Here is a 56,531-nt window from a genome sequence, read left to right on the forward strand (position 1 = left end):
GCACGCCAAGTGGCTGGAGTCGGCGCAGAAGATCCCGTGGCGGCGGCCGGTGGCGTCGCTGACGTACCTGCTGTCGTCGCACGTGTGGCGGCAGGACCACAACGGCTTCAGCCATCAGGATCCCGGTTTCCTGGACGTGGTCGTCAACAAGAAGGCGTCGGTGGTGCGCGTCTACCTGCCGCCGGACGCCAACACCCTGCTGTCGGTGGCCGATCATTGCCTGCGTTCGCGGGACTACGTCAACGTGATCGTCGCGGGCAAGCAGCCGGTGCTCGACCTGTTCACCATGGACGAGGCGATCGCCCACTGCACCCGCGGCCTGGGCATCCTGCCGTGGGCCTCCAGCGACCAGGGCTCCGAGCCGGACGTCGTCCTGGCCTGCGCCGGCGACGTGCCCACCCTGGAGACGCTGGCCGCCGCGGCCATCCTGCGCGAACACCTGCCCGAACTGAAGGTACGGGTCGTCAACGTCGTCGACCTGATGCGCCTCCAGCCGCCGTCGGAGCACCCCCACGGCCTGCCGGACGCCGAGTTCGACACCCTGTTCACCACCGACAGACCGGTCGTCTTCAACTTCCACGGCTACCCCTCGCTGATCCACCAGCTCGCCTACCGCCGCCACGGGCACGACAACCTGCACGTACGCGGCTACCGGGAGGAGGGCACCACGACGACGCCGTTCGACATGGCGATGCTCAACGACATCGACCGCTTCCACCTGGTCATGGATGTCATCGACCGGGTGGACGGGCTCGGTGCCAAGGCCGCGCACCTGCGCCAGCGGATGAGCGACGCGCGGTTGCGGGCCCGCGCGTACACCAGGGAGCACGGCGAGGACCCCGCGGAGATCAGGTCGTGGACATGGCCGGCCGAATACTCGTCCTGAACACCGGCTCCTCGTCCATCAAGTACGAGCTGGTGGACGTGGGCACCCGCGAGCGCCCGGCGCGCGGGCTGGTGGAGCGCATCGGCGAGGAAGGCGGGCGGCTGACGCACCACGCGGGCGAGGGGCCGCCGGCCGTGCGGGAGGAGCGTTTCCCCGGGCACGCCGAGGGGCTGGAGGCGATGCTGAAGGCGTTCGCGGAGGCCGGGCCCGCGCTGGACCCCGTCGCGGTCGGGCACCGGGTCGTGCACGGCGGCACCCGCTTCACCGGCCCGGCGCTGGTCGACGACGACGTGATCGCCGCGATCGAGGAGCTGGCGCCGCTCGCGCCGCTGCACAACCCGGTCAACCTGGCCGGGATCCGGGTGGCGCGGGCGGCGTTCCCGGGGGTGCCGCAGGTGGCGGTGTTCGACACGGCGTTCCAGCTCACGTTGCCGCCGCAGGCGTACACGTACGCGGTGCCGCGCGAGTGGGGCGTGCGGCGCTACGGCTTCCACGGCACCTCCTGCGCCTACGTCTCCCGCCGCGCCGCCGCCTTCCTCGGCCACGACCCGTCCGAGCTGAACCTGATCGTGTTGCACCTGGGCAACGGCGCCAGCGCGACGGCGATGTCCGGCGGGCGCAGCGTGGACACCTCCATGGGGCTGACGCCGCTGGAGGGCCTGGTGATGGGCACCCGTTCCGGCGACGTGGACCCGGCGATCGCCGGGTACCTCGCCCGGGTGCGCGGCCTCGGGGCCGAGGAGGTGGAGCACGCGCTCAGCCACCAGGGCGGGCTGCGGGCCCTGGCCGGGACGCTCGACATGCGCGAGGTACGGCGGCGCGACGACGAGGAGGCCCGCCTGGCCCTGGACGTCTACACCCGGCGCGTCCGCAAGTACGTCGGCGCCTACTACGCGCTGCTCGGCCGGGTGGATGCGATCGTGTTCACCGGCGGGGTCGGCGAGCACGACGCGGCCACCCGCGCGGAGTCACTGGCCGGGCTCGGCCGGCTCGGCGTCACCGTGGACCCCGAGCTGAACGCGGCGGCATCGGCGGCCGAGCGGGCGGTGTCGCCGCCGGGCGCGGAGGTGGCGGTGCTGGTCATCCCGACCGACGAGGAATGGGAGATCGCCCGCCAGGCCTTGGAGCTGATCCCCCGCCCCTGAAGCAAAGTGGATCAGGGACGGGTCAGGCCAGTGCGGGGGACGGCGGGCACCCAGAACTCGACCGTGGTGCCCCCGCCCGGCCGGGCGGCCAGGCTCCACCACCCGCCCGCCAGCTCGGCCCGCTCGCGCATCTCGATCAGCCCGAAGTGCCGGAGCCGCCCCTCCCCCTGCGGCGGCGGCCCGGTCCCGTCGTCGGCGACCCGTACGTGCACGCCGCCGTCGAGCGAGACCAGGGACAGGGTGATCGAGGTGGCGCGGGCGTGCTTGCGCACGTTCGTGATCGCCTCCTGGCAGATCCGGAAGATCGTGATGGCCGCCTCGGGCGGCGGGTCGGCGTCGAGGCGGTGGATGATCTCGAACGCCGGCCCGGCGTCGGCGGTCACCTGCCGCAGGTAGCCGGCCAGGCCCTCGACCAGCCCCTCCTGGTCGACGCCCGGCGGGCGCAGCTCGAAGGTCAGGTCGCGCAGCCGTCCGACGGCGGCCTCGACGGCCTCGCCGATGCCGCGCAGCTCGGCGGCCCGCTCGGGGGCGAGGCCGCTCTCCAGCACGCGCAGCCGCATGCCGACGGCGACCATGGACTGGATCGTGTCGTCGTGCACGTCGTAGGCGATGCGGCGGCGTTCGAGCTCCTGGGCGCGTACGAGGTGGGTGAGCAGCATGCCGCGCTCGTCGAGGGCGCGGGACACGTTGCGGCGCTCGGTCAGGTCGCGGGTGACCTTGCCGAACCCGCGCAGCTCGCCGCGGTCGTCGTGGAGGGCGGTGATGACCACGCTGGCCCAGAACCGGGTGCCGTCCTTGCGTACCCGCCAGCCCTCCTCCTCCCACCGGCCGTCGGCGACCGCGACCTCCAGCTCCATGGCGGGCTTCCCGGCCGCGACGTCCTCGGGCGGGTAGAAGACGGAGAAGTGGGCGCCGATGATCTCTTCGGCGCGGTAGCCCTTGATACGTTCGGCGCCGGCGTTCCAGCTCACGATCCGGCCCTGGGCGTCGAGCATGAAGATGGCGTAGTCGACGACGTTCTGGACCAGCAGGCGGAAACGTTCCTCGCTGTCGCGCAGCGCCTGCTCGGCCAGGCGGCGCTCGGTCAGGTCGCCGGTGACCTTGCCGAACCCGCGCAGCCGGCCCCGTTCGTCGTGGAGGGCGGTGATGACCACCCGCGCCCAGAACCGGGTGCCGTCCTTGCGCAGCCGCCAGCCCTCGTCGGCCACCCGGCCGGCCGTGGCCGCGCGGTCCAGCAACCGTTCGGGTTTGCCGGCCGCGACGTCCTCCGGCGGGTAGAACACGGAGAAATGGCTGCCGATGATCTCCTCCGCCCGGTAGCCCTTGATGCGCTCGGCGCCCGCGTTCCAGCTGGTCACATGGCCGGAGAGGTCGAGGAGGCAGATCGAGTAGTCGACGACGCTTCGGACGAGCAGCTGGATGTCATCGGACTGCTGGTCGTGGGCGGGCATACTGCAGCTTCGCACGGCCCGGCGGAGGACCGGAACCCGGTCACGCCCTGGAACGCTCCTGGGCCAGCGGGGTGGCCTGCGCGGTGGTCTGTGGGGTGGCCTGCGGGGCGACCTGCGCCGCCAGTTCGCACCACACCACCTTGCCGCTCTCGCCGTCCCCCGCGCCTCGGGTGACGCCCCAGCCGGTGGACAACGTCCCGATGACGTTCAGGCCCCAGCCGTCGGCCGGTCCCGGCTCGCGCGGGGTGGGCAGGCCGGGGCCGGAGTCGCGCACCTCGATCCGTACGTGGGAGGGGGTGCAGCGGATACGCAGGGCGGGCGGGCCGTCGCCGTGCACGAGCGCGTTGGTGATGAGTTCGGACACCACGAGCACGACGTCGTCGTGACGCCCGAGGTAGCCGCACCCGTCCAGCGCCTCGCGCGCCGTCTGTCGGGCCGCGGTGATGCTGCCCATCTCCTCCGGCAGCTGGGTGTCCACCTGGTACGGCCCAGCGAAACTGCCCATCCCCCTACTGTCGGGCAGCGCCGGACCCGATCACGAGACGCAGCGGAACCACCCCGCCTGGTACGGATGGGGGAACCCGTCTGGTGCATGTGCGTCAGTCGAGCAGCCCTTCCCGGCGCGCGACGGCCACGGCCTCCAGCTTGGAACGGGCTCCGAGCTTCTCCAGCACGTGCTGGACGTGGTTGCGCGCGGTGTTGCGGGCCACGCCGAGCCGGGTGCCGATCTCGACCGTGCTCGCCCCTTCGGCCAGCAGCCGCAGCGTCTGGCGTTCGCGTCCGGTGAGCGCCGCGCCGGGGTGGCGGACGCGGCCGGTCAGCCGGTCGAGCACGCCGGGCAGCAGGCCGGGTGCGAACACCACGCCGCCGGCGGCCACCTCGCGCACCGCCGACTCCAGTTCCTGAAGCCTGGACGACTTCACCAGCAGGCCCGCGCCGCCCGCCTCCACCACCCGGGCGGCGACGGAGGCGGTGGCCTCGCCGGTCAGCACCAGCACCCGGGCCCGCGGCGCGGCGGCCGCGAACCGGCCGATGGCCTCGATGCCGTCGCCGTCGGGCAGACGGCGGTCGAGCACCACGACGTCGGGGTGGCAGCGGGCGGTCTCGGCGAGGGCGGCGGCGAGGGTGCCCGCCTGGGCCACGACCTCGATGCCCGGCGCCTGGCCGAGCGCCAGGCCGATGGCCTCGGCCACCATCGCGTGGTCCTCCACGAGCAGCAGCCGGACGGAGGGAGTGGTCGGCATCGCTTCGTCTCGCTTCTCCTGCGGCAACGTCAGCAGCAGTCTCCCATCCGCACGCCACCCCCGCCCTCCGCTCCCGCACGCCGTGGAGGAGGAAGGACGGAGGCGAGGCGGGGGTGAGACGGAGGCGGGGCGGGCTCGGGGCGGAGGCGTACCGGGCTCGGGGCGGGCGTGGGGCGGTGGGGTGTGAGTTTTTCGCGCGGGGCTCGGAAGAGGGGCTTTCGAGGCGGCCGGAGAGCCGACGAGCGTTGGTAGGGTTGTCCGGAAATATGCGGATTTTGGATGGGTGGGATAGGTGGAGGTAGAGCAGACAGCGTTGCCGGGCATCGGGCTACGGCACGATTTCACCACCCGCGCCGGCCAGCGAGTGGGCATCGTCTCGCACCGCACCGGCCGCCGCGACCTGGTGATCTACGACAAGGACGACCCCGACCGCGCCTGCCAGACGGTCAAGCTGAACGACGAGGAGGCCGACGCCCTGGCCGAACTCCTCGGCGCCCCCCGGATCGTGCAGCGCCTCAACCAGCTGCACCAGCAGGTCGAGGGCCTGGTCAGCGTCCAGCTCCCGATCCCGCCCGGCTCCCCCTACGCCGGACGCGCCATGGGCGAGGCCCGGGTCAGGACACGTACCAGCGCCTCGATCGTCGCCGTCGTACGCGGCGGCCAGGTGTTCGCCAGCCCCGGCCCTGACTTCGTCTTCGGCGAAGGGGACGTCGTGGTCGTCGTCGGAAGTGCGGACAGCACCGCGGACGTCGCCGCCATCCTGGCTGACGGGTAGGACCGCGGGTGCACGAAACCGCGGTCATCTTTCTCGAATTCGGTGCTGTTCTTCTAGGTCTGGGAGTTTTGGGGGCGCTGGCGCTGCGCGTCGGCATCTCACCCATCCCCCTCTATCTGATCGCCGGTCTGGCCTTCGGGACGGGCGGCGTGCTGCCGCTGGCCACCAGCGAGGAGTTCATCTCGGTCGGCGCCGAACTGGGCGTCGTCCTGTTGCTGCTGACGCTCGGCCTGGAGTACAACGCCGACGAACTGGTCACGAGCCTGACGAGCAACGCGCGGGCCGGCATCGTCGACCTCGTACTCAACGCCGCCCCCGGGGCGATCTGCGCGCTGCTGCTGGGCTGGGGCCCGGTCGCGGCCGTCGCCATGGCGGGCGTCACGTACGCCACCTCCTCCGGCATCACCGCCAAGGTGCTGTCCGACCTCGGGTGGATCGGTAACAGGGAGACACCGACGGTGTTGTCCCTGCTGGTGTTCGAGGACCTGACGATGGCGGTCTACCTGCCGGTCCTCACGACGTTGCTGGCGGGCCTGAGCCTGGTCAGCGGGGCGATCTCGGTCGGGATCGCGCTCGGCACGGTCAGCGTGGTGCTGGTCGTGGCGCTGCGGTTCGGGCGCTTCATCGAGGCGTTCGTGTCGAGCCCCAACTCCGAGGTGCTGCTGCTGAAGGTGGTCGGGCTGGCGCTGCTGGTGGCCGGGCTGGCGCAGCAGCTCCAGGTGTCGGCGGCGGTCGGCGCGTTCCTGGTCGGGATCGCGTTGTCGGGGCAGCTCGCGCACGACGCGCAGGCGCTGCTCGCGCCGCTGCGCGACCTGTTCGCGGCGGTGTTCTTCGTGTTCTTCGGGTTCCAGACCGATCCGGCGAAGATCCTTCCCGTGGCGGGGCTGGCCGCGCTGCTGGCCCTGGTCAGCATGGTGACCAAGCTCCTGACGGGCGCGTACGCGGCCAGACGGGCGGGCATCGGCAAGGCCGGCCAGGCGCGCGCGGGCATCGCCCTGATCCCGCGTGGTGAGTTCAACATCGTCATCGCCGGCCTGGCGGTGGGGGCGGGGGCCCATCCCGACCTCGGGGCCCTGGCGGCCGCGTACGTGCTGATCCTGGCGGCGTTCGGGCCGCTGGCGGCCAAACTCGTCCAGCCGCTCATCACGGCCATCGCGAACAAGGCGTGATCCGCTAGTTTGTTCGTATGGCAGACCGCAAGCACGGGGTGCCCGCACCCCCGATCGAGACGACGATCCACGCCGACGACTGGGACAGGCTGGAGATCGCGGGTGAGCGTTTTCACCGGGTCCTGTTCCAGGGCGTCGACATGACCGAGCTGGTCGACCAGGGATCGTCGTTCGAGGAGTGCACGTTCAGGAACGTGCGGCTCAACGTGTCCACGCACGAGGACGCGCAGTTCCTGAACTGCACCTTCAGCCGGTGCTCGCTGTTCGACGCCACGTTCAGGGGGTGCAAGCTGACGGGCAGCATGTTCGACGGCTGCTCCTTCGGGCTGCTGAAGGTCGACGGCGGCGACTGGTCCTACGCCGGGCTGCCCGGCGCCGACCTGCGCGGCAGCGCCTTCCACGGCGTACGCCTGCGCGAGGCCGACCTGACCGGGGTCCGGCTCGAAGGGGCCGAGCTGCGCCGGGCCGACCTGTCGGGGGCCTGGCTGCACAGCGCCGACCTCACCGGGTGCGACCTGCGCGGCAGCGACCTGAGCACGCTCGACCCGCAGACCGTCACGCTCAAGAAGGCGGTCATCGACCCCTTCCAGGCCACGGTCCTCGCCGAGACGCTGGGCCTGGAGGTCCGCTCCTGACCCGGGGTCACTCCGGTCCAGGGCGCTCCTGATCCGGGGTCCGGTGCCGGGGCGCGGTCCGGGATGATGGCGGGGTGCCGATCGCCGATCTCAACGACGCCGAGCGGGCCGTGGCCGCCGCGCTCGCGCACGGCCGCGAGGTCGACCTGCGCGCGGGCGACCCCGCCGCCGACGACCCCGCGACCGCCGCCTCCTGGGGGCCCGAGCGTACGGTCCGGGCCGAGGTGCTGGCCGGGCTGCTGCTCGGCGGGTTCGACGAGCCCGCCGCCAAGCCTGGGCTCACCCTGGCCGGGGCGCGGATCACGGGCGTGCTGCACCTGGCGTTCGCCGAGCTGGCCTTCCCGATCACCTTCCAGGGCTGCGCCTTCGACCACAGCCCCGACCTCTACCAGGCCCGTACGCGTTTCCTCAGCTTCAGCGGCTCGCTGCTGCCCGGCCTGATCGCCTCGAACGTCCAGGTCGAGGGCAACCTGCGCCTGGCGGGCAGCCGCGTCACCGGCGAGGTACGACTGCCCGGCGGCCGGATCAGCGGCAACCTCGTGCTCAACGGCGCCCGCCTGAGCCACCCGTCCGGCACGGCCTTCAACGGCGAACACCTCGACGTGGCCGGCCACCTGCTCGCCCAGGACGGCTTCGCCTGCGACGGCACGCTCGTCCTGTCCTCGGCCCGGATCGGCGGGGCGGTCGAGCTGGACCGGGCCCGGCTGAACACGCCGGGCGGCACGGCCCTGGAGGCGTCCAACGTGATCGTCCAGGTCGGGCTGTTCGCGCGGAAGATGGAGGCCGACGGCGAAGTGAGCGTGCGGTTCGCCCGGGTGACCGGGCCGCTCACGCTGCGCGGCTCGCGTATCCGCCGGCCGGGCGGGCTCGCGCTGCGCGCCACCGGGCTCAACGCCGAGGCGGGGCTCTTCCTGGCCAACCTCCGCGCCGACGGCCAGGTCCGCCTGAACCGCGCGGTCATCGGCGGCACCCTCGGCCTGGAGGGCGCGCGGCTGAGCGCCCCGGGCGGCGTGGTGCTCGCCGCCGACGGGGTCACCGTGAACGGCTCGCTGCTCGCCTGGCAGGGGCTGCGCACCGAGGGCGAGGTCACCCTGCTCGACGCCACGGTCACCGGCCCGGCCCACTTCGAGGGCGCCACCATGGTCAACCCCGGCGGGCCGGCGCTGTCGGCCAACGGCCTGTCGGTCGGCAAGGTGCTCAACCTGTGCGAGGGTTTCTCCGCCCGGGGCCGGATCAGGCTGACCAGCGCCCAGGTCGGCAGCCGCCTGTGCTTCGACGACGCCACCCTGGAGGCGCCCGGCGAGGTGGCGCTGAAGTGCTGGCGGCTGACGGCCCCCGAGCTGGCGCTGCGCACGGCCGCGCCGGTCGTGGGCGTGGTGGAGTTACGTTACGCGCGCATCGGCGTCCTGCGTGACGATCCCGCTGGATGGCCGCGGTCGATGCGCATGGACGGGCTGTCGTACGAGGTGCTCGACCCGATGTTGCCGGCCGCGCGGCGCTTGCGGTGGCTGCGTACCGACCCGGACGGCTACCTGCCGGGCGCCTACGAGCAGCTCGCCGCGATGTACCGGCGGCTCGGCGGCGACGCCGACGCCCGCGAGACCCTGCTGGCCGGCCAGCGGCGGCGGCGTGCCGGCCTCCCCTGGTACGCCCGCTTCTGGGGCCACCTCCAGGACACCACCGTCGGCTACGGCTTCCGCCCCCTGCGCGCCGCGGGCTGGCTGCTCGCGCTGCTGGCCGCAGGCACGGTCGTGTTCGGGCTCGACCGGCCGCCGCCGCTGAAGCCGGGCGAGGCGCCGCCGTTCCACCCGCTGGTCTACACCCTCGACCTGCTGCTGCCGATCATCGACTTCGGGCAGGAGAAGGCCTACAACCCGCAGGGCGGCGCGCAATGGCTGGCCTGGGGGCTCATCGTGGCCGGCTGGGTGCTGGCCACGACCATCGCCACCGGCCTCACCCGGTCGCTGCGCCGGACCTGACCAGGACCCGAGCCGGGGCCGGTCAGCACAGCGCCATGGCCGTCTGCCACAGGCTGGGCAGCGCGGCCAGCACGTGGTCGCCGCGTCGCCGCCGGTCGGCGAACGTCGCCGCGCCGAGGTCGGCCAGCAGCTCCTCGAAGCCCTCCTCGTAACCGGGCGCGGCCCCGGCGGCCGCGCGTTTGTCCAGGCAGCGCGCGTACGTGGCGACCAGCCAGAAGACCGCCTCCCGGTGCAGCCCGGCGGCGACGAGCTCGCGGCTGCCGTCGATGGCGACCGGCCGTGCCTCGGGCGTGATGTCGGAGTCGAAACGGTAGGAGGGCGCCTTCAGCCCGGCCGTCGCGTCGAAGACCTCCTCCAGCGCCGCCAGGTGCCGCTCCACCCGCTCGGCGGTCATCCGCGCGCAGCCGAGCAGGTCGAGCAGGTGCTCGTGCCAGTCGAGCCGGCCGTGCCCGGCCAGCAGGTCGCGCAAGGCGGCGTACCGGCGGCGCACGGTCGGGTTGCGCAGCCCGGCGACCAGCAGGACGTGCGTGGTCACGCCGGTGCCGAACAGCCACGCGGCCACCTGCTCGGGGACGGGCGCGTTCTCGTCCATGGAGTTGATCCAGCCGCGCACGCGGTCCATCGCCTGCGTGCAGCGGGCCATGATCCAGGGCCGCTCGGCGAAGTCGCGGGCCACCAGGCGCTGGATCTCGCCCAGCCGCCCGGTGGGGTCGGCCAGCACGCAGGTCAGGTGGAAGCTGCCGGCCAGGTGGTAGTCGCTCAGCACCTCGTGGGTGGAGCCGATGGCGGGGACGCCGGAGACCTCCAGCAGGACGCCCTGGTAACGGAACTTGCCGATCCTGGGCGGCGGGTCGGCGACCACCATCACGTCCACGTCGGAGGTGGGGGCCAGCTCCGTGGCCGGATCAGCCCACAGCGCGGACCCGGTCAGGAACGCCCCGCCGAATCCGGGCAGCGCGACGCCCTCGTCGAGCACCCACTGCCGCGCGAGCTGCCTGGCCCGCTCAACCAGCATCAGCGTCCTCCCGGTCAGGGCCGCGGCGCGCGCCCCTGATCAGGAGGAACGCGCCCAGCACGACGAGCACCGCCAGCCCGCCCCAGATCCAGCCGGGGACGCCCGCCGCCGCGGCGGGCGGCCCCTCGGGGGCCGAGGGCGCGGCTGCCGGTTGAGAAGATGATCCTTTCACGACGAACGGGATTTCGCCCTCGATGGGGTGCCCGTCCGACGAAACCACCCGCCAGGCGATCACGTACGCGCCGGGGGCGGGCTGCCGGGGCACGTCGGCGACCACCGTCGGCCCGTCGGCCCGGGGTTTGCCGACCTCGACCGCCTTGCCTGCCGCGTCGTGCAGCACGACGAAGGGGAACTGGACGTGGGCGTTGAACTCCAGCTCGATCCGCTCGATCGCGGAGACCTGGGCGTTCTTGGCGGGTGAGCTGCTCTTCAGCGTGTCGTGGGCGAGCGCGGCGGTCGCCGGCAGCAGCGCCAGGAGGGCCGCGCAGGCGAGCGAGGCCAGGCGGACGGGCCAGGAGGACTTCATGAGGACTCCGATGCGGACGGCCGGACCGGCGCCGGGGCGCCGTCCGGGCACGGGACGGACGAGGAACGCGTCCAGGCCGGACGCGCGGACTTCAGCGGAGGCGGAGCCGCTGGGGTGGTCCTCGTCGGGTGAGCGTGCGGCAGGCGGTCCTGCCCATCGGAGCGGGGACGTCGGCGTGGGCCGGGGGACGCCGCGGCGGGATCGTCACCTCGACCGGCGCGAGGAGCAGCAGGGCGGTGACGGGGGGCGGCGCGGCGTACAGGCGGATCATGAGCCACAACGCGCGTTCGCCGCGGTGCAGCCACCAGGCGGTCAGCGCCGCCACGGTGAGGTGGACCAGCGTCATGGCGGGCGCGGGATGGCCATGGCCGGGGGCGACGCCGGTGGCCGGCGCGAGGCGTTCGAAGAGCTGGTGCAGGACGAGCTGGGTGAGCGTGGTCGCGGCCAGGACCGCCGCGGGGCCGCGCTCGCGCCCGCTGACCAGCAGGGCGGCGGCGAGCGCGGTGAGCACTCCGAGCGCGCCGCCCCAGAGCGGGACGGCCCCGCCGCCCGCGAGCAGGTGGCCGCCCGCGGACACGGCGCCGCAGACCGTCGCGAACACGACGGCCCGCGACAGGCGCAGCCATACCGACGCGGCGGACACAGCCGCCATCCTTACACAACCGCTACAGTTCCGAAGCGCAGGTTCCGCGCGCCCCGGAGAGGGCAGCTGACTCTGATGGACTTCGCCCGAGGCGATGGCACGGACCTGGAACTCACGGTCCGTCAGGAGTTGACCGACGCGGGTTTCAATGTCGAACCGTCCGTGCTGCCGATCGACGGCGGCCTGGGCGTCCGGCTCGACCCGGCTCGCGGGGTGGTCGTCGCCTGGTCCTGGGCGGGCGGCGAGACGGCCGGCCACCTGGTGGAGGTCGAGACCATCCGTACCGTCGTGCTGCTCGCGCTGCGGACGGTCCTGGCCCGGGCGGGCCACCAGATCCGGGAGGGTCAGGCGGGCCTGGAGCTGGTGGTCACGTCCTGACCTCGCGCAGCGGCGCGCCGACGGCGTGCAGGTGGCGCATGGCCTGGGCCCACGACTCGACGAGCCCGCATTCGACGTACGGGACGCCGAGCTCGTGGCAGTACTCGCGCACGATCGGCCGGGCCCGGCGCAGGTTGGCCGACGGCATGCCGGGGAACAGGTGGTGCTCGATCTGGTAGTTGAGGCCGCCGAGCGCGACGTTCATCAGCCGCCCGCCGCGTACGTTCCTGGAGGTCAGCACCTGGCGGCGGAGGAAGTCGAGGGAGTCCTCGGCGGTGAGCACCGGCATGCCCTTGTGGTTGGGCGCGAACGTGCAGCCGAGGTAGACGCCGTAGCAGGCCTGGTGCACGGCGAGGAAGACCAGCGCCTTGCCCGGCGGCAGCACCAGGAACACGCCGCACAGGTAGGCCAGGTTGTGCAGCACGAGCAGCAGCCCCTCGGTGCGGCCGCCCTTCACCCTGCGCAGCGCCCGGAACCCGGCCACCTTCAGGTTCAGCCCCTCCAGCGTGAGCAGGGGGAAGAACAGGAACGCCTGCCACCGGCCGATGAACCGCGGCAGCCCGCGGCTGGCCTCGGCCTGCCGCCGGGACCACACGAGGATGTCGGGCGCGACGTCCGGGTCGTGCTCCTCGTGGTTGGGGTTGGCGTGGTGGCGGGTGTGCTTGTCCATCCACCAGCCGTAGCTGAGGCCGACGGTCACGTTGCCGACCAGCAGCCCGGCGATCCTGCTGCGGCGGCGCGACCGGAACACCTGGCCGTGCGCCAGGTCGTGGGCCAGCAGCGTGACCTGGGCGAAGGCTACGGCCAGCAGCGCCGCGACGCCGAGCTGCCACCAGGAGTCGCCGACCGCGGCGAACAGCGCCCACCCGCCGGCGAACAGGGTGGCCACCAGGCCGATCCTGATCACGTAGTAGGCGGGCCGCCGCTCCATCAGCCCCGCCTGGGCGATGCGGCGCGACAGCCGCGCGAAGTCGCTCCCCCGGGGCGCGACGCGAGGGGTTTCCACCACGGTCAAGGTTCTCTCCGATGCTGGTGAGGTGGACGTGATCACTCCTCAGCATCGCGGTGGCGGCGGTCCGGCGGACCCCCGCTGTCACCCGTCCTCACGGTGGTGCAGGCCCTACCATCGGCGGCCGGGGCTCAGCGGTAGTAGCCCTCGACCGGCACGCTCGCCTCGGCGTACAGCGCCGGGCCCTCCTGCGGCACGTGCGGCCAGCCGCCGCCGGGTTTGAGGCCGGCGAGCTGCTCGTTGGACAGCGCGTACACCACGCGGCCGAGGCCGGAGCGTTCGATGGCGCCCGCGCACATGCCGCACGGCTGGCAGCTCGTGTACATGGTGGTGGCCGCCGCGGTGCCGGCGTCCAGCTCGCGGGCGGCCCAGCGGGCCAGCTTCAGCTCGGGGTGCGCGGAGATGTCGCGGTCGCCGGTGACCGTGTTGTGCGCCTCGGCCAGTACGTCGCCGTCCGGGCCGACCAGCAGCGAGCCGAAGGGGGCCTCGCCGCTCGCGCGGGCTCCGGCGGCCAGCTCGATGGCCCGGTGCAGGAAGGTCTCGTCGTCGGGGGTCATTCGTCGTCCTCCTTGGGGTCGTACGGGTCCAGGTCCCAGTGGTCGGCCACGGTGGCGAGCGCGCGCCAGGCCGTCTGGGGGTGCAGCGTATCGGCCGGGTCGCCGTCGAACGGGTCGAGCACGACGGTGTCGGCGCCGAGCCGCCGCAGCTCGTCGAGGTCGGCCACGATCTGGCCGATCGTGCCCTCGCCGGCGCGCCTGCCGGGGCCGGTGACCGGCTCGGCGGTCAGCCGCAGCACGATGCGGGGCGCGAACGCGGGCGCCGGGCGGCCCAGCTCGGCGGCGACGTCCGCCAGCCGGCCGGCCGCCTCCCGCAACCACGGGAGGGTGTTGCGCAGGGGGTGCCACGCCTGGCCGAGCCGTACGGCGCGGCGCAGGCCGGCCTCGCCGTTGCCGCCGACCCAGAAGGGGATCGGCCCGGCGCGGTAGTCGTCGCCGTCGGCCCAGGCGGCCCGCATGGCCAGGAGGTGGTCGTCGGTCAGCCGCCCGCGCCGCTCGAACGGCACGCCGAGCGCCTCGAACTCCTGGCGGGCCCAGCCCACGCCGACGCCGAGCACCAGCCGGCCGCCGCTGAACCGGTCGAGGTTGGCCGCCATCCGCGCCATGAGCAGGGGATGCCGGTACGGCACGATGAGCACCGAGGTGCCGAGCCTGATCCGGTCGGTGGCGCCGGCCAGCCAGGCGAGCGTGGTGAACGGCTCGTAGAAGGGCACCGGGTACTGCTCGGCGACGTCGGGCGTCACCGCCAGGTGGTCGGAGATCGTCAGCAGGTCGTAGCCGAGGGCCTCCGCCGTACGCGCCCACCGCCGCAGCACGTCCGGGTCGGTCCCCGGCCCGAAGTTCGGTACGTTCACGCCGATTCTCATGACACCGAACGCTACCCAGGACCGCCCGCCCGGCTGAAGACCGAGGTCACGGCGTACGGCGGCGATCGCCGTGGATCTACCGGTATATTCACCCGATGACCGAGGATCTCGACGACACCGACTGGACGATCCTGGTGGAGCTCCAGCGGGACGGCCGGGTGCCGCTCACCGAGCTGGGCCGCCGGGTCAACCTCAGCGCCTCGGCGACCACCGAGCGGGTCAGGCGGCTGGAGTCCTTGGGGGTCATCGCCGGCTACCGGGCCGAGATCGACCTGGCCACCGCCAGGTCGTGCGTGATGGCCGTCGTCCGCCTGAAGTATCCCGGCAGCCGCCACGAGCCGCTGCGCCGCCTGCTCGGCGAGCGCCCGGAGATCCTGGAGTGCCTGCGTACCACCGGCGAGGACTGCTACACGCTGAAGGTCGCGGCCGGCTCGATGCCCCATCTCGAACGGGTCATCGACGAGCTGGCCGGGTTCGGCAGCACCACGACCAACATCGTCTACAGCCAGACCCTGCCCTACCGGGGCCCGGCCGCCCCGCCCGCCCGGCCCTGACCCGGCGCCCCCGCCGCCCGGGGACGGCAGGACCGCTCCACCGCACTCAGCGCGGCGGCGGGGGGACCTCCCGCGGAACGGCGCGGCGGGGACGCCGGGACCTCCGGAGGCGGAGGGGATCAGATCGGCTGCAGCGCGGGCGTCGTGCGCGGGGCAGCCTCGTCGCCGTAGATGTGCAGGTCGGCGCGGAAGGCCCGCAGGTACGCCCGCCGGTCGTGGAACGTGGTCGCCAGCGCGTCGCCGTAGTCGATGAGCTGGCGGTGCGCCTGCCGGCGCGGCTCGTAGCGGGCCTGGAGCAGCTTGTCCAGCAGGGCCTGGTCGCCGCCGGCCGCGGAGATGACGTCGGCGAGGATCTCGGCGTCGTACAGGGTGTAGCTCATGCCCATGCCGGTCATGGGGTGGCAGGCGAAGGCGGCCGAGCCGAGCAGCGCGGCGTTGCCCTTGTGGTAGGCCCCCACCCGCAGCGAGGAGACCCTGATCGGGTGCCAGGCGGCGGCGGGGAGGGAGCCGAAGGCGTCGGTGCTGTCGGTGACGAAGCCCCTCAGCAGGTCGACCAGGCTCGCGCCGCCCCCGCCGAAGACCGCGTCGTCCTGCTCGGGGGGCAGCCCGACGAACACCCGCGCCTGGTCCCTGTCGAGCGGGTAGAGGTAGGCGAGCCAGCCGCCGGAGCTGAAGTAGAGCCGGTTGAGCTGGGCGACGCTGGCGCTGAGCGGCACGGTGGCCACCCGCATCAGCAGCCGGTCGTACGGCATGGCGACCTGGTCGATGTCCAGCGCCCGGCGGATGGCCGACTTGGTGCCGTCGGCGCCCACGACCACGTCGGCGCGCAGCCGGCTGCCGTCCGACAGCGTCAGCAGCTCGATGCGGTCGCCCTCGCGCTCGACGCGTTCGATGGCGGCGTCGAAGCAGAACTCGACGCCCTCCATCGCGCAGCAGGCGTAGATGAGCTCGACCAGCTCCCGGTAGGGGCGGATGAGGAAGCCGCCGTCGGGGAAGCGGCACTCCCTGATCGGCTCGCCGTCGTGGTAGTAGCGGATGAGGTCGCGCCGCAGGCCGTGGCGCTCGACGAGCTCGGCCAGCCCGTGCCGGGCCAGCACCCGCAGGCCGGGGGGCTTGAGGAAGTCGGCGCCCGCGCTCGGGATCGAGGGTCCCTGCTCGATGACGACGACGCGCTGACCGCGGCGGCGCAGCAGCAGTGCGAGGAAGCAGCCGCCGAGCCCGGCGCCGACGATTGCCACGTCGCACGATGTGGTTGCCATGACGAGAGCCCTTCTCGAAGTTGAACTAGACGTGCGTGGTTCCGTAGGTCTCCGAGCTCTCGGCAGCCCGGGGCCTCGGGATGTGATCCCTGGGGGTCGTGCGGGTCTCGACAGGCAGCAGCGCGTCGGCCTCCGCCGCGACGGTGGCGAGGGTCATGCGCAGCTCCAGCAGCAGCCGGCGCGGCACCTTGATCATGTCGTCGCCCGGGTCGGTCCGCAGCCGGGTGATCTTGGTGAGTGCGATGGCCCCGATGAACACCGAGATGGCCACGCACATGGCGAGCGCGCCCGCCACCCCGGCCAGCGGGCCGGTCAGGATGAACGGGTGGTCGATGACGAGGGACACCACGGCGATGCCGACGGCCCCGCCGACCATGCGGGCCATGGTGGCCGCGCCGACGGCGGAGGCGTACTGGCTGGGGTGGGCGGCCAGGGTGGTGGCCACGGAGGTGCCCGGCGCCAGCGCGCCGACGCCCATGCCGACCACGACGCTGGCGATCAGGCCCCACACGGTCGGCCCGGACTGGGTCAGCGCGAGCACGCACGCGCCGCCGCAGAGCAGCGAGCCGGCGTAGATGAGGCCGTACGCGCCGATGTGCTTGAGCAGCTTGCCGGCCACGTAGCTGGTCACCACGACGGCCACCGAGGTGGGCGTGAGCCACATGGCCACTTCCAGCATCGGGTAGCCCAGGTGGAGCAGGTACAGCGGCTGCACGGTGAGCAGCCCGTACGACAGGGCGCCGAAGAACCAGGTGGCCAGCCAGCCCCAGACGAACTTGCGCTGCCGCCACAGGGCCAGGTCGATCGCGGGCATGCGGTGGTGCCTGGCCTGGGCCAGGGCCCCGCCGAGCAGCGCGAAGGCGGCGACGGCCAGCCACACGACGTCCAGGCCCCAGGCCATGGCCTTGGAGATGGCCAGGACGATCACCGCGATCCCGGCGGCCAGCAGCCACGCGCCGAGCACGTCCGGCACGCCCTTGGCCGTACCGCGTTTGCCCGAGGGAAGCGCGGCGCAGGCGATCAGGAGCGCGATGCCGATGACGACGTCGGGCACGAACAGGGCGCGCCAGTCGACGGTGGCGGCCAGCCAGCCGCCGCCGGCCTGCATGAGCAGGCAGCCGAGCCCGGAGGCCGAGCTCCACAGGGCGATCGCGCCCCGGCGCTGCGACTCGGGCAGCTCCCCGAGCAGCAGGCCCAGACTGGCCGGGATCATCGCCGCCGCGCCCGCGCCCTGCACCGCCCGCGCGGCCAGCACGAACGACCAGGACGAGGCGGCCACGGTGGCGACCCCACCGGCCACGAACACCACCAGCCCGAACGCCAGCACCCGGCGGCGGCCGAACAGGTCGGCCCAGCGTCCGGCCGTGGCCAGCAGCGCGGCGATCGGGATGAAGGCGGCGCTGGTCAGCCAGACCAGGTCGCCGAGCGGCATGCCGGCGCCCGCGGGGGTGTAGCGCAGCACGCCGACGGCCAGGGTGGTGGCCGTGGTGTCGGCCATCACGGTCAGCATCACACCCGCGCCGACCAGCCGCAGCATGACGGCGTGACGGCGGGTCACGCCGGTTCCCCTGACGGCCACTGGTGTCTCACGCACTCGGTCCTCCTCGCAAAAGAGCCTCAGGTTCCACGCCGGCCGGCACACTCCGGTGGTGCGACCGGCGCGGAGGTGTCTCGGAAGTTCAGGCGCCGTAGCGGCCGGGAGAGAGCAGGCCGTCCGGGTCGAGGGCGGTCTTGAGCCGGTGGAGCATGCCGAGGCTGGCGGTGCTGGTCTCGGACCAGACGTCGGCGGCGGCGTGGTCGATGTCGGAGCGGTAGATGGCGCAGCCGTGGCCGCGCAGCAGGCAGCTCGCGTCGTTGCGGAGCTGGTGGGCGCGGTGGGCGGCGTCGGGGTCGCCGCCGTCGAAGAAGATCTGGATGACGGCGTTGGCCATGTGGGGGCTGACCAGGTTCCACTCGACCATCAGGGCGATGCCGTGGGTGTCGACGGCGCCCTGGAGGGCCTCCAGGATGCGTTCGGTCCGCGCGGCGTGCAGGGGCATCAGCGGCAGCAGCACGAGGAAGCCCATGCGGCCGGCGTCGATCTGGTCGCACGAGGTGACGCCGAGCGCGTTGCGTACGCCCTTGCAGGTCGGGATGCCCTGCGCGGTGAGCGCCCTGGTGTGCAGCGGGTCGTCGGGGCCGACCGCGGCGGCGTCGAGCACGCGCAGCGTCTCCCCGCCCCCGACCTCGACGAACGCCTTGCGCAGCAGCTCCTCGGCCAGCTCGACGGCGGCGTTGCTGCCGAGCAGCGGCCCGAGGACGGTGAACCGGCTGGTGTCGACGCCCTGCGGCAGCAGCCAGCCGTTGTCGCGGGCGGGCGCGAGGGAGAGCTCGCGGATCCGCATGAGCCCGTCGGCGGGGTTGCCGCGGCGCAGGAACCCGGTCATCGCGCCGATCGCGGCGCCGATCTGGTCGCGCGGGATGCGGGCGTGGACGAGTCCGATCGTCTCCGGGCGCGGCACCAGCGAGACGGCCATGGCGGTGACGACGCCCACGTTGTGCTGGACGAACGCGGCCGTAAGGTCGGGCCCGGCCACCCGTCCGTGGTAGACGCCGGTGGGGTCGAGCCCGCCGGTGGTGATCACGCTGCCGTCGGCGAGCACGGCCTCGATGCCGGCCACGTCGTGCACCCGCGAGCGGAAGCAGCCGTCGCCGCGTTCGAGGGCGTTGCCGATGACGGAGGTGTCGGCGCAGGAGGCCGTGACGTTGAGCATCCACGGCGTGTCCCGCAGCGCCTCGGCGAGCTGGGCCTGGGTCACGCCCGGCTCGATGACGGCGTGGCCGGTCTCCAGGTCGAGGCCGCGGATGCGGTTCATCTGGCTGAGGTCGACGACGACGTTGTCCTCGGTGACCGGGAGGGCGGAGCCCATGCCCCAGTTCCTGCCGGTGCTGACCGGGTAGAGGCGGCTCTTGCTCACCATGGCCCGGCGGACGAGGGCGCGGACCTCGTCCAGGGTGTGCGGGGTCTCGGTGCCCGCCAGCGAACGCGGTCGGTGGGCGCCCACGTCACGCGGCCGCAGTTCCACTCGCGATAGTCCCTGCATGGCTCTCCTCGGGGGATGCGATATCACGTCAGGCGGTGTGCTGGAGGAGGTCGTCGATGGAGCCGATGGCCTGGGTGGACATCTCCCTGATCTCGCGCAGTCGCCGCTCCGTGTGCGCCTCGGGGGGCGCCGGCGGGACGGCCGCGTGGACGGGGAAGTCGAGTGAGCCGCGCGGCGCGGCCTGCACGGGCACGGGCACCTCGTGCGGGCCGTAGGGGTGGCGGCGGGCGCGGGGGCGTTCGGTGTCGTGTGACTCGTGCCGGACGAGCGCGGGCAGATGCGGTGGGGTTCGCATGACGGGAGCTCTCCTACAGGGTTCGTAAGGGTTGTGCGTGCAGCCGCCCGCCGTGGAGCGGCACCTGGGTCGTCACGTGCCCTCCTGGTGACCGGTGCGGGGGGTGACGGCCGCGGGGGTCGCCCTCGGCACGCCGTGGTTGATGACGCTTGCGGCGATCCGGCGCTCGGCCAGCCCCATGTGCGGGCGGGGCGCGCCGGCCGGCCGTACGGTGGCCGTGCCGCGGATGAACGTGCTGGCGTGCACCCACCGGCGGTTCTCGGCCAGCACCTCGCGCTGTGCCCTGGGCAGGTCGCCGTGGGCGGCGTAGTGCTCGCACACGGCCCGCGCCAGCACGCGGGCCATGATCAGGTGGTCCTCGCAGGCCGAGGACACCTTCGACTCCAGGCCGATCACCTGCGCCAGGAGCAGTTGCAGGTGGGGCAGGCCCGAGCTGCGGTCGAACCCGTCGAGTTCGGCCAGCCGCTCCGGCCAGCGCAGCCGCCGCCCGACCGCGGCGCAGGCCGCGGCGGCGACGTCGGCCGCCGGCCGGCCCCGCGGGTCCTCCCCTTCGAGCTGCACGGCCCGCTGCGCGGTGTGCTCGAAGGAGGAGAGCCGGTCGAGGCCGCTCTGCAGCAGGCGGATGCGGTTGTGCAGGCAGGCGGCGCTCCAGCCGAGCACCAGCAGCCGGTCGCTGTCGGCCTCGCAGTGCCAGCCGACGAGACCGACCTCACGGGCCATGCGGTGGTGGAGCACCCATGACTCGCGCGGATCGACGTGGACCGGGGCCTCGATCCACACCTGGAGGCCGCCCGGCGGCAGTTCGCCGACGCCGACCTCCACCTCTTGGGGCGCCACCCTGGCGCAGATGCGCTGGACGACCTTCTGTTGTGCCGCTGTCTCCGGCGCCATCGGCACCGGGCCCGTCAAGACCGGCAGCACGCGCTCGGGGGCGACTCGCGCCCTGGGCTCGATGCTCATCTGAGGCCACCTCCAGACCCCGCGTAAATTGGCACTTAATCGTGCCGCCCTGATCCTCGTAAGTACCCCCACTTCTGTCAACTCTCACTTAACGAATACATATTGGATTCAAAGTTGGCAAGCATGAGGCGCAGGTGAACGCAGGGACCCCTGTAGATGAACGCCACATGTGGGAACAGAGATGAGAGAGAGCCGCCGGCCCGGTCCGGGACGGCGGCCCGGAGTGACGACGAGGGAGAGGAGCGCCCGGTGGCGGTGCCCAGAGCCGCGCTGGCGGTGGTGTTCCTGGCCGCCGGTCTGCCCGCGGTCCACGGGGTCGCGCGGACCGGTGAGACGTTCTGCCGGCTGCCGGAGTTCACCGGCAAGTCGGTCCCGGACGGGCCTTACCTGACCGACACTGATGTCTCACCACGGTGGATCTATCCGTATCCGGCGCCCGACGAGCGCGAACCGTCGTCGGAGCAGCGGCTCGACTTCGCCGGGTTCCCCAGTGTGGCCGCGCTCGACACGGTCGGCCGCGACGGCGCACCGGCCAGGAAGCTCCTCGTCACCTACACCACGAACGTGGACAGGGTCGTCACCCTCACCAACGAGGCGGCGGTCTCCGAGGACGGCGGCGTCACGTTCGGCCCGAGCAACCGGACCCCGCTGCGGGAGGCGCCGATCGAGCTGCACGACGGCGGGCTGCTCGCCCTTGAGTACTACCTGCGGCGCACCGGGCCCGGCACCGCCACGCTGGGCGTGCTCACCTCGCGCTCGCCCGACGACGAGGGCTGGGTGCGCCGGGAGGCGACGGTGACCTCCCCCGACGAGCAGGCCGACGGCGGCGCCGCCCACGGCCTGCCGATCCAGCTCGCCGACGGCACGATCCTGTTCACGGCGTACATCCGCCAGGGCGGGACCGGCTCGTACCAGCCGGAGGTGTTCGCCAGCGAGGACGGCGGCCGGACGTTCGCCAGGCGCGGCGTGATCACCCCTCCCGATCCGCCCTACGTCTACAACGAGGGCGCACTCGCCCAGACGCTCGACGGCACCCTGCTGGCGGTGTTGCGCAGGGACGGCGTGCCGCCCTCCACGCTGCACCAGAGCCGGTCCTCCGACGGGGGGCGCACCTGGTCGCCGGTCCAGCCGTTGCGCATCGAGGGGCAGGACTGCCTGGTGCGCGGTGTGGCGCCGCGGCTGCTGCTGATGCCGGACGGCGTGCTCGTGCTCAGCGCCGGGCGTCCGCACAACTGGCTGGCGATCGCCCCCGACGGGATCGGCGAGGAGTGGCGGCGGCAGACGGTGACGTACCGCAACAGCGACGGCGTACGGGACGTGCACGGCTCGTCCGGGTACACCGCCATCGCCGCGGTCGGCCCGCACCGGCTGGTCCAGGTGTTCGACAACTGCAAGCTGCCCGGCGTGAACTCGGACGGCCTGCTCAACGAGACGGCCTGCCCGGCCCACGGCAAGTTCGAGAACGGCGGCTGGTACGCGATCAAACGCCGCCTGTTCACCGTCGTCACCCCCGGCCCCGGCCTGCTCGACCTGGCCGCCCTGCAACGCGGCGGCGCGCTCAAGCTCGACACCGACATGCGCTGGACCACCCCGGCCCACCCGCGTACGGGCCCGGCGGGCGCCTTCGACGGCAGCACCGACTACTGGTCCGGCGCTGTCGCCACCGGACCCGGCCGGTACGTCCTGCATCTCGACCGCCCGTACGCGATCAACCGGATCGGCATCAGCCTGCGCCCCGGCCACGCCGCGAGCGCCCGCGTGTACGTCTCCGCCGACGGCCGTTCCTGGGGCCGCCCCGCCGTCACCATCGGGGACCGGACCGACTACGCCATGCGCTACCACACCGTGGACCGCACCGGCGCGCACGTCATGATCGTCACCGAGCCCACCCGCGACTGCGACCCCGAGATCGGCGACTCCTGCAGCATGCTGAACGAACTCGAACTCTACGGCCGGTGAAACACGGGCGGCCCTATTAAACGGCAGGCCGAAATTACCGGGAACAACGGAATGTGACCCCGCATTCGACGAACGGGCAAGGCCGTTGTCGAGGAGCGGAGTTTCCCGGCCGGGCGGAAACGTCCGACTCGGTTAGGGTGATTTCCGTTCCCTTCCTGCCCGCCCTCCGGCCTGAAGCGGTGGTGAATGGCCGGGCCCACGTTCCGGAGAGCCGACATTGCCGCCGTTCCCCTTACCCGCCCTCCTGTCCGCCCAGGCGTCGCCGTGCGCCTGATCCCCGCCCGCCTCTTCGGCAGCGCCGTCGTCTGCGGTGTGGCGGGGACCGCCGCGCTGTTGTGCGCCGCCGAGGCGGCCGGGCGTCTCGGTCTCGTCCCGGAGTCGCGGCTCCCGCTCGCCTCGGCGGTCCTGGTCACCGCCGCCGGGCTGGCCGCCGACCCCGCCTTCCTGGCCGACGTGCTGGCCACGTCCGGCGCCTGGGCGCTCGGCGTGGCCGCCGCCGTGGCCGTGGCCGTGCCCGCCGGGCTGCTGCTGGGCAGCCTGCCGCCGGTCGAACGGGCCCTGCGCCCGGTGCTGGAGTTCCTGCGGCCCATCCCGTCGGTGGCGCTCATCCCGCTGGCCGCGTTCGTCTTCGCCGGCCGGCTGGAGACCGAGGTCGCGATGATCATGTACGCCGCCGCGTGGCCCATCCTGCTCAACACCATGTACGGGCTGCGCGAGGTCGACCCGCTGGCCAAGGAGACGATGCGGGCCTTCGGGTTCGGCCCCCTGCCGATCCTGTGGCGGATCAGCCTGCCGAGCGCGGCCCCGTTCGTCGCGACCGGCGTACGGGTGGCCGCGGCCATCGCCCTCATCCTGGCCGTCAGCACCGAGCTGCTGGCCGGCACCAGCGGGATCGGGCACTTCGTCATCGTGGCCGAGAGCAGCCCGGACGGGCTCCGGCTGACCATCGCCGCCACCCTGTGGGCGGGCGTGCTCGGCGTGCTCACCAACACCCTGCTGGCCCAGGCCTCCCGGCGGCTGCTGCGCTGGCACACGGCCCTGACCGGGGCGGCCCGATGATCCGGTCCGCGGCGCGGTTGTGGGCCGTGCCCGTCGTCGTGGCCGTGTGGGAGGCGGCCACCCGGGCCCTGCGCCACCCCTACTTCCCGCCCCCGTCCGCGATCGCGCTGCGCGGGCGCGAGTTGTGGATCAGCCAGACGGCCCTGGACGACCTGTCCTCCAGCCTGGGCCGGCTGCTGGCCGGGTGGGCGCTGGCCGGCCTGGCGGGCGTCGCGGCCGGGGTCGCCCTGGGCCGCTCACCGCTGCTGGCCAGGTTCCTGGACCCGGCGGTGCAGTTCTGCCGGGCGCTGCCGCCGCCCGCGCTGCTGCCGGTGTTCCTGGCGCTGTTCTCGACCGGCACGTCGATGCAGGTGGCGACCATCGCCTGTGGAATCGTCTGGCCGGTGCTGATCAACACCGCCGACGGCGCCAGGAACGTGGACCGGCTGCACCTCGACACCGCTCAGGTCTTCCGGCTGCCGGCGAGGCAGCGGCTGCTGCGGGTCGTCCTGCCGTCGGCGGCCCCGAAGATCCTGGCCGGCCTGCGGCTCAGCCTGTCGCTGGCGCTGATCCTCATGGTGATCGCGGAGTTCTTCGCCACCGACGGCGTCGGCTTCCGGCTCCGGGCCGCGCAACGCTCCTTCGACCTGCCCGGAGTGTGGGCCGCCATCACCGTGCTCGGCGTGCTCGGTTTTCTGCTCAATCAGGTTTTCCTGATTCTCGAACGCCGTCTGCCGGCCCATTATGGTACGTCCGAATAATGCGCGATCGAAAATGCATTAGATTGTGAACCGGATATTCCGCGCGCATTCTTCCCCGGCACGCGCCACGCCCTCGTCATCACTCTTTGGAGCGTTCATGCCCGGACTTCGACGACGCACGCGCTTGTCCCCCTTCATATTCGCCGCCGCACTCGTCGCCGCCCTCGCCGCCGTGTGCGGCGGGACGGACCCCAGTCCCTCGGCCGGTGGCCCGGAGAAGCCCGTACTCAACCTCGGCATGCTGGCCCTGCCCGAGGTGGCCCCCATCCAGATCGGCATCGACAAGGGCTACTTCGCGGCTGAGGGCCTGACCGTCAAGCCCGTCGTCATCCAGGGCGGCGCGGCCGCGCTGCCCGACCTGATCAGCGGCAAGCTGGACGTCCTGCACAGCAACTACGTCTCGGCGGTCCTGGCCTCCTCGCGCGGCGTGGGACGACTCAAGGTCGTCGGCGACGCCTACGCCGCCAAGCCCGGCAACTTCGTGCTCATGACGAAGAAGGACTCGCCCGTCAAGGCACTGGCCGACCTCAAGGGCAGGAAGGTCGGCGTCAACACCCTCGGCAACGTCGCCACGCTGGCCGTCAGCGCGCTGCTCAAGCCCGCCGGGGTGACGACCGCCGACATCACCTTCGTCGAACGGCCGTTCCCGCAGATGGCCGGCGCCCTGGACAACGGCGACGTCGACGCCGCCGTCCTGCCGGAGCCGTTCTGGCAGGCCGCGGCCAGGACGAGCGGCGCCCGCAGCCTGTCCGACCTGTTCACCGGGGCGACCGCCGACTTCCCGATGGCGGGCTACCTGACCACCGAGGACTTCGCCCGCGACAACCCGCGGACGGTCGCCGCCTTCCAGCGCGGCCTGCGCAAGGCGGTGGAGCTGGCGATCGCGAACCCGGCCGAGGCCAAGGCCGCGATGCCGAAGTACACGAAGATCGACCAGGCCACCGCCGGCGCGATGACGCTGGGCGGCTACTCCACCACCGTGGACAAGGCCCGGCTGCAGCGCGTGGCCGACCTCATGCTGCAGTTCAAGGGCGACGGCTACCTGGAGGCGCCGTTCGACGTCTCCGCCCTGCTCCTTCCCGGAGGCCCCTCATGACCGGCTCCTTACCCGGACGCCCGAGGCGCGTGGTCATCGCCGGCGCGGGCATCGCCGGGCTGACCACGGCCCTGAGCCTGCACGCCGCGGGGATCACCGACGTGACCGTACGCGAGGCGGTCCGCGACATCCGGCCGCTCGGCGTGGGCATCAACCTGCTGCCGCACGCCGTACGCGAGCTGATCGGGCTCGGCCTGGGCGAGCGCCTGGCCCGCGTCGGCGTCGAGACGGCCGACCTGACCTTCATCACCCGCCGCGGGCAGCGCATCTGGTCCGAGCCGCGCGGCCGGGCGGCCGGCTACGCCTGGCCTCAGTACTCGATCCACCGCGGCCGCCTGCAGCTCATGCTCCTCGACGCGGTACGCGAGCGCCTGGGCCCGGACGCGGTCGTCACCGGCTCCCCCGTCACCGGGCTCGACCACGACGCCGACCTGCTCGTCGGCGCCGACGGCATCCGCTCCGGCGTCAGGGCCGCGCTGTTCCCCGAGGAGGGCGAGCCGCTGTGGGGCGGTCACGTGCTGTGGCGGGGCACGTCCCGCGCCGAGCCGTTCCTGACCGGCAGATCCATGATCATGGCGGGCGACGGCACGCAGAAGATCGTCATCTATCCGATCGCCCCGCCCGACCCCGACGGCACACAACTGATCAACTGGGCCATCCAGCACCGGGCCCCCGAGACCACGCCCCGGGGCGACTGGAACCGGGAGGTCGAGGTCGGCACGTTCCTCCACCACGTGGCCGACGTACACTGCGACGCCCTCGACATCCCCGGCCTCATCGCCTCGGCCGACAAGGCGTACGAGTACCCGCTGGTCGACCGCGACCCGCTGCCGTACTGGTCGGCGGGGACCGTGACGCTGACGGGCGACGCCGCGCACCCGATGTACCCGACCGGCTCCAACGGCGGCACGCAGGCCGTCATCGACGCCCGCGTCCTGGCCTACGCCCTGGCCACCGGCCAGGGCCTGGAGTTCTACGAGAGCCGTCGCCGGCCGGTCACGAACCAGATCGTGCTGGCCAACCGCGAGGACGGGCCCGAGGTCGTCCTGCGGCTGGCGCAGGAACGCGCGCCGGAGGGGTTCGCCGACATCGACGAGGTCCTCCCCCGCGACACGCTGGAGAAGATCGCGCTGCACTACAAGCAGCTCGCGGGCTTCGAGCCGGCCACCCTGAACGCCCGCCCGAGCTGGTCGGTCCCAACGGAGGCCGGGACCGGCGGGCCCGCCTCCTGAGGACGCCCCCTGGCGGCGGGCATGGTGTGGCGGGGGCGCGTGGGCGCCCCCGCGGCGGACCGGGCACGGCCTCCTACCGCTTGGGCGGGAGGTCGTCACCGCGGCGGTTGTGGGTGCGCTCGCGCGCGCTGCCGTCCTCGTCGACCTCCAGGCGTTCCCTCCTGACCTGGCCCTCGACGGTCTCCTCGTGCTGCACGCGCTCCTTGTGCACCCGGATGTGCTCGACCGGCCTGGTCTCCTTGCCGATCACCGCCCGCTCCTCGTGCAGGGTGATCTGCTGCTCGTCCTCGCCGATCTCGTACGTGCCGGGCTGGCCGTCCTTGATGGGCTCGCGCTCGATCACGACCTCCTCGTGCGAGAGCGGCACCTTCTCCTGGACGTTCTCGGTCTCCACGTACTTGCGCAGGCGCACGTGACCGCTCTCGCGGCTCTCCTTGCCGATGCGGAGCCGCTCCTCCGACGTGGTCATGTCGATGTCGCGGTCACCCACGTCCCGGCCACGGGGCCGGCCCGTCTGGCCGGTGGTCTGGCCGGTGGTCTGGCCGGTCTGGCCGGTCTGGCCGGTCATGCCCCCGCGCCGGCCGCGCTCGTCCGCGATCCGCTGCTCCCCGGCGGTGGTCCGGGCCTGCCGTTCGCCCATGGGCGTGCGCTGGGACGGGATGTTGGACGGCTGCATCCCGTAGTACCGGTAGAGCTCGGCCTCCTCCTCCAGCGACAGGCGGCCGTCCACGTCGATGTTGGGTGCGCCCTTGATCATCTCCTTGTCGAAGGGGACCCTGATCTCGTCCCCAGAGCGGCGGGCGTTGGTCAGAGGCACGAAGGTCTGCTTCATGCCGAAAAACCCCGTGCGCACCGTCACCCACTCCGGCTCGCCGGTGCGGTCACTGAGGTAGACCTGCCCCACCTTGCCGATCGACTGTCCGTCGGACCCGATCACATGGCAGTCGAGCAGGTTCCGGATCTCTGTTTGCATAGCCACGACGATCCCCCTGATTGTTCGTCCTGGTTCAAAAAGGACAAATACCCCAGATCATCGCATTCGCACACATAATTCCGGCACTCTTTGCCAGAAATCGGTCTAGGCCGGACGCGCGCCCCGGCCCTGCCGGGAACCCTCGTACGCGGCCCGCCGCAGCCGGACCGTCCATCCGGCGGGACGCAGGCAGGGGCGGCTGTTGAGCACCGGATCGAAGGTCAGGTCCTCCCCCGGCAGCGCGGTGTGCAGGCGCAGGCGGGCCAGGTAACGCCCGCCCGCCCACAGGTGGAACACCAGCGGGCCGCGAGCCAGCGCGCCGGGCAGCAGCGCGGGATCGGCGGGCACCCGTTCACCCTCCGGACGGGCGACCAGACGGTACAGTCCGGTTCCGTACACGTACGGCGACAGGCTGGAGTACGGCCCGGACGTGAAGGTACGTCGCGGCACCGGCAGACAGCCCGCGCCCGTGGACAGCAGCAGATCGACCCCGCTGGGCAGGCGTACGGCCAGCCCCAGCACGTCGGGCAGCCGCCCCGGCAGGGACAGCCCCTTGGACAGCCGGGCCCGCACCTCGTGCTCGCCCGGCTCCCCCAGCGGCGCCGCCTCGACCGTGATCGTGCCCGCCAGGAGCAGGCCCCGCCGGTGCAGCGCGCGGCCGTGCCGGAGCCCGGCGACCCCACGCGCCACGACGCGGGCGAGGGAGGCGAGCGCGGACGGCCGGGTGGGCGCGGCGGGCACGGGGGGCGTGGCGGCGGGCGCGGCGGGCGTCCCGGTCAGTAGCTCTCCGCCTTCTTCAGCGCCTTCAGGTGCTCCAGCAGCGACGGGGACGCGACCTTGGCCAGGGCCACCACCGCCGGCGAGGAGCCCTTGGAGATCTCCTGCTTGGTGGCCTCGATGGCCTCCTTGTGCGCCTTGGTCATACTGGCGACGAACTCCTTGTCGAAGTCCTTGCCCGTGGCCTCCTGCAGCCGCTTGACCATGGCCCCCTGCGCCGCGGTGAGCGAGGTGGGCAGTTGGATGCCGAGCTGGCTCGCGGTCTGGGTCACCTTCTGGTCGAGCTGGGTGTGGTCGTCGACGAGCATCCGGCCGATCGACTTGACCTGGTCGGTGGCGCCCTTCTTCTCGGCCAGGCGGCCCGCCGCGATCTCGGCCAGGTTGCCCTGGTGGATGGTCGCCATCCAGGTCCTGTCCTGCTCGGACGGCTGAGCGTCGGTCCGCGGCGCCAGCCCCGCGGTGTTGGTCGGGGCGCCGCCGCACCCCGACAGGGCGACGACGGCCGCGATGGCCAGCAACATGGTCAGACGAGTACGCATGAGGTTTCCTATGACATGGTGACACTTCTCCGACACAGAGCGTAACCATGCGATCACGGCTCCCTCCTCAGGCGCGCCGTACCGGATACCGGCCGGTCGAGGCGGTTCGGGGTCGTATGTCGCATTCCTCCGGGGAGAGCCGTCATCATGGTGACGGACGCCATCCGGTCGACGTGACCGGACGAGAGTGCGAGGAGAAGGATGACGCCACCGGCCCGCTCCCCGGAGCAGCGCAAGCAGGACACGCTCGACCGGCTCGAACAGGACGTGGACGCCTGGGTCGCCACGGCGGGCGGCGGGGGCCCGTACATGGTCCCGCTGTCGTTCCTGTGGGACGGGCACACGCTGCTGCTGGCCACCGCGGACGCCACCCCGACCGCGCGCAACCTGCTGGAGACCGGCACGGTACGCCTGGGCCTGGGCCTGACCAGGGACGTCGTCCTCGTCGAGGGCACCGTGACGGCCCAGCCGGCCGCCACGATCCCGGTCGGCGTCGGCGACGCGTTCGCGGTCAAGACCGGGTTCGACCCGCGCGAGCTGTCCAGCCCGTACAGCTATTTCCGGGTCACCCCGGTGCTGGTGCAGGCGTGGCGCGAGGTCAACGAGCTCGACGGGCGCGACCTCATGCTCGACGGGAAGTGGACCGTCTGACGGCGGCGGCGGACTCGGTAAAGAAAACCGCCGAGGAGGATTGGGCCTCGTCATCGGGGGAATGGCAGGCAACTTCTGTACGTCGACCGTGAGGAGGAGCCGTAGTGCTCACCCTGACAGCCAACGCAGCCCAGGCGATCCGCGATCTGACCGCGTCCGCGCCGGAACCCGCACAGGGCGGGATCCGGATCTCGTCCCAGGGTGAGGGGAACAATTCGCTCACCCTTTCTCTGGCCACCGCGCCGGAGCCGGCGGACGAGGTCGTCGAGACCGAGGGCGCGCGGGTCTATCTCGATCCCGTGGCCGCGACCGTGCTGGACGACAAATCCCTGGACGCCGGGGCCGACGCGCAGGGGAGCGTGTCGTTCATGGTGACCGCGCAGGCGGTGTGACGGGAACCGCCGTACCGGCGACCGCGCCGGTACGGCGGGACCCCCGCCGGATCAGCCGGCCAGCAGCTTGTGCAGGTAGCGGACCTGCTCCTCGGTCTGGTAGCCGGACCCGCCCTCGTGCCCGTTCCACGGCCAGACGGTGATCTCCTTCGGGCCCTGCCAGTGGTTGTGGGCGGCGAAGACCGTGGAGGGCGGGCAGACGTAGTCCATGAGCGCCACCGAGTACAACACGGGCACCCGGCCGCGCGCGGCGAAGTTGAGCCCGTCGAAGTACGACAACGTGCGGAACACCTGCTCGGCGCCTTCCCTGCGGGAGGCCAGGAAACGCACCAGCTCCTGGTACGGGTCCCGGTCGGTGATCTCGACCGCCCGCCGGAAGTGCGTCAGGAACGGCACGTCCACCAGCGCGGCCCGTACCGCCGGGCGCAGCGCCGCCGTGGCCTGCGCGACCGCGCCGCCCTGGCTGCCGCCCGAGACCACGATGCGATCGGCGTCCACCGCCGGATACGCGGCGGCCACGTCGACCGCCCTGGCCGCGTCGGTGAACACCCGCCGGTAGTAGTAGTCCTCGGGGTCGAGGATGCCGCGGGTCATCATGCCGGGCGCCTGCACATTGGCGCTGCCGTGCGGGTCGCCGGTCACGCCGGGGCTGCCCGGGCTCGCGCCGCCGTGACCGCGGGTCTCCATCACGAACACCGCGTACCCGGCCGCGGGCCACAGCAGGTGGTCCTTGGGGAACCCGCGTCCGCCGCTGTAGCCGATGTAGTGCATCACGCAGGGCACCGGCTCCTGGACGCCGCGCGGCAGGATGAACCAGCCGTGGATCCGGTGGCCGCCCCACCCGGCGAACGACACGTCGTACACCTCGACGCCGGGCAGCGGCAGGTCGTAGGGCGTGAACTCGGCCGCCAGGTCGAACCGCCCGGCCTCGGCCAGCGTACGGGACCAGAAGTCGTCGAAGTCGGCGGGCTCGTCGCGGTCGGGGAGATAGCTGCGCAACTGCTCGATCGGCAGGTCGAACAACGACACGGGGGGACTCTCCTAGCTGTAGGGAACCCTGATATTTCACCTCATTGGTGCAGGTAAGCGCCATCCTCACTTCGGCGGAAGCTGAAAGCCGTCCCGCGGGGTAGTGGTGATCGCGTGAGCGACTACGTCATCGAGGTTCCCTCCTCCCACCTCTATCCCGGCCTGGTGCTGGACGCTCCCGCGCACGCCGAGGACTTCCTCGTGCTGTTCGCCGACGACTCCGAGTCGCGGGCCCAGCTCCTCGGCGACGACTCCGGCCGGCCCGTGCTGAGGGTCGGCGGGTACATGACCTCCAGCGGGACCGTCGTCGACGAGCGGGTGTGGACCGTACGCGAGACCCTGCGCACCGGCGAGCGCCTGCGCATCCGGCTGGGCCGCTCGCTCCCCTCCCCGGTCGGAGGCTAGCGTCCCCCTGTGAGGTCTTTCGCCGGGATTGTGGTGGGCGCCGCGGTGCTCTTCCTCGGGCTGCTGCTGTGCGTTCCCCGGCCGCGCGCGGCGTGGGGGCGCTGGTTACGCGCGGCGCTGATCCTGGCCGTGGAGGCGGCGGTGGTCTGGCGGGTCGCGGGCGCGACGCTGACGCCGCCGCAGGTCCAGGCCGCCGCCGGGCCGCCGGTGGCCGGGCAGCGGGAGTGGCTGCTGCCGACGGGGTCGCGGCTGGCCTACGTACGAGTCGCGCCGAAGCGGATCACCCGTCCGGAGCCGGTGGTGGTCCTGTCCGGCGGGCCCGGCGTCGCGGACCTGGCGGCCGACCGGGCCTTCTATGGCCGCCTGGCCGCCGACGGGTACGCGGTCTACGTCTACGACCAGGTGGGCACCGGACGCTCGGCCCGGCTGCCCGACCCGGCCGCGTACGGGCTGGCGCGGGACGTGGCGGACCTGGAGGCGGTACGGAAGGCGATCGGCGCGGAGCGCCTGAACCTGGTCGCCCGCGGCGACGGCGCCCGCCTCGCAGCCGCCTACCTCTCGGACGGCCCGGACCGGGTGGCCAGGGTGGTGCTCGACTCCCCCGCCGGGCTCGACCGGGCCCGTACCGCGTCGTTGCTGGACGGCGGGCCGCCGAGCCCCCGGATGCTGGCGGTGCACACACTCTTGCGGGTCGAGCCGGCCGCGGCGCACGCGTTCGCCGGCGACGCCGAGCTCGACGCCCGCGCCGCCGGGCTCCCGCGGGGGGCCGCGGATTCCTGCCCGGCGGTCCCGGCCGCGGGCTCCGGCGGGTACGCGGGCCTGGCCGACCGGCCGTCGCCGCGCGGGCTCCGGGAGGGGCTGGCCCGGGTGACGGCGCCCGTACTGGTCGTCAAGGGGCCGTGCGACGCGGAGAGCTGGGCGGCGGCGGCCGACGTCCGCGCGGCGATCCCCGGCGCGGGGTTCGCCTACGCGGGGAGCCGGGCGGCGTACCTGGCGGCGCTGCGGGCGTTCCTGGCGGGGCGGCCGGTGGCCGCGTACGAGGGGGCCACGCCGCCGCCCGGCTACCGGGGGCCGTGGTGACCCGCCCGTTCAGCGGTCACCGGACCGGCGGGGCGCGGCGCAGGAGCCGGCCTTCGCACCCGCCACCTCCCACTCGGCGCCGGGGAACGGCGACATGAAGTGGGTCAGCAGGTCCACGGCGTAGTCGGGTGCCTGCCCGCCGGGGTCGAGCAGGGACACCATCTGGGGGCCGTCGGAGCCGCGCAGGGTGATCGAGCCGTCCCTGCCGCCCGCGACGAAGCCGGGTTTGGCGTCCACCGTGAGGCAGGCCAGCCCGATCCCGGCGGCGGCGATCTCCTGACGGGCGCCGATGCGGCGCATGCGCTGGTCGTAGCGGCGCGGCGCGAGCGAGGTGACCCGGGTGAGCCGCATCGAGTCGGTGAAGACGTCCGCGCCGACCTTCCTGCTCAGCCTGACCCGCAGGGAGACGTCGGGACGCAGGTCCACGCCCTTGGCGGCCAGGACGAGACGGTCGTAGGCGCCCTCGAAGCCGGGCGCGAGGAACCCGGCCCCGGCCGGGGCCTTCAGCCCGAACGGGATCCTGCCCGGCCGCACCCGCAACCACGACACCCGCCGGACCGTCAGCGACACCTCGGGCACCGCGCCGGCGCCCAGCGCGAAGTCCCCGCCGACCTGGTAGGTGAGGAAGCCCCCGGTGTACGGGACCTCCTTGGAGACGGCCACGCGCTGCCTGGCGACCGGGCCCACGCGCAACCCCGCGCGCACCGCGATCCGGCCCGTCGGCCCGGGTTTCGAGGCCAGGTCGAACGACTGGTCGGGGTTGAGCCTGATCGTGGTGTCGGCGGCCAGGTCCTCGACGGCGAGCGAGACGTCGCCGAGGCGCCCGGAGGGGTCGACCAGGCCGCCCTCGACGTCGAGGCGGCCGTCCAGCGTGCTGCTCCCGCCCCGGTAGGTGATCGCGGGCACGCTCAGCCCGGCGGGCGAGGCGTCGGCGTCCACGCCGAACACCGCCGGCACGTCGGCGAACCGCAGCTCGCCGGTGCCCCGGCCGGGCAGGGTGACCCGGGCGGTCAGGTGCTCGACCGGCGCGGAGTTGCTGACCCGCACGCGGGTTTTCGCCCCGTACTCGGCCCGTACGTCCACGGCGGCGGGCACCGGGTCGAGGGCGACGTGGCCGCGCAGCCCGCCCGCCTCGGCCCGTACGTCGAGGGCCCCGAGGGTCTCGGCCGGTTCGACGCGGTAGGCGACCCGCCCGGCCCCGAACGGTCCCAGCGACAACCGGGTGACGCGCGCGGGCAGCCGGCTCAGCGTGGCCCGCGCCTTGACCGGCACCGGCGCGATCACGCCGCTGGCCAGGTAGAGGGCGAGGGCCCGGCGTCTGGGCGCGAACCCGGAGAAGGCGAACGTGCCGCCCGAAGGGTCGATCGTCACCTGGTTCGGCAGGCCGGTCACGTCGAGGTAGCCCTGGAGGCCGTAGCAGCCGCGTCCCGGCACGCAGAACGGGCCCTGCCCGCAGCCGCGTGCCCCGGCCGGGCAGCCGCCGTCCACCAGCGACAGGCCGTCCCGTACGGCGGGGGCGGCCCGCATCCGGGCCAGCGCGGCGGTCCTGCCGAGCCAGGCGCGGGCGGTCACGCCGAGCCGGGAGCCCGAGTACGTGAGCCTGCCCTCGGGCGTGGCGGCGACGGTCAGGTCGCCCGGCACCGGCCCCACCCGGCCGAGCACGCCGAAGCGCAGGTCGCCGAGGACGAGGTCGGCGTCCACGGCCAGCTCCTGCCGGGCGGCGCGGAACCCGGCCGCGAACCCCTGGCCCGACGGGCTGAACTCGACCCGCGACAGCCCCTTGACCAGGACGCTCGCGTCGAGGTCGCCGCTGGCCTGGTCGTAGTGGGCGGCCAGGTGCGGGCCGGTGGGGGACGTGGCGCCGTCGTGGTTGGTGACGGCCAGCGCCGCCGACCCGACCGGGCCGGACAGGCCGCGGAAACGGTAGGAGCCCGCGTTCCAGGTGGCGTCGAAGCGGGCGGGCACGCCGGTCACGTCGGCGGCGGCCCTGAGGTCGCGTCCGCCGGTCCTGATCCGGGCCAGCGCCGACACCTTGGCCACGGGGGCCGCGGAGTTCCAGGTGAGCGTCCCGGCCGCGGCGTCGGCGACCAGTTCGGCCCGCTTGCCGACCCCTTGCGCGTCCACCCGTACGTCGTCCCCTCTCCCGGCGGTCCCGAGGCTGGTGACGTAGGACCTGGCCGCGTAGAGGCGGACGTCGCGCAGCCGGCCGGACGTGGTGACCTCGACCGACGAACGTCCGCCCAGCGTCCAGGCGGTCCTGACGTCATGGCGCACGCCGCGGACCGTGCCGTCGATCGTCGGGCCGGTACGCACGTTCGCGTAGGCGGCCCGGACCCGGTCGATCATGCCGCTGGCCCGGTAGACGGCCTTCCTGGCGGCGGGGTCGAGGGTGAGGTCGATCTCGGCGGGCGTGTTGGAGACCTCCATCCGCGCCAGGTGCGTGCCGTCGATGCTCGCCGCGCCCACGAAGGACCGGCCGCTCGACCCCACTTTCAGACGGACGTGCGGCGCGCCGCCGTACGTGACGTCGAACCCCGACAACCCGGACAGCAGCGCGGAGATGCCGACGGCGTCGCCGTTCTTGATCATGGTGACGTGGCCGGCGTCGGGGCTGGACAGCGCGCCGCCGGCACGCTGCAGCACGGCGGCGAACCTGCCGATGGGCGAGCTGGCCGTCTGCGTGACGCGGTGGCGGGCCGGGTCGTTCTCCATGCGCACCCGGGCGGGCAGGCCGCTCAGCTCGGCCCGCAACACGGTCCTGGCCGCGGTCCGGTCGTAGGAGAGGATGCTCGCCGAGCCCGTCCGCGCGGGCCGGGCCGACTCGACGGTCAGGGTCTGTTTGCCGTCGGCCAAGGCGTAGCCGGCGGTGAAGGAGCGGGGCACGTCGCGCAGCTCGGCGCTCGTCACCGTGGTCAGGCGGCCGTCGCGGTAGAGGTGGGTGTGCAGCTCGGCGCGGCCGATCGGGGCGGGGGCGGTGAAGCGGATCCGGCCGCCGGACAGGCGTACCTGGGCGCGGGTGGGCATGCGGTCGAGCACGGCCTGCGTGAAGCGGTTCCGGGTGAGGGCGAGCGCTTCGAGCCTGGCCGGTGCGGAGGCGGTGACGTCCAGCCGGGCCGGATCGGCGCCGGACGGGGTGACGGCGGCCTTGGCGGGGCCCGGCGCGGCGAGGGTGGCCTCCACGGTGAGGCGTCCGGTGGCGGGGGTCTGGCGCAGGCTCACCGCGGTGCGCCCGGTCAGCCCGGCCACGGTGGCGGCGGACGGCCCCGGGTCCTTGCGCGTGACGCTCGCCCTGACCGTCCGGCCCGCGAGGTCGACGGTGAACGTCCCGCGGTCGAGCACGGACAGCGAGCCGCCCTTGCGCAGGCCGTCGAACCCGACGGTCACCTTGTCGTCGTACTCGGCCCAGACCAGCGCCCGTACCCGCTCGCCGGACAGGCTCCTGACGGCGAAGCCGAGGCCGACGTCCCCGTTCGCGGGGCTCGCCGTGGGCACCAGGTCGGCCGCCAGATCGGGGAGGCCGTCGCCGGTGACGTCCGCGGCGACGGGCACGGCCACGGGCCTGCGTGCCGAGCAGCCCACCGTCCCCGTCTCTCCGACCACGCACAACCGGTACGTCAGCCCGCTCGCCCGCGCGCCGGACGGCGTACGACCTGCCGCACTCCCCCGGCTCACCGGCGGGGTGCGGCCGCCGTGGGAGCCGGTGGCCAGGGGGCCGTCCAGGCGCAGCACCTCCAGGGCCTTGGCCACGGCGGCGGACGGGCGCAGGAGGGTCAGCGGGGCGGCATCGGCCGTGTCGGGCAGGAGGGCGGCCGGGTCGGGGGCCTGGCGGCCGAGCCCCTGCCGTTCCTGCCGCCGGGCGGCCTGGGTGGCGATCCCGTCGGCGAGTCCCGTCCCGGCGGGCGTGGTGACCTCCGGCGGCTCGGGCCCCACGGGTCCCTTCCCCATCGGCCGGACGGCGGGCGAGGGCCCTGACGGGACCGCGACCGCGGCGGGCGGCGGCTCCTCGACGCCGGGCACCGGCCGGACCGTCCCGCGTGGGGGCGCCGCGCGCGTCCCGACCGAGACCGGCCCCCTCTCAGCCGCGCTGCCCGAGGCCGGGAGGCGCGCGAAGGCGGCCGGTGGGGCGGCCACCAGAGCGGTGGCGGCGATGGATGTCGAAGCGAGCACGCGCAGCAGGGCGTGCGGCATGAAGCGTCCCCCCGGACCCGTCTAACTCATCCCATCAGAAACAATGGTCACGAGATGACCATATTTCCTCACTAATCGTCAAACTCACCCCAACATGGAACTCCAGCCCTTCCGCCCCCGACGGAGTCGGGCCTCACGGCTTCCCGCGGGTTACCGGTACGCGGTGTACTACCATCCGCCGCCCCGGCTGACGGACCGGGCCGCCGCAGCGTCCTTCAGCCTGTACGGCGCGTTCCGGTGCGGCTCACTGCCGTGACCGCGGTGGCCGCCACGGCGAGCACCAGCAGGCCGGCGACCGCCAGCCGGTAGCCGCCCTGCAGCACGTCCGCCACACCGGCCAGCCGGGCGGGGTCGGCGGCGTAGACGAGGTGGCGTTCGGCGGCGGGCACGGCCGCGGCGACGATGGCCAGGGACATGGCGGTGCTGATCACGGTCGAGACGTTGACCAGCATGAGCCGAACGCCGTTGACCACGCCCAGCCGGTCCTGCGGGGCGTCCATCATGATCGCGGTGGTGTTGGCCGTGATGAACAGCCCGCTGCCCGCGCCGACCAGGCCGAGCGCCGTCCCGAGCCAGGCGTACGGCACGGACGGGTCCAGCGCGGCCAGCATCACCGCCATGCCCGCCGCGCTCACCGCCGATCCGGCCACCGCCACCGTACGGGGGTGGAAGCGGCCCGCCAGCACCCCGGCGACCAGGGAGGTCAGCGCGGAGGCGGCCGAGACGGGCAGCACCGCGAGCCCGGCCTGCGCGGGCTCGTACTGCCGGGTGGACTGCAGGAACAACGAGATCACCAGCACGATCGAGAACTGCCCGAGCGAGTTGAGCACGGCCGCCAGGTTGGCCAGCGCGAAACCGCGGTCACCGAACAGCCGCAGGTCGAGCAGCGGCGTCCGGCTGCGCCACTCGACCAGCGCGAACACCGGGACCGCCGCCGCGAACGCCACCCCGCCCGCCACCACCCACGGGCTCAGCCAGCCGAGCGCGCTGGCCTGCGACAGGGCCAGCAGAAGTCCGCTCAACCAGGTGAACAGCAGGACGATCCCGGGCAGGTCCAGCCGCTCGCGCGCACCCCTCGGCACCGGCCGGAGGGTGATCGCGCCCCAGACGACGGCCGCGACGCCGACGGGCACGTTGAACCAGAACACCCACCGCCAGCCCGCCGCCCCGGCCAGGAACCCGCCGAACGACGGCCCGACCAGCCCCGCCACGGAGATGACGGCCATGTAGACGGCCATGCCCCGGCCCAGCCGGGCCGGCGGGAACGCGCCGGCCAGGATGGCCGAGCTGTTGGCCAGGATCATGGCCGAGCCGCACGCCTGGGCGACCCGGAGCGCCAGCAGCACCTCGATCGACGGCGAGAACCCGGCGGCCAGACTCGCCGCGGTGAACACCACGAACCCCAGCAGGTACGTGCCGCGCCTGCCGAACAGGTCGGCCACCCGCCCGAACACCACCAGGCCGACCGAGCTGACCAGCATGTACGCCAGCAGCACCCAGCTCGCCAGGAAGGCCCCGGCGTGGAAGTGCGCGACGACGGCGGGCAGGGCGACGTTGAGCGAGCTGGAGTTGAGGCCGGTCAGGAACATGCCGAGGCTGGTGACCGAGACGGCCCGCCAGGCGTACCGCAGCCGGGCGGACTCGTCCTCCTGCTCCGCCGTGCTCGCGAGCGGCTGCGCCGGGGCGGCCTTGGGCGGGCATTCAGTCACGACTGAGCGCCTGAAGATTCATGCGTCCTCTTTCTAGAATCTTCCTCTAGGAAAGAGGCCGGCCCGGGGATTGTCAAGATCCCCGGGCGTCCGCCGAGGTGAGGTGGTGGGCGGCGGTCACGGCGAGGTGTTGGGGGCTGCCCAGGTGAGGTGGTGGCGGCTCAAGCGCGGCGCTGGGGCTGCTCAGGTGAGGTGGTGGGTGGCGGTTACGGTGAGGGTGCCGTCCTTGGTGAAGCCCTCGGCGCGGATCTCGGCCGCCGTGACCACGTCGTGCACGGCGATCCGCGCCGGGGGCCCGGTGACGTCGGCCGAGGCGCGGGGGCGGCCGTCCACGTACAGGTCGACGCGGTCGATCCCGGCGGACTCGACGGTCACCCACAGGGTGGCGTCGCCCGGTTCGGCCGACAGCGCGAGCCGGTGCGCGCCCTGCCGGGCCAGGACCCCCGCGACGTGCTCCATCAGGTCGGGGTTGCCCTCCAGCAGGTCCCTCCTGGTCATCAGGTAGCGCTCGCCCGCGACCCCGTAGTCCTCCAGCGGCGTGCCGGTCGCCTCGCCCACGCGCAGCGTGCGCCGGATCGCGACCCGCAGGTTCGCCCGGCGCGGCAGCGGTTCGTACGGCGCCGCCAGCGCCCCCAGGATGTCCTGGTGCTCGACCACGTTGGCGCCGCCCGCGCCGGTGTTGCCGTCGACGGAGACGATCACGCCGATGCCGTGGTCGGCGAAGCCCGCGGCGAAGATGTCGGCCGTGGAGTAGCACAGGGCGTTGGTGATCAGCACGACCGGGCCCTGGTAGAACTGGCCCAGGCGGTTGGCGAGGTCTGGCGAGGTGAGCGGGAAGGCGTCGGAGTAGGGCACCCCTCTCTCCACGGCGCGGTCGATCGAGGGCTCCCAGCGGCCGAAGCGCGCGTCGGACCGGGCGAGCCGCAGGTTCTGCGGGGTCGTCACCATCTGTGCGGGTTCGGGGCTGATCGTCCGGGCGGTGAGGAGTTGCAGCAGGATCTCGCCCGCCACGATGGTCCCGCCGGGGTTGTCGCGGATATCCAGTACGAGGCCGTCCTGCGGTAATCCGTCCAGGATCGTGAGGAAGTCGACCACGTGCCGGCGCAGCGCCTCCAGGAACTCCTCGTCCGTCTCGAACCGGTCGGTGTCGATCGGCTGGAGCTTGAAGTCCTTGACGCGCACGTGCCCGAACGTCCGGCCGCCCGCGCTCACCTGGCGGTACAGGAAACGCCCCCGTTCCTGGTAGCCGGAGGGCGAGGCGGTGGCCGCCGCGGCGCGCGGGACCAGCGACTCGATCAGCGCCGCGATCTCCTGGCCCTCGTGGTCGACGCCGATCGGCCCCTGGGCGCCCCCGGCGACCGGCGCGGGCACCGTACGCCGGGCCAGCAGCCACGGCGTACGCAGCTCGCCCGGCTGCCCGTCGGGCCCGCGGAACCCGACCGTGACGAAGTCCTCCTCCGGCGGCAGGTGGTAGCGCAGCACCCGGAACGGCAGCGAACGCAGGCCGTTGGCGTGGCGGGCGGCCGGGTTGCTGCCCGCGAACCGTTCGGCGTGCACGTCGACGGCCCGGTCGATCGGCACGCCGTTCCAGTGCGTGACCTCGGCCCCCCGTACGAACGTCGCCCGCACCGCCTCGGGGATGCGGGCCGGCCGGGTGATCTCGGCGACGAGGTAGCGCGGCTCGCCGGCCTCGGCGTACTGCTCGATCCTGAACGGCAGGTAGGCGGCGCCGTCGGCGTAGGGGGCGGGCAGTTCGTAGGTGGTGTGCAGGTCGTGCAGCGAGGTGAAGACGGACAGGAGCTCCCGGTGGAAGCGCGGCTCCGGGTCCATGGTCGCCTCGCTCTGGCGTTGCGTCGCGGCCAGCAGGAGGCGCAGGCGTTGCAGCGGGTCGATGCCGTACAGGGCGTCCTTGAGCGGCAGGTGCGCGTAGTTCTGCTCCAGCAGCAGGAGCGCCTGCCGGACGATGACCTGCCGCTCGGCGAGCGTCAGCGCGCCCGGCGTACGCAGGAACTCCTCCACGGTCGTGTGGTCGTCGGGGACGTAGACCGGCGCCGCGGCCGCGGCGGGCGGCTCGGCCGCCGCGGCCTCGCGGATCCCGGCGAGCATGCCGGCCCTGTCCCATCTCTCCCAGTACGGGTGCGTCATGGCGTGGCTCCCTTTCCTGTCGCGGCTCCTCGGAGACCACCCAGCCTGCGCCGCCCCACCCGCCCGCGCCTGAGCACGGGGGTACTCAACCCAGCGCGCGCAGGGCCTCCTCCACGCCGTCGCCGGTGCCGACGGCCACCTCGCCGCCGTCGCGGTCACGGGCGACGGCGATGACGCCGGACCCGGTCGAATGGAGGCTCAGGGTGACCGTGCAGCCCCTGTGCAGCAGCGCCTCGACGTCGGCCGCCGGCGCGGCCTGCTCGACCGGCCCCGGGCCGAGCAGGCGGGTGGCCGCGATCAGCGCGGCGACCGGGGTGCGGTGGCGGGCCAGCAGCACCGGGGTGTCGTCGTACGGCGCGGCGACCTGGCGGACGAGCTCGCCGAGCTTGGCCTTGGCCGTGGACAGCGACACGACGGGCAGTCCGGACAACAGGCCCGGCACCTTCGACAGCGGGACCAGCGCGGCCCACTCCCAGCGCTCCCGCGTGATCAGCGTGACCTGCCCCTCGCCTGCCGCGCCGACCAGCGCCCCCCAGCTGGACCTCGCCTCCTCGACCCCGATGGGGACGCCGAGCCTGGCTTCCAGCTCACTGTAACTGATCATGCATGAAACCGTAAGGCACCTTACGATATCCATGCAAGACGCCTCGCCCCGCGTCCCCCTAGGGTCGGCCCGCGCGGGCCGTGCGCGCCCGCCGTACGAGGTCCGCGGCGGCCTCCGGCCAGTGGGGGTGTTCGAAGGTGAAGCCCGCCTCCAGCAGCCGGCCGGGGACGACCCGGCGGCTCTTGAGCAGCAGCTCGGTGTCGGAACGCAGCGCGTACGCGCCCAGCTCGGCCATCCACCGCGTCGCGGGCAGGCCCACCGGCATGCCGCAGGCGGCCCGCAGCGCCCGCATGAACTCGCCCTGCGGCAGCGGCCCGGGGGCGGCGAGGTTCACCGGCCCAGCCAGGTCGCCCCGCCCAGCCGGCTCGCCCCGCCCGGCCAGGTCGTCTTGCCCGGCCAGGAACTCGACGGCGCGGACGAAGTCGTGCTCGTGGATCCAGGACACGTACTGGGCGCCGCCCGCGACCGGGCCGCCGAGACCCAGCCGTGCCAGGCGCAGCAGCACGTCGAGGACGCCGCCGCGATCGGGGCTCATCACCATGGCGGTACGCAGGGCGACCTTGCGCGTACGCGGGGTCTCGGCCCGTTCCTGCTCCCGTTCCCACGCCTTGGCGATCTCGACGCTGTAGGCCCAGTAGCCGGGCACGCCGGGCTCGGCGCCGCCGATCAGTCCGGTCGCCTCGTCGTTGGGCGCGTCGAGGCGGTGGGCGTAGACCGTGGCGGTGCTCATCTGCAGCCACACCCGGGGAGGGCGTGCGGCGGCCGCGATCGCCCGGCCGACGGCCCGGGTGGAGCGAACCCGGGAGTCCATCATGGCCCGCAGGTTGGCCGGGGTGTAGCGGCAGTTCACGCTGCGTCCGGCCAGGTTGACCACGACGTCGCTGCCGTCGATCTCCGCCGACCACGCGCCCTGGGTCTCGCCGTCCCAGCCGACCTCGCGCTCCCGTACCGGCTGCCGGGTCAGCACCACGACGTCGTGGCCGGCGGCGGTCAGGGCGCGATCGAGGATCGCGCCGACCTGTCCGGTGCCTCCGGGGATGACCACCTTCACGGGTCCGACCCTACTCCGGTCTTTTGAACGCGTTCAGCACGGGGTGGCGCGACCGTGGGCGGCAGGTGTCGGGACGTTCGCACGCGGCTCCTCCCGACCGCCGTTCATCGTCGCGCCGAGCCGACGCGGGGCGGGCTGACGCGGGGCGGGCGTCGGGTGGATCAGGACGGGAGGGTGTCCAGGGTCGCCAGGTCGTCGGCGGTCAGGGTGAGCTCCGCCGCGCGCAGGTTCTCCTCCAGGTGGGCGGGCGAGCCGGTGCCGGGGGTGGGCAGGATGACCGGGGAGCGGTGCAGCAGCCAGGCCAGGGCGACCTGCCCGGGGGTGGCACCGTACCGGGCGGCGACCCGCACCAGGGGATTCCCCGACGCGACCGATTCCAGCGCGATTCCCGGCCCGGCATCCGCCCTCGCCGTGCCCGGCCCGGCTTCCACTCTCGCCGTCCCCGGGCTGGTGGCCAGCGTGCCGTTTCCCAGGGGGAACCACGGCAGGAACGCCATGCCCAGCTCCGCGCACCGCGCCAGCACCGGCTCCGACTCCCGGTCCAGCACGTTGTAGCGGTTCTGCACCGAGGCCAGGTTCGTGATGGTCAGCGCCTCGTCGAGCTGTTCCAGGGTGACGGTGTCGAGCCCGATGTGCCGGATCTTGCCCTCCTCGCGCAGCTCGGCCAGCGTGCCGAGCTGGTCGGCGAGCGGTACGGCGGGGTCGATGCGGTGGAGCTGGTAGAGGTCGACGGTCTCGGTACGGAGGCGGCGCAGGCTCGCCTCGCACATGGCACGCAGATCCTCGGGACGTCCGGCGGGGTGCCACGCATCCGGTCCGGTACGGATCACACCGCCCTTCGTGGCCAGCACCAGGTTGTCGGGGTAAGGGTGGAGTGCCTGGGCGACCAGTTCCTCGGCGACTCCCGGGCCGTAGTTGTCGGCCGTGTCGATGAGCGTGACGCCGTGGTCCACGGCTCGGCGCAGCAACGTGACCGCCTCGCCGGGCGGCAGGCGCGGGCCCCAGTAGCCGGGGCCGGTGAGCTGGGCGGTGCCGTAGCCGAGGCGTCGTACGCGCAGCTCACCGGCAATGTCGAACGTCCTGCCCACCACCGCGCCCTACCCCTTCCCGCCAACGAGAACGCCCATCGTACGACGCCCCCACCCGCCTCTCGGTCCCGCCCCGTCCGTCCTGCCCAGGACGGTCGCTCGGCCCCCGCCGCCCCGCTCCTGGCCGCCCGTCGGTCCACGTGCCTCCGACGCTCTCCGTACAGCCCGTACAACCGGCTCCCGGTCCGCGCGCCCCTGTTTGCGCGGACCGGCGGTGTTCTACGTCGTCGTCGTTGGCCGTCCCCCCATACCGTCACCATCCACTCCGGACAGGACGTCCTCACAGCTCGGCCACCACCGCGTAGCGTTCGTCGGCGATCTCCTTGCCCCAGAGAGCCGGGTCTGGGAGGGGGTGCACCTGGTACGTGCCGACCAGGGGGCGGAGCGCGGTGGTCAGGGTGTCGGCAGTGACGCCGCCCATCCATGGCAGCTCCTCCCCCGGCACGTAGCTCGGCTGCCGGCCGCCGGAGGTCTGCCAGCGGCCCTCCACCAGCACCAGCCGCCCGCCCGGACGTAGCAGCGACACCCAGCGGGCCAGCGCTGCCTCCGGGTCGGGGATGGTCCACAGAACGTGGCGGGCCATCACGACGTCGAAGCGGCTGTCACCGACCGGCGGGTCGGCCGCGTCTCCCGTCAGCACCACGGCGCCGGTGCCGGCCAGCTTGGCGCGGGCCCGTTCGACCATGCGGGGGGCGAGGTCGACGCCGGTCAGGCGGTGGCCCCTGGCGGCCAGGAGCAGCGACAGCGAGCCCGTGCCGCAGCCCAGGTCGAGGACGTCGAGCGGCCCGGCGGGCACCCACTCGGCCAGCCGCGCCGCCCAGGCGGCCCTGACCTCGGGATCACGGAGCCCGTGGTCGGCCTCGTCGTCGAAGGAGCCGGCCGCGGCGTCCCAGAAGCCTGCGATGGTCGTCATGCCTCCGCATCCTGGCAGGCACCACCGACAATCCCGCGCCACCGAAAGGCGCCACCGAAAAGCACCGCCGACCCTGCGTGCTCGCGCGGATCAGGGCGATGCGAACCTGGTGCACTGGTCTGACCAGTCGCTAGTGTGCCTTGCATGACGGGATATGACGCGCTGTTCCGCCTCGACGGGCGGCGGGCCGTGGTGATCGGGGCCGGGAGCGGGATCGGCCGGGAGGCGGCGTACGCCCTGGCTGCGCATGGGGCGTCCGTGGTGTGCGCGGACCGGGACCTGGACGCCGCGCGGGAGACCGCCGCCGGCTGCGAGGGCACCGCGCGGCTGCTCGACGTGCTGGACGACGACGCCGTACGGACTGCCGCCGCCGAGGAGCCGGCCGACGTGCTGGTGTTCACGGCGGCGACGAACGTGCGCAAGCGGCTGCTCGACTACTCCGGCGAGGAGTTCGACCGGGTGGTGGGGCTGAACCTGCGGGCCTCGTTCGACGTCGTACGGGCGTTCGGCGCCGGGATGGTGGAGCGGGGACGCGGCTCGATCATCGGGTTCGCCTCGATCCGGGCGTCGGTGACCGAACCGGGGCAGGGCGTCTACTCGGCGACGAAGGCAGGGCTGGTGCAGTTGCTGCGGACGGCGGCGGCCGAGTTCGGCCCGTACGGCGTACGCGTCAACGCCATCGCGCCCGGCGTCGTCGAGACCCCGCTGACCAGGCAGATCAAGGACAACCCCGACTGGTACGCCGCGTACGCCGCCAAGAGCGCCCTCGGCCGGTGGGCGACCGCGCCTGAGATGGCGGGCGCGGTCGTCTACCTGGCGAGCGACGCGGCGAGCTTCGTGACGGGCTCGGTGTTGTACGTGGACGGTGGCTGGACCGCCGTGGACGGCCGTTTCGATCCGCCCAATTGACGCGAATACTCCCGACCGAATGGGGCGGCAGGCACAGGTCCCATTGAAGGGAGGGACTCATGAGAACAGCACGGAGCCACTTAGCACCCGCGGGAATCGCGGCCGTGCTGGCGTTGACCGTGTCCGCCACGGCACCCGCCGCGGCAATCTCGCCGAGATCGCGGCCGGGAAGGCCGCGCTCCGCAGGTCGCACGACAAGGACGTGCGTGAGATCGCCTGGGGTCTGATCCGTGACCACCGCAAGCTGGACGCCCGGCTGCGCGAGGTCGCGCAGCGGCTGCGCGTCGATCTGCCGGACGCGCCCGCGGCCGAGCAGCGCGACGACCTGGACGCGGTGCTCGCCCGGCGTTCCGGCCACCGGTTCGACCGGGCGTGGTTGCGTCTCCAGGCCGACGCGCACGAGCAGACGCTCACGCTGATCAGGCGCGAGCTGCGGCACGGGCACTCCGGGTGGGTGCGGGACCTGGCGCGCGACGGCGCCCCCGTGGTCCGGCACCACCTGGACGAGGTGCGCGCCGAGCTGAACCGTCACGCCCACTGACCGGCGCGTGCCCCCCGGACGGCGGGCCCTCGGGCCCCCGCCCCGGGGTCGGTTCGCGGGCTTCAGGTGTACCTGTCCGTGTTATGTCGCGGGCTTCAGGTGCACCTGTCCGCCTTACGTCGCGGGCTTCAGGTGTACCTGTAGCGGCCGGCCGTGCGCGGTCTCGAACTCCAACACCGTGTGCGGCCCGGTGACCCTGGCCCGGCACGGCTGGCCGGCATCGGCCAGCCAGTGTCCGTCCAGGGTCACCCGCAGCCGGTGCGGGTGGCTGGGGCTCGCCAGCCATGGACGCGACCACGGGCTGTAGTGCCCGACGTACCGGCCCTTCTCGTACTGGTCGTGGTCGATGCCGCCGTAAAGGCGCAGGTCCGGATCGCAGACCGCGAGGACCAAGGTCTCGCCTTCTTCCCGGACGAGCAGCATCGAAGGCGTGTCGACCTCGCGTACCAGGCCTTCCAGACGGGTGCGCTCGAACACCGCGTACCCGGTGATGCCGGTGTCGCGGACCCGTACGACGTGGGCGGCGGTGTCGGCGCGCAGCACCCGGTACGGCGCCCGCGCGGCGTCCCCCATCGCGTCGGCGAAGCCGGCCATGCGCTCGGCGGTGGCGTTCACCACCATCGCGTACTCGTACGTCCCGTCGCGTGGCGCGGTGCCGTGCCTGATCCAGGCTGTGGCGAAGTCTCCGCCGGTGGGCTCTTCGGTGGCGTTGTTGCGGGAGGTCTGGGCCGAGCGGGTCAGCGCCACTTTCTGCCCGGACGCCAGGTAGTAGCCGATGCCCTTGTCGTCGAGCAGCCAGCGCGGCCCGCCGTCGAGATGTTCGTGGGGGAAGGCCGTGACCGCCGTGCCGTCCACGACCGTGGGCGTGGTCCTGGCGGGCAGCCGGGTCTGGAAGAGGGTGGTCTCGGTCTCGTCGGCGGTGTCGTCGTTGGTGATGCCGGTGCCCAGGGCCACGACGCGGTCGTCGAACAGGAACGCCGACTTGCGGGCCCGGTGGCTGCCGTCGTACTTGGGGTGTCCGTGCAGGTCCATGGCGAACATGCTGTTGCGTCCGTCGATGGTGCACGCTCCGGCGAAGCGGGAGTCGGTGAGCAGCATCTCCTCGATGGCTCCGGTCAGGTCGCCCTTGAGCTTTTCGAGCGGTTTGTGGATGACCGTCGTGCCGGGGCGGCGGTTCCAGTCCCAGCCGGGCTGGGCGTAGCCGCTGTCCTGGTTGGTGACCGGGGAGCCGCGGTGCAGGACCTGGATCTGGCCGTAGGTGTTGTAGCGGCCGTACCAGTTGGCGCCGACGTAGATCTCGGTGCTCCACAGGTAGCGGTTGTGCCCGCGTACGGTGACCTGCCATTCGTCGCGGCGCTGCACGGCCAGCGCGGCGTAGTTGAGCGCCCAGGCTCCGGAGGGAGCCGGCTCGGGCGTGATGCCGCGGGCGGCGAGGCGGGCCGCGAGCTCCTTCTGCCGCTGGGTCGGGTTGCCGGGCAGCAGGCGCAGGAAGGCGGCGGCGATCTCATCGTCGATCGGGGCGAGCCACTCGAACGGGACGATCGACAGCGCGGTGGCGCCGCTGGGGTTCCGGCCGCTGATCGAGATCGGCCAGTGGTTCCTGTTGGCGTAGACGCGCTGCATGAGCAGCGCCTTGCGCAACCAGCCGTACGCCTGCGCCGAGATCGCGAACGAGCCGCCGTGCAGGACGTAGACCAGCGGCGCGAGGCCGCTGAAGCCGTCGCGCACGTAGTCGGGGAAGAAGCCGACGTGGTGGAAGGCCGTGCCGTCCGGCTTGATCCCGTCCTGGATGCCGTCGGTGGGCAGCAGGGTGGCGTTCAGCCAGTCGCGCAGCGCCCGCAGGTAGGCCACCTGCCCGGCTTCGCCGTCGCGCAGCAGCACGGCCGCCAGCATGCCGCGGACCGTGGTGTTGTACAGGTCCATCATGCTGCCGCGGGCCATCCGGAAGCCGAAACCGCGGAAGATCCGGCCGAGTCCGCTCAGCCATTCCAGGTCGGCGCGTACCCGCTCGAACTCCCCCGCCTCGCGCAGGGCGTCCCGCATGAGGTAGACGGAGTCGTACAGGCCGCGCACGTCGTAGCCGAGGTGGTGGATGGTGCCCTGGCAGCTTCCCTTCGTCCAGCCCTGTTCCCGCAGGTGGGCGACCATGCGCAGGTAGAGCGCGGCCAGCGCGGGGCGGTCGGCGGGGGCGGCGTGGTGGGCCTGGGCGAGGGTCTTCATCAGGTCGGTGCAGGCGCGCAGCGTGACCGGGTTCACGAACGCCTTGAGCTCGGCGGCGATCTCCACCGGGTAGATCTGCGCCTGGTAGGCGTGCGTGGGGCGGCCCTCCAGGGCGGCCACCTGGGCCGTCAGGCCGGGCACGTCCGGCTTGACCTGGGCGATCAGGTACTCGTCGTGGTAGCGGGTGTGCAGGGCGCGCAGCGAGGCCAGTTCCTCGGCGGTCGGGGGCGATGCGTCCGGCTCGACGGTGGCCAGGAGCCGGTCGAAGCGGTGGAGCGCCTGCCAGTGCTGGTTGTCGTACTCGTCGCCCTCGGGAGCGATGCCGGGGAGCTGGTGGTCGCGGCAGGGGGCGTCGGGGCGCAGCGGCACGTTCAGCATGAGCTGGTCGAGGTGCAGGGTCCCGGCCCGGCGGGGGGCGATGATCCGCAGGGTGTCCATGTCGGGGTGCGGGCGCCCGTGCATGTCGTACGCGTACCGCACCCACGCCGTACGCCACCCGCTGAACCCGAGCCGGAACTCGAACCACAGGTCCGTACGCTCCCCCCGGCCGAACTCGAACCTGAGCACGTCGTCCACCGGCTCGGCGTTGTGCACCCACACGCAGAACGCGTCCACCAGCCCCTGCCACGCCTGGTCGTCGCCGAGGCGGTAGGGGTCCGGGGCCCAGCGCAGCGGCGCCCGTACGGTGATCACGTCTCGGCTCGCGTGCTCCCAGCGCAGCGACCTGGTCCCGCAGACGGCGACCTGGTCGCCGATCGACAACGTGGAGCCGGAGCTCGCGGTGAAGTGCGGCGGGACCGCGCTCTCCAGCAGGAACACCGGCGGGTCCATCGCCATGGCCCGCTGCTCCAGCCCCTCGCCGGCCGGCCCGCCGGCCGCGAGGGCCGCCGTCCCCGGGCCACCGGCCGTGAGGAAAGCGCTTGCCGCACCTGCCTTGAACACCGTTCTGCGCGTGATCTCCACCATGCGCGCCATCCAACGTGACCGATGCCGGAAGGTAAAGACATCTCGTCAAACCGTTACCCTCACCGGAGGGCGCAGAGGCTCACGTCCCGGCCGCCGGGGCCACCGAGGTCCGAGGGGTCCGCGCCGCCGGTGAAGCGGTCCCAGTCCGTCCTGCTCAGTGACCGGGGGCCGTCGTCGCACAGGACCCGCTCGGGGTCGGCGGCCACCTGCCGCAGGTCGCCGAGGTCCCAGACGGAGAAGGTGGTGCTGCCGGGTGCGGCCATCAGCGCGACGCGGGCGCCGTCGCTCAGCGCCACCCCCCTGACCTCCGACGGGTACCCGCGCAACCCGGCCAGCCGTACGGGCCGCGCGGGAACGGACAGGTCCCAGAGCGCTCCGCTGCCGTTGGACCCCGCCAGGAGGGCGGTCGCGCCGTCCGGCGTGAGGGCCACGTCGAGCATGTCCGCCGGAGGCAGCTCGATGACGGCGGTACGGGCCGGACGGGCGAGGTCGTCGAGCGTCCAGACGTCCGCCTGGCTCCGCCGGTCCGCCCCCGGGTCGCGCCGCGCGACGACGAGGACGCGCCCGTCACCGCTCAGGGCGGCCGCGGTTCCGGTGTAGATCGCGGGGGTCAGCTCGGCCGTCTTCACCGGGTGCGCCGGATCTGCCAGGTTCCAGATCGCCACCGGGCCGCGGTCGGTCGTGGTGACCGCCGTCCCGCCGTCGCCGCTCAGTTCGAGGTCCTCCGTCCGGGAGCCGTGGACGACGGTGACCGAGCGCCGGACCGGGTGGTCCCGTACGGCCAGGTCCCACACCAGCAGGTTTCCGGCGAAGTCCGCCACCGCGGCGACCCGGCCGTCCCGGCTCACCGCCAGGGCCTGGACGTCGTCGAGCGGACCCTTCGCCGCCACGCCCGGCAACGTCGCCCGCCGGGCCGGGTGAGCCGGATCGGTGAGATCCCACACGGTCGTGGCGCCGTCGTCGGCTCCGGTCAGCGCGACGCGCCCGTCGGAGGAGAGCGCCAGCGATTCCACGGCGCCCCCGGGGCCGTCCAGCGCGACCGCTCTCCCGGAGCCGAGATCCCAGACCTCGGCCTTCTCGGTCCCGGCGACGAGGCCGACGCGCCCGTCGCCACTCACCTCGGCGTGCCAGGCGCCGTCGGGGCCGCGCAGCCAGAGATCGTCCCTGCGCCACAGGAGGAGGGTGTCCGTCAGCCCGCCGCCGGTCTGGTCGTCGGCGCGGACGCCCAGAGCGGCCAGGCCGAGATCGCGGGCCTTGACCGGATCGTCCCCGCGAAGCTCGGCGGCGTGCAGCGCCAGCCGGTGGGCCAGCGCGACCCGCTCCTGGGCCCGCGCCTCCTCGTGCTCACGCCACCAGGCCGTGCCCGCGCCCGCCAGGGCGACGGCCAGGAGGGCGGCGAGCACGACGAGGGCCCTTCCGCCGCGCCCCCGCGGGACAACCGCCGACTCGTCCGCCCGTTCAGCCAAGGCACGCGCCTCCTCGCAGTCTGGCGCCACCCTACAGTGATCGTCAGGGGCGGATGATCGCCATTCTGGTCACCGTCAATTCCTCAATGGCGAACCTCGGGCCCTCGCGGCCGGTGCCCGAGTCCTTGACGCCGCCGTACGGCATGTTGTCGGCCCGGAAGCCGGGCACCTCGTTCACCACCACGCCGCCGGCCTCGATGCGGTCGATAGCGGTGAAAGCCGTGGCCAGCGAGCGGGTGAAGACGGAGGCGTGCAGTCCGTAGCGGGAGCGGTTGACCGCCTCGAAGGCGGCGTCGAGGCCGGGCACCGACCGTACGCACACCACCGGGCCGAAGATCTCCTCGTCCCACGCCGCCGTGCCGTCGGGCACGCCGGAGAGCACCGTCGGCGCGATCGCCCGCCCCTCGCGCAGCCCGCCCGCGACCACCTCGGCCCCCGACGCGGCGATCCACTCCAGGACGCGGTCCGTGGCGGCGGGGTCGATCAGCGGGGCGACGCGGGTCTCGGGCAGGCGCGGGTCGCCGACGGCGACGTCCTTGACGCGGGCGGCCAGCAGCGCCAGGAACTCCTCCCGTACGGGCTCCTCCACCAGCACCCGCTGCACCGCGATGCACGCCTGCCCCGAGGCGTAGTAGCCGCCGCGTACGACGGCGTCGGCGGCGGCCTCCAGGTCGGCGTCCGCGGCGACCACGAGGGCGGCGTTGGAGCCGAGTTCGAGCAGCGTCTTGACGGGGGCGGCGGCGCGGGCGATGGCGTGCCCGGCGGCGGCCGAGCCGGTGAAGGAGACCGCGCCGATCCGCCGGTCCTCGACCAGGGTACGGCCGACCTCGACGTCCCCGGTGACGAGCTGGACCCCGGCGGGCGGCAGGCCGCCCTCGCGGAGCAGGTGCACCAGCCGGAGCGTGGCCAGCGGCGTCGCCGGGGCGGGCTTGACGATCACCGGGCAGCCCGCCGCCACCGCCGGGGCGATCTTGTGGGCGGCCAGGAGCAGGGGGTAGTTGAAGCCGGTGATCCCGACGACGACGCCGATCGGCCGCCGCGTCCAGAACCCGACCAGCCCCTCCCCCGACGGCAGCAGGTCCAGCGGCACGGTCTCGCCGTGCAGCCTGGCGACCTCCTCTGCGGACGTGGCGAGGGTGAGCAGCGTCCTGGCCACCTCGACGCGGCAGTCGACCAGCGGTTTGCCGGTCTCCATGACCAGCAGCCGTTCGAACTCCTCGCGGTGGGCGGCCAGCGCGTCGTGCACGGCCATGAGCGCGGCGCGGCGGGCGTGCGAGGGCAGCGCGGCCATGGCGGGCGCGGCCGTCAGTGCCTCCTCCAGGGCGCTGGCGGCGTGGGCCGGGGTGCCCAGCGGGGCGCGGGCCACCACGGAGCCGTCGTAGGGGAAGATCACCTCGGTGGTGTCCTCGGTGGTGACCCATCCGTCCCCGATGGGCAGCCCGTCCGGCCAGGTCATCTGTCTCCCCCTAGAACGCTCGGGAACACGTCGAGGTACGCGGGCGCGTCCTCGCGGCCGGTGGCGGCGAGCATGGCGTGGGCCACCGCCCGGCTGAACACGTCGGCCGCGGCGGCCAGGACGTCCTGCAGCCCGTCGGGGCCGGGGGCCGGGCGGGCGCAGGTGGCCAGGCCGAACACGGTGTCGCCGTCGACCATGGTGTGGGCCGGGCGGATGGCTCTGGCCAGGCCGTCGTGGGCCACCCCGGCCAGTTTGCCGCATTGGGCCTTGGTGAGGGTGAGGTCGGTGGCGACCACGCCGATGGTGGTGTTGAACGAGGTGACCTTGTCCGGGCGCCAGGCTTCGGCCTCGGCGGCGTCCGGGAGGCGGAGGTGGTCGAACTCGCCGGGCAGGCCGTAGCGGATGCCGGCGAGGGTGGCTCCGGCGGGGTCGAGGACGGATCCGGCGGCGTTGACGACGGCCAGGGCGGCCACGGTGACGCCGCCGGGCAGGACGGCGCTGGCGGTTCCGACGCCACCGGCCAGGCCGCCCGCCAGCGCGCCGGTCCCGGCCCCGATGGACCCGCTGGCCACGGCGGGCGCGGTCGCGAACCGGGCGGCGCCGCCGTTGGTGACCGCCCTTCGGGAGGGAGCGGGGCGGCCCGCACGGGCCGCACCGCCGTCGAGGGTGACCGTCCCTTGGGGGGAGGGAATGGTGGGGGTGGGGTGGGCGGCGTCGTAGGCGGCGGTGCCCAGGGTGGCGTCGGGGGTGGCGCGGAAGTCGCCGCCGCGGCCGAGGTCGTAGATGACGGCCGCCGGTACGATCGGCACCACCCCGCCCGCCACCGGGAACCCGATCCCCGCGTCGGCCAGCCGTTCCATCACCCCGCACGCCGCGCTGAGCCCGTACGCGCTGCCGCCCGACAACACCACGGCGTGCACACGCTCGACCAGGTTGCGCGGGTCGAGCAGCTCGGTCTCGCGGGTGCCGGGCGCGGCCCCGCGTACGTCCACCCCGGCCACCACGCCCTCGGGCGGCGCCAGCACCACCGTGGTGCCGGTACGGTACCCGCCCCCCACCCGCTGCGCGTGCCCGCCGGGCAGGCCGGCGACGTCGACGAGGGAGTTCGTCGGCCCGGGGCGCATCAGAAGTCCCGGTGGAGGAAGCGCCGCGCCGCCTCGGCGAAGACGCGGGTGCATCGGACGATCTCCGCCACCTCGACGTACTCGTCCGCCTGGTGGGCGATCCACTTGCCGCCGGGGCCGTACACGACCGAGGGGATGCCGCCCCAGTGGGTCAGCACGGTCCCGTCGGTGGAGCCCGGCACGCCGCCGTAGACCGGCTCCTCCCCGGTCACCGTACGGTGCGCGGCGGCCAGGGCGGCCACCACCGGGTCGGACACCGGCACGTCCACCGGCGGCCGGTCCACCAGGACCGACACCGACGCCTCGATCCCGTCGCCGCCGGCGAGGGCGGCCACCCGGTCGGCCACGACCTTGTGCTCCAGCCCGGGGATCGTCCGTACGTCGACGAAGACCGACGCGGTGGCGGGGATGACGTTGACCTGTTCCTCGGTGCCCGCGCGTACCACGGTCGGGGTGACGTACACCTCTCCGAGGTGCTCGTGGGCCGGATGGCGTTCCTGGAGCTCCTGCTGGAGGGAGCGTAGGGCGACCAGCAGCGTGCCGACCGCCTGGACGGGGTTGCGGCCGTGCTGCGGCATCGCGCCGTGGGCCATCTTGCCGGTGAGGTCGACGCGCAGCCGCAGCGCGCCCTTGGCCACCGCGCAGATCTCCCCGGCCTCGGGCTCGGCGACGATCGCGCCGTCCACGCCGGCGGCCAGCCCGGCGGCGACGAAGGGGTGGGCGCCGATCATCAGGCCCTCCTCGTCGGCCAGCGCGCACACCTTGATCCGGCCGGGGAACGGGCCGGCGAGCTGGAGCGCGCGGGTGGCGTAGAGGGTGGCGGCCAGGCCGGACTTCATGTCGGCGCTGCCCCTCCCCCACAGCCGCCCGTCGCGGATCTCGCCGCCGAACGGGTCGACGGTCCAGGTGGACAGGTCGCCCTCGGTGACGACGTCGGTGTGGCCCTCGAACATCAGCGTCGGCCCGTCGCCGCCGCCACCCTCGACCACCGCGACGACGTTGGGCCGGCCGGGGGCGGCCTCGTGCACGACGGGATCCCAGCCCCACTCGCGCATCTTCGCCTCGACCAGGTCGGCGGCGGGCCGCTCGCTGCGGCCGCGGGCCGGGTCGTTGGTGCTGGGGATGCGCACCAGGGCCTGCGTGAACTCCACGACTCCCCGCGCGTCGACGTCGATCACAACAATCCCTCCAGGGTCGGTACGGCCCGCAGCAGGTCACGGGTGTAGGGGTGGCGTGGCGCGGCCCAGACGTCGTCCACCGGGCCGGTCTCGACGATCTCGCCGCCGCTCATGACGGCGACGGTCTCGCACACGTGCCGTACCACCGACAGGTCGTGCGAGACGAACACGAGGGTGAGGCCCAGCTCGTCCACCAGGTCGGCGAGCAGGTTGAGGATCTGGCCGCGTACGGACACGTCCAGGGCGCTCACGGGCTCGTCGGCGACCAGCACCTTCGGGCGCGGCGCGAGGGGGCGGGCGATGGCGATGCGCTGCCGCTGCCCGCCGGAGAACTGGTGCGGGTACCGGTCGGCGGCCGAGGCGGACAGGCCGACCTCCTCCAGCAGCTCGGCCACCCGCGTGCCGACCGGCAGGCCGAGCGCGACCAGCGGCTCGGCCACCAGGTCGCGCACCCGCATGCGGGGGTCGAGCGAGCTCATCGGGTCCTGGAAGACGATCTGCAGGTTCTCCCGGAGGAAACGCAGCCGCCGCTCCGGCAGGCCGGTGATCTCCCGCCCGTCGAAGGCGACGGTGCCGGAGGTGGGCCGGTCGAGGCCGCACAGCAGGCGCAGCAGCGTGGACTTGCCGGAGCCGGACTCGCCGACGATGCCGAACCGCTCGCCGCGGTGGACGGTCAGCGACACCTCCCGCAGCGCGTGGACGGCCGCGCCCGGCCCGGTGAGCGAGGTGCGGGGGCGGCGGTAGACGCGGCTGAGGGCGCGGGCCTCGATCAGCGGCCCGCCCGGCGCCTCACCCGGCGGCACGATGGGCGGCTCGAACGGCGGTTCAATCGGCGGGGTGCCAGCATGCGTGGGCATGGCCGTCTCCTGTCAGCGCCGGCGGGGTGTCGCATCGCGGGGTGGCGTGCGGGCAGCGGTTGCCGAACACGCAGCCCGCGGGGAAGGCGCCCGCGGGCGGCACGCTGCCCTTGATGGTGGGGAGCCTGGTGCCGCGCGGGGTGAGCCTGGAGGCGGCCAGCAGGCCCTCGGTGTAGCGGTGGCGGGGGTGGGTGAAGACCTCGCGGATGGGGCCGGTCTCGACGACGCGGCCGCCGTACATGACGATGACCCGTTCGCAGACGGAGGCGACGACCGCCAGGTCGTGGGTGATGAACAGCAGCGCGGGCGCGACCTCGGCGATCAGCTCCAGCATCTGCTTCTGCACGGTGACGTCGAGCGCGGTGGTGGGCTCGTCGCAGATGAGCAGGCCGGGCTCGTTGGCCAGGGCGATGGCGAGCATGACGCGCTGCCGCTGGCCGCCGGAGAGCTGGTGGGGGTACGCGCGGGCGATCTGGGCCGGCTCGGGCAGCCGGACGCGTTCCAGGAGGGCGAGCGCGCGCCGCCCGGCCTCCGCGCGGGAGACGCCGTGCAGGGTCATGACCTCGGCGACCTGGGCGCCGACGCGCATGAGCGGGTTGAGCGCGGTCATCGGCTCCTGGAAGACCATCGACAACTCTCGCCCGCGCAGGTCCTTCAGCCGCTTCTCGGGTACGCCGACCAGGTCGCGCGCGCCGAGCCGGGCCGCGCCCGAGGCGGTGACGCCTTCGGGCAGCAGGCCCATGAGCGACAACGCGGTCAGCGACTTGCCGGACCCGGACTCGCCGATCAGCCCGACCCGCTCGCCGGGCGCGATCGCGAACGACACGTCGTGGACGAGCTCCACCCCGTCGGCCCGTACGGTCAGCCCCTCAACCGTCAGCACGCAGCCTCCTGAGCTTGGGGTCGAGGTGGTCGCGCAGCCCGTCGCCGAGCAGGTTGAACCCGAGTACGGCCAGCGCGATCGCCAGGCCGGGCCAGAGCGCGAGACGCGGGGTCGAGAAGAGCAGTTCCTGCGACTCCTGCAACATCCGCCCCCACGACGGGGTCGGCGGCCGGGTGCCGAACCCGAGGAACGACAGCGCCGCCTCGGCCAGGATCGCGATCGCGAACGACACCGACGCCTGCACGATCAGCACGGACGCGATGTTCGGCAACACGTGCCGTACGGCGATCGCCGGACGGCGGCGGCCGGCGGCGCGCGCGGCGAGGATGTAGTCGGTCACCATGACCTGGAGCGTCGCGGCGCGGGCCACCCGCGCGAACGCCGGCACGGTGGCCACCCCGATCGCGATCATCGCGGTGAGCGTGCCCGCCCCGTAGACCGCGCCCAGCATGACGGCCAGCAGCAGCGCAGGGAAGGCGAACACCAGGTCGTTGACCCGCATGATCAGCTCCGACAGCCAGCCGCGCGGCGTCATCCCGGCGACCACCCCGAGCGGTACGCCGAGCACGGCGGCGATGCCGACGGCCACGACGCCGACGTAGAGGGTGGTGCGGGCGCCGACCATGAGCTGGCTGAGGGTGTCGCGGCCGAACTTGTCGGCCCCGAGCAGGTAGCCGCCGCCGGGGTCGCGCAGCTTGCGGGCGGCGTCGACGAGGGTCGGGTCGTGCGGCGTCCAGACGAACGAGACGAGCGCGGCCAGCGCCACCAGCCCGACCAGCACGCCGCCGGTCAGGAGCGAGGCGTTCGGCCGGCCTCTCATCGCAGCCTCGGGTCGAGCAGGTGGTAGGTCACGTCCACCACGAAGTTGATCA

53 protein-coding genes (2 of these 53 cut by a window edge) are annotated in these 56,531 nt (G+C 73.5%); 19 read left to right on the forward strand and 34 right to left on the reverse strand.

What is annotated here, in order from left to right:
* Both DMB42_RS25890 and DMB42_RS25895 read left to right on the forward strand, forming a co-directional pair.
* Positions 1-886, forward strand: the end of a protein-coding gene (locus tag DMB42_RS25890) for a phosphoketolase (protein WP_260477943.1). 1,418 nt of this gene lie to the left of the window's left edge; only the last 886 of its 2,304 coding nucleotides appear in the window; its start codon lies beyond the left edge, outside the window; its stop codon occupies positions 884-886.
* Positions 862-2,031, forward strand: coding sequence for an acetate/propionate family kinase (locus DMB42_RS25895; protein ID WP_125637594.1), 1,170 nt, complete (start codon positions 862-864; stop codon positions 2,029-2,031). Before DMB42_RS25890 ends, DMB42_RS25895 begins: the two co-directional genes overlap by 25 nt.
* An 11-nt stretch (positions 2,032-2,042) precedes the next feature.
* Here DMB42_RS25895 and DMB42_RS25900 read toward each other — a convergent pair whose 3' ends face one another.
* From DMB42_RS25900 to DMB42_RS25910, 3 genes are all read right to left on the reverse strand, one after another.
* The gene (locus DMB42_RS25900; RefSeq protein ID WP_125637595.1) at positions 2,043-3,482 is read right to left on the reverse strand and encodes a PAS domain S-box protein; all 1,440 of its coding nucleotides are present in this window, start codon (positions 3,480-3,482) and stop codon (positions 2,043-2,045) included.
* Between the two features lie 40 nt (positions 3,483-3,522).
* Positions 3,523-3,987, reverse strand: a complete 465-nt coding sequence (locus DMB42_RS25905) for an ATP-binding protein (RefSeq protein ID WP_125637596.1) — start codon at positions 3,985-3,987, stop codon at positions 3,523-3,525.
* A gap of 94 nt (positions 3,988-4,081) precedes the next feature.
* Positions 4,082-4,726, reverse strand: a complete 645-nt coding sequence (locus DMB42_RS25910) for a response regulator transcription factor (RefSeq protein ID WP_125637597.1) — start codon at positions 4,724-4,726, stop codon at positions 4,082-4,084.
* Between the two features lie 292 nt (positions 4,727-5,018).
* Between DMB42_RS25910 and DMB42_RS25915 the strand changes: the two genes are divergently transcribed.
* The 4 genes from DMB42_RS25915 to DMB42_RS55165 all read left to right on the forward strand — a co-directional run bounded on the left by DMB42_RS25915 (position 5,019) and on the right by DMB42_RS55165 (position 9,284).
* Positions 5,019-5,501 (forward strand): cation:proton antiporter regulatory subunit, encoded by a 483-nt coding sequence (locus DMB42_RS25915; protein ID WP_125637598.1) that lies wholly within the window; start codon positions 5,019-5,021, stop codon positions 5,499-5,501.
* A gap of 8 nt (positions 5,502-5,509) precedes the next feature.
* Entirely contained in the window at positions 5,510-6,670 is a 1,161-nt protein-coding gene (locus tag DMB42_RS25920) for a cation:proton antiporter (RefSeq protein ID WP_125637599.1), read from the forward strand.
* A gap of 17 nt (positions 6,671-6,687) precedes the next feature.
* On the forward strand, positions 6,688-7,305 hold the full coding sequence (locus DMB42_RS25925; RefSeq protein ID WP_125637600.1) for a pentapeptide repeat-containing protein: 618 nt from the start codon (positions 6,688-6,690) through the stop codon (positions 7,303-7,305).
* Between the two features lie 74 nt (positions 7,306-7,379).
* On the forward strand, positions 7,380-9,284 hold the full coding sequence (locus tag DMB42_RS55165; RefSeq protein WP_125637601.1) for a hypothetical protein: 1,905 nt from the start codon (positions 7,380-7,382) through the stop codon (positions 9,282-9,284).
* 22 nt (positions 9,285-9,306) lie between these two features.
* On the opposite strand, the gene DMB42_RS25935 is transcribed toward DMB42_RS55165, so the two are convergent.
* The 3 genes from DMB42_RS25935 to DMB42_RS25945 all read right to left on the reverse strand — a co-directional run bounded on the left by DMB42_RS25935 (position 9,307) and on the right by DMB42_RS25945 (position 11,468).
* Positions 9,307-10,299, reverse strand: coding sequence for a hypothetical protein (locus tag DMB42_RS25935; protein WP_125637602.1), 993 nt, complete (start codon positions 10,297-10,299; stop codon positions 9,307-9,309).
* Positions 10,289-10,825, reverse strand: coding sequence for a copper resistance CopC family protein (locus DMB42_RS25940; protein ID WP_125637603.1), 537 nt, complete (start codon positions 10,823-10,825; stop codon positions 10,289-10,291). Before DMB42_RS25940 ends, DMB42_RS25935 begins: the two co-directional genes overlap by 11 nt.
* A 91-nt stretch (positions 10,826-10,916) precedes the next feature.
* Positions 10,917-11,468 carry a hypothetical protein gene (locus tag DMB42_RS25945; RefSeq protein WP_125637604.1) on the reverse strand — a complete coding sequence of 184 codons (552 nt, stop codon included), beginning with the start codon at positions 11,466-11,468 and terminating at the stop codon, positions 10,917-10,919.
* A 75-nt stretch (positions 11,469-11,543) separates the two neighbouring features.
* Here DMB42_RS25945 and DMB42_RS25950 point away from each other — a divergent pair, with 75 nt between their 5' ends.
* On the forward strand, positions 11,544-11,846 hold the full coding sequence (locus DMB42_RS25950; protein ID WP_125637605.1) for a hypothetical protein: 303 nt from the start codon (positions 11,544-11,546) through the stop codon (positions 11,844-11,846).
* Here the strand turns inward: DMB42_RS25950 and DMB42_RS25955 are convergent.
* The 3 genes from DMB42_RS25955 to DMB42_RS25965 form a co-directional block, all read right to left on the reverse strand.
* Positions 11,836-12,777, reverse strand: a complete 942-nt coding sequence (locus tag DMB42_RS25955; RefSeq protein WP_125637747.1) for an acyl-CoA desaturase — start codon at positions 12,775-12,777, stop codon at positions 11,836-11,838. The genes DMB42_RS25950 and DMB42_RS25955 overlap by 11 nt on opposite strands.
* Positions 12,778-12,986: 209 nt before the next feature.
* Positions 12,987-13,412, reverse strand: a complete 426-nt coding sequence (locus DMB42_RS25960; RefSeq protein WP_125637606.1) for a nucleoside deaminase — start codon at positions 13,410-13,412, stop codon at positions 12,987-12,989.
* Positions 13,409-14,278, reverse strand: a complete 870-nt coding sequence (locus DMB42_RS25965) for an LLM class flavin-dependent oxidoreductase (RefSeq protein WP_125637607.1) — start codon at positions 14,276-14,278, stop codon at positions 13,409-13,411. The genes DMB42_RS25960 and DMB42_RS25965 overlap by 4 nt, the downstream gene beginning before the upstream one ends.
* Positions 14,279-14,373: 95 nt before the next feature.
* Between DMB42_RS25965 and DMB42_RS25970 the strand changes: the two genes are divergently transcribed.
* Positions 14,374-14,832: an Lrp/AsnC family transcriptional regulator gene (locus DMB42_RS25970; RefSeq protein ID WP_125637608.1), complete on the forward strand. Its 459-nt coding sequence runs from the start codon at positions 14,374-14,376 to the stop codon at positions 14,830-14,832.
* A gap of 119 nt (positions 14,833-14,951) precedes the next feature.
* Here the strand turns inward: DMB42_RS25970 and DMB42_RS25975 are convergent, their stop codons facing one another.
* The 5 genes from DMB42_RS25975 to DMB42_RS25995 form a co-directional block, all read right to left on the reverse strand.
* Positions 14,952-16,091 (reverse strand): FAD-dependent oxidoreductase, encoded by a 1,140-nt coding sequence (locus DMB42_RS25975; RefSeq protein WP_125637609.1) that lies wholly within the window; start codon positions 16,089-16,091, stop codon positions 14,952-14,954.
* A gap of 25 nt (positions 16,092-16,116) precedes the next feature.
* Complete coding sequence (locus DMB42_RS25980) at positions 16,117-17,685, reverse strand: MFS transporter (RefSeq protein WP_125637610.1); 1,569 nt, start codon at positions 17,683-17,685, stop codon at positions 16,117-16,119.
* Between the two features lie 85 nt (positions 17,686-17,770).
* The gene (locus DMB42_RS25985; RefSeq protein WP_125637611.1) at positions 17,771-19,174 is read right to left on the reverse strand and encodes an FAD-binding oxidoreductase; all 1,404 of its coding nucleotides are present in this window, start codon (positions 19,172-19,174) and stop codon (positions 17,771-17,773) included.
* 28 nt (positions 19,175-19,202) lie between these two features.
* On the reverse strand, positions 19,203-19,469 hold the full coding sequence (locus DMB42_RS25990; protein WP_125637612.1) for a hypothetical protein: 267 nt from the start codon (positions 19,467-19,469) through the stop codon (positions 19,203-19,205).
* A 72-nt stretch (positions 19,470-19,541) separates the two neighbouring features.
* The gene (locus tag DMB42_RS25995; protein WP_125637613.1) at positions 19,542-20,429 is read right to left on the reverse strand and encodes a hypothetical protein; all 888 of its coding nucleotides are present in this window, start codon (positions 20,427-20,429) and stop codon (positions 19,542-19,544) included.
* Between the two features lie 249 nt (positions 20,430-20,678).
* Here DMB42_RS25995 and DMB42_RS26000 point away from each other — a divergent pair, with 249 nt between their 5' ends.
* The 5 genes from DMB42_RS26000 (at position 20,679) to DMB42_RS26020 (ending at position 26,515) form a co-directional block, all read left to right on the forward strand.
* Complete coding sequence (locus DMB42_RS26000; RefSeq protein ID WP_125637614.1) at positions 20,679-22,388, forward strand: exo-alpha-sialidase; 1,710 nt, start codon at positions 20,679-20,681, stop codon at positions 22,386-22,388.
* Positions 22,389-22,652: 264 nt separating this feature from the next.
* Positions 22,653-23,447, forward strand: coding sequence for an ABC transporter permease (locus DMB42_RS26005; protein ID WP_260477944.1), 795 nt, complete (start codon positions 22,653-22,655; stop codon positions 23,445-23,447).
* Complete coding sequence (locus tag DMB42_RS26010; protein WP_125637616.1) at positions 23,444-24,187, forward strand: ABC transporter permease; 744 nt, start codon at positions 23,444-23,446, stop codon at positions 24,185-24,187. Before DMB42_RS26005 ends, DMB42_RS26010 begins: the two co-directional genes overlap by 4 nt.
* Positions 24,188-24,311: 124 nt before the next feature.
* A complete protein-coding gene (locus DMB42_RS26015; RefSeq protein ID WP_185844863.1) occupies positions 24,312-25,283 on the forward strand; it encodes an ABC transporter substrate-binding protein in 972 nt (323 codons plus the stop codon).
* Positions 25,280-26,515, forward strand: coding sequence for a flavin-dependent oxidoreductase (locus DMB42_RS26020; protein WP_125637618.1), 1,236 nt, complete (start codon positions 25,280-25,282; stop codon positions 26,513-26,515). Before DMB42_RS26015 ends, DMB42_RS26020 begins: the two co-directional genes overlap by 4 nt.
* Positions 26,516-26,588: 73 nt before the next feature.
* On the opposite strand, the gene DMB42_RS26025 is transcribed toward DMB42_RS26020, so the two are convergent.
* The 3 genes from DMB42_RS26025 to DMB42_RS26035 all read right to left on the reverse strand — a co-directional run bounded on the left by DMB42_RS26025 (position 26,589) and on the right by DMB42_RS26035 (position 28,804).
* Positions 26,589-27,488 (reverse strand): DUF2382 domain-containing protein, encoded by a 900-nt coding sequence (locus DMB42_RS26025; protein ID WP_125637619.1) that lies wholly within the window; start codon positions 27,486-27,488, stop codon positions 26,589-26,591.
* 105 nt (positions 27,489-27,593) lie between these two features.
* Complete coding sequence (locus tag DMB42_RS26030; RefSeq protein WP_125637620.1) at positions 27,594-28,229, reverse strand: hypothetical protein; 636 nt, start codon at positions 28,227-28,229, stop codon at positions 27,594-27,596.
* Between the two features lie 35 nt (positions 28,230-28,264).
* Entirely contained in the window at positions 28,265-28,804 is a 540-nt protein-coding gene (locus tag DMB42_RS26035) for a DUF4142 domain-containing protein (RefSeq protein ID WP_125637621.1), read from the reverse strand.
* Positions 28,805-29,005: 201 nt separating this feature from the next.
* Here DMB42_RS26035 and DMB42_RS26040 point away from each other — a divergent pair, with 201 nt between their 5' ends.
* Both DMB42_RS26040 and DMB42_RS26045 read left to right on the forward strand, forming a co-directional pair.
* Positions 29,006-29,455, forward strand: coding sequence for a pyridoxamine 5'-phosphate oxidase family protein (locus DMB42_RS26040; RefSeq protein ID WP_125637622.1), 450 nt, complete (start codon positions 29,006-29,008; stop codon positions 29,453-29,455).
* 104 nt (positions 29,456-29,559) lie between these two features.
* Positions 29,560-29,847 (forward strand): iron-sulfur cluster assembly accessory protein, encoded by a 288-nt coding sequence (locus DMB42_RS26045; protein WP_125637623.1) that lies wholly within the window; start codon positions 29,560-29,562, stop codon positions 29,845-29,847.
* Between the two features lie 51 nt (positions 29,848-29,898).
* Here DMB42_RS26045 and DMB42_RS26050 read toward each other — a convergent pair whose 3' ends face one another.
* Entirely contained in the window at positions 29,899-30,876 is a 978-nt protein-coding gene (locus DMB42_RS26050) for an acetylxylan esterase (protein WP_125637624.1), read from the reverse strand.
* A 114-nt stretch (positions 30,877-30,990) separates the two neighbouring features.
* Between DMB42_RS26050 and DMB42_RS26055 the strand changes: the two genes are divergently transcribed.
* A complete protein-coding gene (locus tag DMB42_RS26055) occupies positions 30,991-31,281 on the forward strand; it encodes a hypothetical protein (RefSeq protein ID WP_125637625.1) in 291 nt (96 codons plus the stop codon).
* Between the two features lie 9 nt (positions 31,282-31,290).
* A complete protein-coding gene (locus DMB42_RS26060) occupies positions 31,291-32,361 on the forward strand; it encodes an alpha/beta fold hydrolase (protein ID WP_125637626.1) in 1,071 nt (356 codons plus the stop codon).
* A gap of 9 nt (positions 32,362-32,370) precedes the next feature.
* On the opposite strand, the gene DMB42_RS26065 is transcribed toward DMB42_RS26060, so the two are convergent.
* The 7 genes from DMB42_RS26065 to DMB42_RS26095 all read right to left on the reverse strand — a co-directional run bounded on the left by DMB42_RS26065 (position 32,371) and on the right by DMB42_RS26095 (position 44,059).
* A complete protein-coding gene (locus DMB42_RS26065) occupies positions 32,371-36,549 on the reverse strand; it encodes a hypothetical protein (protein ID WP_125637627.1) in 4,179 nt (1,392 codons plus the stop codon).
* Between the two features lie 215 nt (positions 36,550-36,764).
* Complete coding sequence (locus DMB42_RS26070; RefSeq protein ID WP_260477946.1) at positions 36,765-38,258, reverse strand: DHA2 family efflux MFS transporter permease subunit; 1,494 nt, start codon at positions 38,256-38,258, stop codon at positions 36,765-36,767.
* 183 nt (positions 38,259-38,441) lie between these two features.
* On the reverse strand, positions 38,442-40,403 hold the full coding sequence (locus DMB42_RS26075) for a S41 family peptidase (RefSeq protein WP_125637628.1): 1,962 nt from the start codon (positions 40,401-40,403) through the stop codon (positions 38,442-38,444).
* An 85-nt stretch (positions 40,404-40,488) separates the two neighbouring features.
* Positions 40,489-41,007 (reverse strand): type II toxin-antitoxin system prevent-host-death family antitoxin, encoded by a 519-nt coding sequence (locus tag DMB42_RS26080; RefSeq protein WP_125637629.1) that lies wholly within the window; start codon positions 41,005-41,007, stop codon positions 40,489-40,491.
* A 58-nt stretch (positions 41,008-41,065) separates the two neighbouring features.
* Positions 41,066-42,058: a DUF1731 domain-containing protein gene (locus tag DMB42_RS26085; protein WP_125637630.1), complete on the reverse strand. Its 993-nt coding sequence runs from the start codon at positions 42,056-42,058 to the stop codon at positions 41,066-41,068.
* 161 nt (positions 42,059-42,219) lie between these two features.
* Complete coding sequence (locus tag DMB42_RS26090; protein ID WP_125637631.1) at positions 42,220-43,149, reverse strand: aldo/keto reductase; 930 nt, start codon at positions 43,147-43,149, stop codon at positions 42,220-42,222.
* Positions 43,150-43,426: 277 nt separating this feature from the next.
* Positions 43,427-44,059: a bifunctional 2-polyprenyl-6-hydroxyphenol methylase/3-demethylubiquinol 3-O-methyltransferase UbiG gene (locus DMB42_RS26095; protein WP_125637632.1), complete on the reverse strand. Its 633-nt coding sequence runs from the start codon at positions 44,057-44,059 to the stop codon at positions 43,427-43,429.
* 144 nt (positions 44,060-44,203) lie between these two features.
* Between DMB42_RS26095 and DMB42_RS26100 the strand changes: the two genes are divergently transcribed.
* Both DMB42_RS26100 and DMB42_RS26105 read left to right on the forward strand, forming a co-directional pair.
* Positions 44,204-44,968 (forward strand): SDR family NAD(P)-dependent oxidoreductase, encoded by a 765-nt coding sequence (locus DMB42_RS26100; RefSeq protein ID WP_125637633.1) that lies wholly within the window; start codon positions 44,204-44,206, stop codon positions 44,966-44,968.
* Positions 44,969-44,987: 19 nt separating this feature from the next.
* A complete protein-coding gene (locus DMB42_RS26105) occupies positions 44,988-45,509 on the forward strand; it encodes a DUF4142 domain-containing protein (protein WP_125637634.1) in 522 nt (173 codons plus the stop codon).
* A gap of 114 nt (positions 45,510-45,623) precedes the next feature.
* On the opposite strand, the gene DMB42_RS26110 is transcribed toward DMB42_RS26105, so the two are convergent.
* The 9 genes in view from DMB42_RS26110 to DMB42_RS26150 are tightly spaced (at most 59 nt apart) and all read right to left on the reverse strand, a layout consistent with a single transcriptional unit that may run on beyond the window.
* Positions 45,624-48,695, reverse strand: coding sequence for a chondroitinase family polysaccharide lyase (locus DMB42_RS26110; protein ID WP_185844864.1), 3,072 nt, complete (start codon positions 48,693-48,695; stop codon positions 45,624-45,626).
* A 59-nt stretch (positions 48,696-48,754) separates the two neighbouring features.
* The gene (locus tag DMB42_RS26115; RefSeq protein ID WP_125637636.1) at positions 48,755-50,161 is read right to left on the reverse strand and encodes a WD40 repeat domain-containing protein; all 1,407 of its coding nucleotides are present in this window, start codon (positions 50,159-50,161) and stop codon (positions 48,755-48,757) included.
* Positions 50,162-50,204: 43 nt separating this feature from the next.
* Positions 50,205-51,617, reverse strand: coding sequence for an aldehyde dehydrogenase family protein (locus DMB42_RS26120; RefSeq protein WP_125637637.1), 1,413 nt, complete (start codon positions 51,615-51,617; stop codon positions 50,205-50,207).
* Positions 51,614-52,741 (reverse strand): P1 family peptidase, encoded by a 1,128-nt coding sequence (locus tag DMB42_RS26125; protein WP_125637638.1) that lies wholly within the window; start codon positions 52,739-52,741, stop codon positions 51,614-51,616. Before DMB42_RS26125 ends, DMB42_RS26120 begins: the two co-directional genes overlap by 4 nt.
* The gene (locus DMB42_RS26130; RefSeq protein ID WP_260477947.1) at positions 52,741-53,919 is read right to left on the reverse strand and encodes a M20 family metallopeptidase; all 1,179 of its coding nucleotides are present in this window, start codon (positions 53,917-53,919) and stop codon (positions 52,741-52,743) included. Before DMB42_RS26130 ends, DMB42_RS26125 begins: the two co-directional genes overlap by 1 nt.
* The gene (locus DMB42_RS26135) at positions 53,916-54,776 is read right to left on the reverse strand and encodes an ATP-binding cassette domain-containing protein (RefSeq protein ID WP_125637640.1); all 861 of its coding nucleotides are present in this window, start codon (positions 54,774-54,776) and stop codon (positions 53,916-53,918) included. The genes DMB42_RS26130 and DMB42_RS26135 overlap by 4 nt, the downstream gene beginning before the upstream one ends.
* Positions 54,745-55,659 carry an ABC transporter ATP-binding protein gene (locus DMB42_RS26140; protein WP_125637641.1) on the reverse strand — a complete coding sequence of 305 codons (915 nt, stop codon included), beginning with the start codon at positions 55,657-55,659 and terminating at the stop codon, positions 54,745-54,747. Before DMB42_RS26140 ends, DMB42_RS26135 begins: the two co-directional genes overlap by 32 nt.
* Positions 55,646-56,479, reverse strand: coding sequence for an ABC transporter permease (locus DMB42_RS26145; protein WP_125637642.1), 834 nt, complete (start codon positions 56,477-56,479; stop codon positions 55,646-55,648). Before DMB42_RS26145 ends, DMB42_RS26140 begins: the two co-directional genes overlap by 14 nt.
* Positions 56,476-56,531 carry the 3' portion of an ABC transporter permease gene (locus DMB42_RS26150; protein WP_125637643.1) on the reverse strand. Its footprint extends 883 nt past the window's final position, so 56 of the gene's 939 nt are visible here — the last part of the coding sequence; its start codon lies off the right edge, out of view; the stop codon is at positions 56,476-56,478. Before DMB42_RS26150 ends, DMB42_RS26145 begins: the two co-directional genes overlap by 4 nt.

It is taken from the genome of Nonomuraea sp. WAC 01424, assembly GCF_003947315.1.
In the GTDB taxonomy this organism is placed as follows: Bacteria; Actinomycetota; Actinomycetes; order Streptosporangiales; family Streptosporangiaceae; genus Nonomuraea; species Nonomuraea spiralis.

Excerpts from the sequence above, each read along its gene's own strand:
- DMB42_RS25895 (WP_125637594.1), top strand. The coding sequence starts at position 862 with ATGGCCGGCCGAATACTCGTCCTGAACACCGGCTCCTCGTCCATCAAG.
- DMB42_RS25900 (WP_125637595.1), bottom strand. The coding sequence starts at position 3,482 with ATGCCCGCCCACGACCAGCAGTCCGATGACATCCAGCTGCTCGTCCGA.
- DMB42_RS25905 (WP_125637596.1), bottom strand. The coding sequence starts at position 3,987 with ATGGGCAGTTTCGCTGGGCCGTACCAGGTGGACACCCAGCTGCCGGAG.
- DMB42_RS25910 (WP_125637597.1), bottom strand. The coding sequence starts at position 4,726 with ATGCCGACCACTCCCTCCGTCCGGCTGCTGCTCGTGGAGGACCACGCG.
- DMB42_RS25925 (WP_125637600.1), top strand. The coding sequence starts at position 6,688 with ATGGCAGACCGCAAGCACGGGGTGCCCGCACCCCCGATCGAGACGACG.
- DMB42_RS25935 (WP_125637602.1), bottom strand. The coding sequence starts at position 10,299 with ATGCTGGTTGAGCGGGCCAGGCAGCTCGCGCGGCAGTGGGTGCTCGAC.
- DMB42_RS25940 (WP_125637603.1), bottom strand. The coding sequence starts at position 10,825 with ATGAAGTCCTCCTGGCCCGTCCGCCTGGCCTCGCTCGCCTGCGCGGCC.
- DMB42_RS25950 (WP_125637605.1), top strand. The coding sequence starts at position 11,544 with ATGGACTTCGCCCGAGGCGATGGCACGGACCTGGAACTCACGGTCCGT.
- DMB42_RS25955 (WP_125637747.1), bottom strand. The coding sequence starts at position 12,777 with ATGGAGCGGCGGCCCGCCTACTACGTGATCAGGATCGGCCTGGTGGCC.
- DMB42_RS25960 (WP_125637606.1), bottom strand. The coding sequence starts at position 13,412 with ATGACCCCCGACGACGAGACCTTCCTGCACCGGGCCATCGAGCTGGCC.
- DMB42_RS25965 (WP_125637607.1), bottom strand. The coding sequence starts at position 14,278 with ATGAGAATCGGCGTGAACGTACCGAACTTCGGGCCGGGGACCGACCCG.
- DMB42_RS25970 (WP_125637608.1), top strand. The coding sequence starts at position 14,374 with ATGACCGAGGATCTCGACGACACCGACTGGACGATCCTGGTGGAGCTC.
- DMB42_RS25975 (WP_125637609.1), bottom strand. The coding sequence starts at position 16,091 with ATGGCAACCACATCGTGCGACGTGGCAATCGTCGGCGCCGGGCTCGGC.
- DMB42_RS25985 (WP_125637611.1), bottom strand. The coding sequence starts at position 19,174 with ATGCAGGGACTATCGCGAGTGGAACTGCGGCCGCGTGACGTGGGCGCC.
- DMB42_RS25990 (WP_125637612.1), bottom strand. The coding sequence starts at position 19,469 with ATGCGAACCCCACCGCATCTGCCCGCGCTCGTCCGGCACGAGTCACAC.
- DMB42_RS25995 (WP_125637613.1), bottom strand. The coding sequence starts at position 20,429 with ATGAGCATCGAGCCCAGGGCGCGAGTCGCCCCCGAGCGCGTGCTGCCG.
- DMB42_RS26010 (WP_125637616.1), top strand. The coding sequence starts at position 23,444 with ATGATCCGGTCCGCGGCGCGGTTGTGGGCCGTGCCCGTCGTCGTGGCC.
- DMB42_RS26020 (WP_125637618.1), top strand. The coding sequence starts at position 25,280 with ATGACCGGCTCCTTACCCGGACGCCCGAGGCGCGTGGTCATCGCCGGC.
- DMB42_RS26025 (WP_125637619.1), bottom strand. The coding sequence starts at position 27,488 with ATGCAAACAGAGATCCGGAACCTGCTCGACTGCCATGTGATCGGGTCC.
- DMB42_RS26035 (WP_125637621.1), bottom strand. The coding sequence starts at position 28,804 with ATGCGTACTCGTCTGACCATGTTGCTGGCCATCGCGGCCGTCGTCGCC.
- DMB42_RS26040 (WP_125637622.1), top strand. The coding sequence starts at position 29,006 with ATGACGCCACCGGCCCGCTCCCCGGAGCAGCGCAAGCAGGACACGCTC.
- DMB42_RS26065 (WP_125637627.1), bottom strand. The coding sequence starts at position 36,549 with ATGCCGCACGCCCTGCTGCGCGTGCTCGCTTCGACATCCATCGCCGCC.
- DMB42_RS26075 (WP_125637628.1), bottom strand. The coding sequence starts at position 40,403 with ATGACGCACCCGTACTGGGAGAGATGGGACAGGGCCGGCATGCTCGCC.
- DMB42_RS26080 (WP_125637629.1), bottom strand. The coding sequence starts at position 41,007 with ATGATCAGTTACAGTGAGCTGGAAGCCAGGCTCGGCGTCCCCATCGGG.
- DMB42_RS26095 (WP_125637632.1), bottom strand. The coding sequence starts at position 44,059 with ATGACGACCATCGCAGGCTTCTGGGACGCCGCGGCCGGCTCCTTCGAC.
- DMB42_RS26100 (WP_125637633.1), top strand. The coding sequence starts at position 44,204 with ATGACGGGATATGACGCGCTGTTCCGCCTCGACGGGCGGCGGGCCGTG.
- DMB42_RS26105 (WP_125637634.1), top strand. The coding sequence starts at position 44,988 with ATGGGGCGGCAGGCACAGGTCCCATTGAAGGGAGGGACTCATGAGAAC.
- DMB42_RS26110 (WP_185844864.1), bottom strand. The coding sequence starts at position 48,695 with ATGGTGGAGATCACGCGCAGAACGGTGTTCAAGGCAGGTGCGGCAAGC.
- DMB42_RS26120 (WP_125637637.1), bottom strand. The coding sequence starts at position 51,617 with ATGACCTGGCCGGACGGGCTGCCCATCGGGGACGGATGGGTCACCACC.
- DMB42_RS26125 (WP_125637638.1), bottom strand. The coding sequence starts at position 52,741 with ATGCGCCCCGGGCCGACGAACTCCCTCGTCGACGTCGCCGGCCTGCCC.
- DMB42_RS26135 (WP_125637640.1), bottom strand. The coding sequence starts at position 54,776 with ATGCCCACGCATGCTGGCACCCCGCCGATTGAACCGCCGTTCGAGCCG.
- DMB42_RS26145 (WP_125637642.1), bottom strand. The coding sequence starts at position 56,479 with ATGAGAGGCCGGCCGAACGCCTCGCTCCTGACCGGCGGCGTGCTGGTC.